Consider the following 54,935-nt stretch of genomic DNA (forward strand, 5'->3'; position numbering starts at 1 on the left):
GCAACCAGGTCTGGCTGATCACGGCCGGCGGCGCCATCTTCGCCGCCTGGCCGGCCGTCTACGCGGCGGCCTTCTCGGGCTTCTATCTGGCGATGCTGCTGGTGCTGGTCGCGCTGTTCTTCCGGCCGGTCGGCTTCGACTACCGCTCGAAGCTGGAGGATCCGCGCTGGCGCAACGCCTGGGACTGGGGGCTGTTCGCCGGCGGCCTGGTGCCGGCCCTGATCTTCGGCGTCGCCTTCGGCAACCTGCTGCAGGGCGTGCCCTTCCATCTCGACTCCTTCCTCAAGCCGCACTACGAGGGCACGTTCATCTGGGCGCTGCTGCCGCTGCTCAACCCGTTCGCGCTGCTCGCCGGGCTGATCAGCGTCGCGATGCTCGCCCTGCACGGCGCGCTGTGGCTGCAGATCCGCACCGATGGCGCGGTCGCCGCGCGGGCGAAGCTCGCCGTCTCGCTGCTCGCCCTGGTCGTGACCGGCGCCTTCGCGCTCGGCGGGGTGTGGGTGTGGCTCGGGATCGACGGCTACCGGATCGTCTCCGAGCCGGCCCATTCGGCCCTGCCGAATCCGCTCGCCAAAGAGGTCGTCCGCGAGGCGGGCGCCTGGTTCGCCATCTACGCCACGCTGCCGGTCGCGATGCTGCTGCCGGCGACCGGGCTCCTCGCCCCGCTGGCGGCCCGCGCCCTGTCGGGCATGGACCGCCCCGGGCTCGGCTTCGTGGCGAGCAGCCTCGGCATGACCGGCATCATCGGCACGGCCGGCGCGGCGATGTTTCCGTTCGTCATGCCGTCGAGCTCGCAGCCGGACTCCAGCCTCACGGTCTGGGACGCGCCGTCGAGCCAGCTGACGCTGACGATCATGTTCTTCGCCGTCGTGATCTTCCTGCCGATCGTCCTCGGCTACACGCTGTGGTGCTACCGCGCGATGTGGGGCAAGGTCACGGTCGCGGAGATCGAGGCGAAGAAGCACCACGCCTACTGAAACCCGGAACCGGAGCCGACCATGTGGTACTTTGCCTGGATCCTCGGGGTGACGGCGGCGCTCGCCTTCGGCGTCATCAACGTGATGTGGTACGAGTTCCAGAGCGAGTTCGAGCCGCCGGACGGCGGCCGGATCTGATCGCGTTCTGGACGCAGCAGCCGGGCCCGTGACCGCGCGAGCCGAAACGACGTATCTCAGGGGCCTACGGCCGATCGCGCGGCGCGAGCTGCGCCTCGCGATCGCGGCCGGGCTGCTCGGCGGCACCGCCGTCGTGGCGCAGGCGTGGCTGGTCGCCACGATCCTGCACGACGGCCTGTTCGAGGGGCGCGTCACGGAGTCGCTCCGCATCACGGAGTCGCTCGGCGATTCGCTCGCGCTCCCGTTCGTGCTGCTGGTCGTGATCGTGCTGCTGCGCGCCGCCGCCGCCTGGGCGGCCGACCGGTTCGGCTTCTCGGCGGCGATGCGGGTGGTTCCCGCGCTGCGCGCCGCACTGCTCGCCAAGCTCGATCGCGCCGGCCCGGCCGGGCTGGCCGAGCGGCCGTCCGGCGAGATCGTCGCGGTCGTCTCGGAGGCGGCGCGCGGCGTCGAGCCGTTCTTCTCGCGCTACCTGCCGGCCGTCGTCCAGGCCGCCGTGATCCCGCTCGGCATCGTTCTCGTCGTCGCGCCGCTCGACTGGATCTCGGCGCTCGCCTTCGCCGTCACGGCGCCGCTGATCCCGGTCTTCATGGTGCTGATCGGCAAGGGCGCCGAGGCGTTGAACCAGCGCCAATGGGGCCGCATGCAGCGCATGTCCGGCCATCTGCTCGACGCGATCCAGGGGCTGCCGACGCTGCGCGCCTACAATGCCGGGGCGCGGATGATAGAGGCCGTCGCCGCGGCCGCGGACGCCTACCGGCGCGACACCATGGCGGTGCTCCGCCTCGCCTTCCTGTCGGCGCTCACGCTCGAGTTCTTCGCCACCATGTCGATCGCCATCGTCGCGGTGCTGATCGGCTTCCGCCTGCTGTGGGGCGACATGAGCTACCAGCACGGCCTGTTCGTGCTGCTGCTGGCGCCGGAGCTCTACTTGCCGCTGCGTGCGATGGGCACGGCCTATCACGCCCGCATGGAGGCGCTCGGCGCGGTGGAGCGGCTGGTCGCCTTCGAGGCCCTGCCGGACCTCGCCCGCGCCGGCCAGCCCGGCGGATCGGCCGAGACGGCCCCGCCTGCGGCGTCGTCGTCCGGCACCGCCGTCGCGTTCCACGACGTGCGGCTCGTCTATCCGGACGGGCGCGTGGCGCTCGACGGCGTGAGCCTCGACGTGGCGACGGGCGAGACGGTCGCGATCGTCGGTGCCTCCGGGGCCGGGAAGTCGAGCCTGCTCGCGCTGCTGATGGGCTTCGTCCGGCCGAGTGCCGGCCGCATCCTGATCGACGGCCGCGACCTCGACGATCTGGACCTCGCCGGCTTCCGCCGCCGCATCGCCTACATCCCGCAGCGCCCGCGCCTGTTCACCGGGACCGTGGCCGCCAACATCGCCCTCGGCGACCCCGCCCCCGACCGCGACCGCATCCTGCAGGCCGCGCGTGCGGCGGCGATCGCCGAGCGGATCGCCGCCCTCCCCGACGGCTTGGACACCGTGGTCGGCGGCGGCGGCCATGCCCTGTCGGGCGGCGAGGCGCAGCGGCTCGGCCTCGCCCGCGCCTTCTACCGCGAGGCGCCGCTCGTGCTGCTCGACGAGCCGACCGCCCATCTCGACGCCGAGACCGAGGCCGTGGTGCAGCAGAGCCTCGCGAGGCTGCGCCACGGCCGCACCATGCTGGTGATCGCGCACCGGCTGGCGACTCTGCGCCACGCGGACCGGATCGTCGTCATGGAGAGCGGCCTTATCGCCGAAGCGGGCTGCGAGGCGACGCTGCGCGCCGCCGACGGCCGCTTCGCCGCGCTCCTGCGGTCGGCCGGCGTCGTGCCGGGATGGATGGGCTGAGCATGCCGGTCGTTCTCCGCCTTCTCCGGCTGATGCGGCCGCATGCGGCTTGGATGGCGCTCGCCGTCCTGCTCGCCGCGATCGTCGGCCTCGCCCAGGTGGCCCTCATGGCGACGGCCGGCTGGTTCATCACCGGCATGGCGCTGGCCGGCGTCGCCGGCGCGACCATGAACTACTTCACGCCCGCCGCCGTGATCCGCGGCCTCGCGATCGTCCGCACGGCCGGCCGCTATGCCGAGCGGGTGATCGGCCACGAGGCGACGCTGCGCTTCGTCGCCGGCCTGCGGCCGTGGCTGTTCGCACGGCTGGAGCACGGCGCCCCGGGCAACCTCCGCGGCCGGACCGACGGCGATCTGCTGACGCGGCTGCGCGCCGACATCGATCGGCTCGAGCACGCGTTCCTGCGCATCGTCGGGCCGCTCGCCGTGGCGCTCGCGGTCGCGGTGCCGTCGATCCTCGTGATGGCGGCCTACGACCGGCGGATCGCCGCCCTCGCGGCCGTTCTGCTGGCCGTCGCCGGCCTGGTGCTGCCGATCGTGCTGCTGCGCGCCGGCGCCCCCGCGGCGGCCCGGCTGACCGCCGGGACGGCGGCGCTCGGCGCGCGTCTCGTCGACGAGGTCGAAGGGCTGGCCGAACTCGCCGTCTACGATCCCGACGGCCTGCATCGCCGCGCCACGCTGGTCGCGAGCGACGCTCTCGTGGCCGACGAGCGTGTGCTGTCCAACACCACGGCGCTGAGCAGCGCCGGGCTGCTGCTCGCCGGCAACGCCCTGCTGGTGGCGGTCCTGCTGCTCGGCCTGCCCGCCGTGGCGGCCGGGGCGCTGGCGCCGGCCGACCTTCCGATGCTGGCGCTGCTCGGCCTCGCGCTGTTCGACGCGGTCGCCGCGGTTCCGCTCGCCGTGCAGGCGATACCCGCGGTCGTCGCCTCGGCCGACCGGGTGTTCGAGATCGCCGACCGGCCGCCCGGCGCCCCCGACCCGGCCGAACCCGTGCCGCTGCCGTGCGCCACCGACCTGCGTCTCGACGCCGTCTCGTTCCGCTATCCCGGCGCGACGCACGGCACGCTCGACGGCATCACGCTAAACTTGCCAGCCGGCCGCCGGATCGCCGTGGTCGGGCCGAGCGGCGCGGGCAAGTCGACGCTGGCGCAGCTCGCGATGCGTTTCGAGCTCCCGCAGGCCGGCGGGCTCGCGCTCGGCGACGTGCCCTATGGTCGCCTGACCGGCGCGGCGGTGCGCAGCCGGATCGCGCTCGTCGGCCAGCGCGACCACCTGTTCGCGACGACGATCCGGGACAATCTCCTGCTCGGCGATCCGAACGCCGACGAGGAGCGCCTGCGCGAGGCGTGCCGGGTCGCGCAGATCCTCGATTTCGTCGAGGCGCTGCCGGAGGGCTTCGACACCTTCGTGGGGGCCCACGGCACCAAGCTCTCGGGCGGCGAGAGCCGGCGCCTGCTCGTCGCCCGCGCCCTGGTTGCAGGTCGGCCGATCCTGATTCTGGACGAGCCGACCGAAGGGCTCGACCCCGACACCGAGGCGCGGCTGCTCGACGCGCTGCTCGATGCCCCCGGCGTCGGGTCGCTGCTGCTCCTGACCCACCGCCCGGCGCGGCTCGATCGCATGGACGAGATCGTCCGGCTGGAGGGCGGCCGGGTGGTCTCGCGCTTCGACCCGCGAAGGACGACCGGCACCGACGCCGGCGGAGCCCACAGCGGCCCCGGACCGACGACGCGACCGACGTGAGAAGACTCGACGGTCGGGGCGATGGGCCGAGCCGTTCGATCGGATTCATGTCCGGCGCGGCGCCCCCCGACACGGGGGGCGCCGACCGCATCGGGACGGTCGAAGGTCAGGCCTTCGAGACGGCGCAGGTCTTGATGCCGATGATCGAGTAGAGCGGGCAGCGCGCGACCGCGGCGGTGAAGAGCGGAACGACGCCGATCCAGGCCCAGACCGGGCCGCCGGCCAGCGCCCAGGCGATCAGGCCGGCGCCGAGCACGGCGCGCAGCACCCGGTCGATCAATCCCATGTTCTTCGCAAGCATGTCGTCCTCGCTCGTTGTTGCCTCGGTCCAATGAGCGAGATCTAGGCTGCGCGACGCCGGTGGTCTGTGACCAAGTCACCCTGGCGGCCGGCCGGGAGCCGACCTCCTCGGCCGGCCGTGCCGTCAGAAGCAGCCGCCGTAGCCGCGCCGCCATCCCGGACCGCGACCGGTCCACGCGTCGCGCCCGCGACCGCGGCCCGCCGCCCAGGTCGGCCGGAGCGAGTCGTCGCGCAACGTGAAGGTCCGATCGTCGACCTTCACGGACTTGGCGACATAGGCGTCGGCCGGCATGCGGTCGGTGCGGAACCCGTCGACCGTGATAGACCGGCCGACCGGCGCGGCCTTCAGAACGTCGGCGACCGCCGCCGACGGGCCGAGGTGGAGATTGATCGTCTTGTCGCCGGTCCGGACGATCAGATGCGCGCCTTCCGAGGCGCGTCCGGTGGTCAGCTTGCACGGCCCGATCTTGGTGTCCGTCACAGTCCCGGCGAGCGTCACGATCGGCGGCTTCTCGGCCCGGCGGGCGATCCCGGTGGCTTCGCCGGTCCCCTTCTGGGCAAACGCCGATCCGGCCGCCACGGCGACGATCAGCGCGCCGAGCGCCGCACGCGAACGAAGATGTCTCATCGCAGGTCTCCTGTCCTGCCCCCGTCCCTCCACGCCCCGTTGTCCGTACGCCCCTTGGCCGTCGCGCTCGCCGACGCTCCGATCGAGAGGAACGCGCCGTCGAGATCGATCGACCGGCGACATTGTGTACCGGCCGGGCTGACGTTAGCCTGACGGCCTCGTTCGAGGACATCGTCGCGCGTCACGGCGTCCGTTGCCGCCACCATCGATGCCGCGCCGCTCGGCACAGGCGCCCCGCGCGCATCGCGACGCTGCCGCCCCGCCGACCGACAAGAGACACGTGCATGGATGCGTTCCAGGACCACTATCCCGACGCCGTAGCGCACTGCTACGGCTGCGGGCGATTGAACGCGCACGGACACCGGATCAAGACCGTGTGGGACGGCGACGAGACCGTCACGCGCTTCACGCCGGAGCCCTATCACACGGCGATCCCCGGCTTCGTCTATGGCGGGCTCGTCGCCTCGCTGATCGACTGCCACAGCACCGCGACGGCTGCTGCTGCGATGTATCGCCACGACGGTCGCGGCCTCGACACGCTGCCGGCGTTCCGCTTCGTCACCGGCTCGCTGCATGTCGATTACCTGAAGCCGACCCCGATCGACGGGGCGCTCGAGATCCGCGGACGCGCCGTCGAGATCAAGGGCCGCAAGGTCGTGGTGGAGACCGAGGTGCGGGCGGGCGGCGTGGTCACGGCCCGCGGCACCGTCGTGGCCGTGCAGATGCCGGCGGATTTCGGATCCGGGCCGCCGGCGCCGGGCGGGTGACGCGCGACGCGACGAGCGGAGCGCCGTCGCGATCGATCGCCCCGGCCGGATGCGCGGCCGGGGCGACGGTCGGGTTTTCTCCCGATCCGCGGCTTTCAGTACTTCACGCCGCCGCCGGCCGGGGCCGGCGCCGCCGACGCCGAGCCCGCCGGGACCAGCACGGTCGGCTTGTCGTCGTCGGTCATGGCGAACGTCACCTGGTCGCCGTTGCCCAGATAGGCCGTGTCCTTGGAGCGGAACCGCGCCGTGCCACTGACGATGCCGATGCCGGCCTCCTGCAGCTTGCGGGCCGTGAGAATGCCGGTGCAGTGATTGCAGGCGACCTTCTCGAAGCCCCATTTCTTGAACACGGCGACGAGGTCGTCGTATTTCGGATCCCACTCCTCGAACGGCGAGACGTGCAGGCCGCCATAAAGGCCGTAGAGCTTCTTGGCCTCGACGGCGCGCTGCGCCACCGACGCGAACTGCAGGATGCCCTGATGGCAGCAGCCCGTGATGGTGACGAGGCCGCGGTCCTTCACGTTGAAGAACAGCGACTGCTCGCCGAACACCCGGCAGATGATCGGGGTCTGGAAGTTGTAGAGCGCGGCGCCCGGGAACAGGACGGTGAGGCCGGGCTGCGTCTCGATCCGCTCGCCGCGATGGCCGGCGACGTCGAAATAGTCGAGTCCCTCGGCGTAGAAGCCCTTCGGATAGTAGGTCTTGATCGTCGGCGCGTATTTGAACACGACCGGGACGCCCCAGAAGTGGTCGAAGTGCTCGTGCGAGACGATGAAGATGTCGATCTTGTTCTCGGCCAGCATCTTGTCGATGCCCTCGCGCTGGAACGACTTGTCGATCCAGTCGAAGGACCAGCCGGAGTCGAGCAGGATCCGCTTGGTCTCCCCCTCCAGCGTCTCCACCTCGATCAGCGCCGAGAAGCCACCCGAGTTGAGCGGGTTGACGGCGTTCTCCATCTGGAAGGCCCAGGCCTCCTCCAGATTGGCCTTGGCAAGATAGGGCTGGATGTTGCGCACACCCTGCTCGTAGCTGCCCTTGCCGAGCTTGCCCTTGACGTCGGTGAACGGCGCCCAGTTGTAGGTGTACTGGTTGACCAGAAGACCGCCGGCGCCGCGGATGTCGTTCATCAGCGTTCGGTTGTCGAACCAGCTCGTCTCGCTGATGTTCGTCACCTTGACGCTCTTGACCTCGCCGATCTGGCGGCGGGTCGGCTCGGCCTTGACGAAGTGACGCTGGCGCCACGGCGAGTAGGAGTACACGCCCATGGTGCCGACCGCGCCGGCGAGCGTGCCGGCCGCGACGCCGCCCGCGAAGGTGCGGCGGCTGACCTCGGGTTTCTGTTCGGACATGACGAAGCTCCGTGTCGTGACACGGGCGCGGCGCCGGCGCGCGGCACCGCGCGCCGCCGTCACAGGAAGACCAGGTTCATCTTGCCGACGATCGGCAGCAGCGCGACCACGGCGAAGTAGAGGGCGATGCCCACGCCGATGCCGACCACGAAGCCGGCGCTCATCTTGAGGGTGTCGGACATGACGATTCTCCTCACTCGGCCGGAACGGCGGCGATCTGCGGCCGCACGGGCACGGCGTCCTCGGCGGTCCGCGGGACCGTCAGGCGCCAGGCCGGCCAGTTGTCCATGTACCAGTGATGCAGCAGCATCACGTTGATGAGCCAGATGGTCGGGATCATCGGGAACTGCTCGGGCTGAGAGACGCCGCGCTGGGTCCCCAGAGCGAGGTGGCTGATGTTGTAATAGACGATCATCAGCGCGACGCCACCGATCGCGACGATCAGGGTCCGCAGCGCCACGTTGACGGGCGTCGAGAACCGGGTCGGCCTGTTGCCGCAGTAGAAGTGGAGATAGAGCGCCGGCAACAGGAAGAAGATCATGATCTCGCCGACGTGAAGCCACCGCCAATCGGGCGCGTTCTCGTTGCGGGTGCCGCGGATCACCGGCCCCATGTAGAGCTCCAGCGCGAAGTAGAAGAACAGGTGGAAGGCCCAGGCGATCGCGACGATGCCGAAGAAGGTGACGACCCGACGCGTCCAGGCGTGCCTGATCAGCTTGAACGGCCAACGCTCCCAGACCGTCTCGACCAGCCAGACGACGACGGTCGCGCACATGATCCACGAGATGTGGAAGTTGCCGCTGACCGTGTTGGCGAAATCCTCCCAGTAGGGCGGCGACACCGCGGTAAACTGCTGCCACGGATAGTAGAGAATGCCCATGTGCGGATGCATGGTGACGAAGTACAGCACCGTCGAGAGGAAGAACGTCACGATCAGGATCGTGATCCCCTGCACGGGCTGGGGCTCGTTCCGCCACGGCGCCCGCTCCATGCCCACCACCCAGGCCGGCGACAGCCAGCTCGCCAGGGCGGCGAACATCAGGATCGCCAGCGCCGCGTACTCCTCGGCGAAGAACCGGGTCATGCGCGGGAAGGCGGCGGTACGCTCGGGGTTGAAGTAGGTGATCCCGAGCGAGCCCAGGAACCACTGGAAGAAGCCGTGGATCACCAGCATCATGATCGCGACGGCGACCGGCAGCGCGATCATCGCCTTGACGAGCGGATGCCAGGTCTCGAGCTGCACGCGGCGCATCGGCCAGAACTGGAAGATGTAGACCATCCAGATCAGGATGATGAGCAGCCAGCGGGTGTACATGTAGCCGACATACGGCGTGTAGAGCCGCATGATCCCGCGCGGATCCTGGAAGATCCACCAGGTCACGAAGAACACGGACAGCAGGCAGACGACGTTGACGGCGTGCGTGACGGGCCACGGCCAGCGGGCGGTCAGCTTGCGCTCCTCCAGCCACCCCGCGCCGTACCGCTCGCTCGCGGTTCCGGATTGAGCCCCCATATGGGCCTCCCTGGGTAGGTTCGACACAGTGCTGTTCGAAACAGTGCTGTTCGACACAGCTCGGACGCCGAGGTCCCGTGTCGGTCGGCTGTCGTCGGGGGATGCGTCAGTCGGTCGGCGGCGCGGCCTTGGCGAAGATCGCCTTGCAGATCTCGAGATCGGTTCGGTTCTCCATGCTGATTCCGTACCGGCGGGCCTCGTCGGCGAGGAACGGTCGCGCCTCGTTCACCAGCGCACACGCGATGTGGTAGGAGGCGAACGGGTCGTCCGGGGAGCCGGGGGTGTCGGAGGTGATCATCTCGCCGCCGTCCCGGTCGGGCAGGCCGGCGAGGCGGAAGCCGAGGAAGGCGCGGCGGGTGACCGGCGCGGCGCTCATGCGCGACCTCCCTCGCCGGGCGGAGGACGCGACGGCGCGGGCTCGTCGCGCCCGGCGACGCCGACCTCGCCCGCGTGGCAGCCGCACATCGCGCCGATCGGCGGCAGCCGCCATCCGGCGGCGTCCCACCAGGAGGCGAGATCGAACGACGCGACGGCAGGCGGACGCTCCGGTCCGGTGTGCCACAGCCACAAGCAGCCGCCGGCAGCGGCGTCCAGCCGGGCCGGCGCCAGCCGCTGCCGATCCAGCGGAACCCCGAAACGCGGCAGCCCGGTCACGCGGATCTCGAGGGCGGACAGGTCCGGGTCCGGACGGACCGTCGCGCTGTCACCGGGACCGAGATGCCACACGAGGCCCGGCGCCGACCGGATCTCGACGGCCGCCGGCGGCTGCCGGCCGACCAGGGCATGGGCGCAGACCAGGAGATCGACGATCGGCGCCGACAGGGCGGTCCCGGGGACCGACCGGCGCCGGCGCGGTCCGCACGCGGACGTCTCGATCTCGCACCAGACGTCCTGGGTCGACAGAGTGAGGTCGACCCAGCCGCCGGCCCGAGGCACCAGACCGATCGTGCCGACGTGATAGAGGCTCGGGTCGAGATCGCCGGCCGCGCCGACGGCGGGTGTGCCGGTCCGATCGAAGACGGCCGAGATCCGTGCCTCCTGCTCCGCGTCCGTGAAGGTCGCGAACAGCGTCTCGTCGGCGGGATCGGGGAAGCAGCGGATCGCCAGCTCGATCCCGTCGACGCCCGTCGCGCCGTCCTCGTCCGAGGGAACCAGCACGATCTCGAAGGCGTCGGCTCGCCCCGCCAACCAGACATACCAGGCAGGCCAACCGTCGGCCCGACGGCTCACCGCCCTCAAGCCGAGCTTGCGCTTCGCGGCGGCGCTGGTGCCGACGAACGCGAGCAACCCGGCGATCGTCGCCTCGGCGAAGCCGACGGCGTCGGTCGCGATCCTCTCCTCGAACAGCTCGGCGCGATCCAAGCCGGTGCGCATGGCGCACCTCCCGACGGAGACACGATAGCCAGCATCTGATCACGCACACATGCAACAGGCCGCATCGTTGATCTGAATCAGGATCGCGACACGCGCGTTACGGAGTACGGAACAATTTCACTGTTAGGAATACGTCTGCTCGCCGGCCGACTCGCAAGCCTCGTCGGCGAGCGCGATCCAGCAGACGATCGCATCGGCGAAACGACGCGCCGGCGCGAGCCCTGTGAGATCGCCGAATGGCTTCATTCTTCAGGACAAAGTTGCGATGGAGGCCGATCGCCGCGGCCGTCGGCCTGCCGTCGGGGCGGACGTGAGGGTCGCGTCGACGATCTCGAGCCGGCCGTCTTGTCCCGCCGAGCGCGCACGATCCGGGAGAGTACTGATGCCCAGATCGGGATCGCACGCCCGACGGCATTGCCGATGTCCAGCGAACACCGAGGCGCCGACCGACCGGTGCGGCCGGGGCTGTCGTCGAAGGTGCGACGGCCGACTCTCGATCCCACGCCCGCGCGTGCCGGATCGGCCGCCGGGAACTGCGGCCGGCAGCGACCGAGCAGAACCGCGTGACCGACGCTCAGCGTTCGGACGTGAGGCGCCCGATCGCCGCCGCGACCTCGAGGGCCAGCAGAACCGCGATCGCGACCGTGACGGCCACGAAGGGCAGGCTCGCGAAGCGCGCGATGTCGGTGCCGGCCTCGAGCGACGCCTGCAGCAGCAGCACCACGAACAACGTCGCGAAGGCTCCGCCGACAAGCACGTTCACGCGATCGATCGCCCGGCTGCGATCCGTCCGGCGCATCACCACCTCGACCAGGGCCGTGCGATACTCACGAATGCGCTCTCTCATCGTCGCTCCGATCGTGTTCTACGAGTCCAGGTCCGACGACCTCGTTGCCGAGACAATGTCGGCTCTATTTCGACGTTCCTGAGTCTCGTCTCCGACACGCCCCTGCACTCGCGCCGCACCGATGATCAGCCGCGCCAGCGGATCCGCGCGTCGGCCGTTGCCGCGGCGAGGCCGACGACGATCGCGTGGTGCGGCGACGGCCGGCAGGCCGGATCGATGGCGCGCGCATGCGGCCCGACGCCAGTCTGATCGGCGCGTCCGATCTGCGCGCGCTCGCGACATAATATCGAACCGCCGTCCGGGAACTTACCCGGGTCGCTCGGCTTGGTCCGACGACGGGGCCGTGGCACGTCGGACGGCCATCCGACGTCAGACGAGGGACATTCGCATGTTCGGCAAGTCGCCTGCCGTGCCGCCGGTCCTGACGTCCCGGGCGCCGTCGTTGGTCGACCTCCTCGATCGTGCGGTGGCCGACCATCCGGACCGTCCGGCGATCGACTTTCATGGCCGGACATACACGTACCGCCGACTCGGCGAGCTGGTCGACAAGGCGGCCTGCGGCTTTCAGCAGCTCGGCGTGCGACCCGGTGTGCGGGTCGGGCTCTGCCTGCCCAACACGCCGTTTCACGTGATCAGCTATTTCGCCGTGCTGAAAGCCGGCGGCATCGTGGTCAGCTTCAATCCGCTATACACGGTTCCGGAGCTGAAGCATCAGGTCGAGGATTCCGGCACCACCCTGATGGTGACGCTCGATCTCCGGCTGATCTATCCCAAGATCGCGGCGCTGCTCGACGACACCGGTCTCGAGCGCATCGTCGTCTGCGCGCTGGGCGACGTGCTGCCGGCGACCAGAAGCCTGCTGTTCTCGACCTTCGGACGCAGCCAGCGCGCGGCGGTGCCCCGCGATCTCCGCCACGTCCCGTTCGCCCGCCTGGTCGAGAACGACGGGCGCCTGCGTCCAGTCACGACCGATCCGGCCCGCGACGTCGCGGTCCTGCAGTACACGGGCGGGACCACCGGCGTGCCCAAGGGCGCGATGCTCACCCAGGCGAACCTCGCGTCCAATGCCGAGCAGCTCCTCACGGTCATTCCGGACGCCCGGCCGGGGGCCGAGCGCATGCTCGTCGTCCTGCCGCTGTTCCACATCTACGCCATGACGGTCGCGATGAATCTCGGCCTGCGGATCGGCGCCGAGCTGATCCTGCTGCCGCGCTTCGACGCCCGCAAGGTGCTCGAGACGCTGATCCGCAAGCGCGCCACCATGCTGCCCGGCGTGCCGACGCTCTACACGGCGGTCGCCGAGGCGGCCGAGAAGGCCGGCGTGACGCTGCCGCATCTGCGCGTCTGCATCTCCGGCGGGGCGCCGCTGCCGGACGAGGTGCGCCGACGCTTCGAGGCGGCGTCGGGCTGCCGTCTGGTCGAGGGCTACGGGCTCTCCGAGGCGTCGCCGGTCGTGACCTGCAATCCGCTCGACGCCGCGCGGGCCGGCTCGATCGGCCTGCCGCTCCCCGGCACCACGGTCGAGATCCGCGATCCCGCGCGGCCGTCGCGCCGCCTCCGCGACGGCGAGAAGGGCGAGCTGTGCGTGCGCGGGCCGCAGGTCATGAGCGGTTACTGGCGGCGGCCCGACGAGACGCGGACGACCTTCGTCGACGGGGCGCTGCGCACCGGCGACATCGGCTATCGCGACCCGGACGGCTATCTCCACGTCGTCGACCGCATCAAGGACGTGATCCTGTGCGGCGGCTTCAACGTCTATCCGCGCATGATCGAGGAGGCACTGTATCGCCATCCGGCAGTGCGCGAGGCGGTGGTGTCGGGGTTCCGGATCCCTATCGCGGCGAGGTGCCCAAGGCCTTCGTCAGCCTGCGGGCGAACGCAACCGCGACCGTCGACGAGCTGCGCGGCTTTCTGACCGAGCAGATCTCGCGCACCGAGATGCCGCGCGAGATCGAGTTCCGCGACAGCCTCCCCCGCACCATGATCGGCAAGCTCTCGAAGAAGGAGCTGATCGCCGAGGAGGCCGCCAGGACCGAGAAGGCGCAGGTCGCCTGATCGCACCCGCGTCGCCGATCATGTCCGCGTCGCCGATCACGTCCGCCCTGCGTGCGCGCGCCGCGGCGTCGGCCGGCGCCGACCAGGGAGGTTCGTGATGAGGAGAGCCGTGATCGCCGGCTATGTCCGCTCGCCCTTCACGCCGGCCCGCAAGGGCGGGCTCGCGACGGTGCGGCCCGACGACCTCGCCGCCCATGTGGTGCGCGCCCTGATCGCCGCGACCGGCGTGCGGCCGGACGACATCGAGGACGTGCTGGTCGGCTGCGCCTTTCCCGAGGGCGAGCAGGGGCTCAATCTCGGCCGCATGGTCGCGCTGCTCGCCGGCCTCCCGCAGGCGGCCGGTGGCGCCACGGTCAATCGCTTCTGCGGGTCGTCGATGTCGGCCGTGCACGCGGCCGCGGGCGCGATCGCCATGAATGCCGGCGACGTGTTCGTCTGCGCCGGCGTGGAGAGCATGAGCCGGGTGCCGATGCTCGGCTTCAACCCCCTGCCCAATCCGGCCCTCGCGGAGGCGTGGCCCGGGGCCTATCACGGCATGGGCGAGACCGCCGAGGCGGTGGCGGCGCGCTGGTCGATCTCGCGCGACGACCAGGAGGCCTTCGCGCTGCGCTCGCAGCGCCGCGCCGCCGCCGCCCGCGACGCCTGCCGGCTGAGCCGCGAGATCGCCGCCGTGCCGACGCGGCGCGACGACGTCGCGGCCGACGAGTGCATCCGAGCCGACACCACGGCCGAAGGGCTCGCCGCCCTCGCTCCGGCCTTCGATGCCGACGGCACCGTGACGGCCGGCACCAGCTCGCCCGTCACCGACGGAGCCGCCGCCGTGCTGGTCTGCGCCGCGGACTACGCGACGGCACACGACCTGCCCGTGCTCGCCGCGATCCGGTCGGTCGCGGTCGCCGGCTGCGCGCCCGAGCTGATGGGCATCGGCCCGGTGCCGGCGACCCGCAAGGCGCTCGCCCGCGCCGACCTCACGACCGACCGCCTGGACGTCGTCGAGCTCAACGAGGCCTTCGCGGCGCAGGCGCTCGCCTGCATCCGCGACCTCCAGCTCTCGCTCGACCAGGTCAATCTCGACGGCGGCGCCATCGCGCTCGGCCATCCGCTCGGCGCCACCGGGGCCCGCATCGTCGGCAAGGCGGCGAGCCTGCTGGCGCGCGAGAAGGGCCGCTACGCGCTCGCCACCCAGTGCATCGGCGGCGGCCAGGGCATCGCCACCGTGCTGGAGGCGGTGTGATGGCGGAGATCGGCCGCGTCGCCGTGATCGGAGCCGGCGTCATGGGGGCCGGCATCGCCGCCCATGTCGCGAATGCCGGCGTCCCGGTGCGGCTTCTCGACGTCGTGCCGCCCGGCGCCACGCGCCGCGACGTGCTCGCCGAACGGGCGATTGCGGCCTTGCTGAAGACCGAGCCGGCGCCGTTCATGAGCGCGGGCGCCGCGAAGCTGGTGACGCCCGGCAACATCGAGGATCATCTCGACGCCCTCGCCGAGGCCGACTGGATCGTCGAGGCGGTGACCGAGCGGCGCGACGTCAAGCGGGCGCTCTACGCGCGGATCGAGGCGGCGCGGCGGCCGGGCAGCGTCGTCTCCTCCAACACCTCGACGCTGCCGCTCGCGACCCTGACCGACGGCCTCCCCGACTGCTTCGCAGAAGATTTCCTGATCACCCACTTCTTCAACCCGCCGCGCTACATGCGGCTGCTCGAGCTGGTCGCCGGGCCGAGCACCCGCGCCGACGCCGTGGCGGCGGTGACGCGCTTCGCCGACATTCGCCTGGGCAAGACGATCGTGCGCTGCCGCGACCGGCCGGGCTTCGTCGCCAACCGGCTCGGCGCCTTCTGGCTGCAGACCGCCGTGGTCGAGGCGATCGATGCGGGGCTCGCGATCGAGGACGTCGACGCGCTGTTCGGCAAGCCGATGGGGCTGCCGAAGACCGGCGTGTTCGGGCTCATCGACCTGGTCGGCCTCGACCTGATGCCGCAGATCACGGCGAGCCTCGCCGCGGCGCTGCCGGCCGAGGATGCGTTCCAGGCCCGGGTCCGGCCCCTGCCCCTCGTCGAGCGGCTGATCGCCGAGGGCTTCACGGGCCGCAAGGGCCGCGGCGGCTTCTATCGACATGATCGCACCAGTGGCCGCAAGGACGCCGTCGATCTGGCGACCGGCGAGGTCCGTCCCGCCCGCAAGCCCGACGTCGCGGCGATCGCCGAGTCCGACGGCTCGCTCGCCGCCCTGCTCGATCACGACAGCCCGCACGGCGCCTATGCGTGGCGGGTGCTCGGCGCGACGCTCGCCTATGCGGCCTCGCTGCTCGGCGACGCGGCCGACGACGTCGCCGCGATCGATACGGCGATGCGGCTCGGCTACGGCTGGACGCACGGGCCGTTCGCGCTGATCGATCGGCTCGGCCCGACCTGGGTCACCGAGCGCCTCGCCCGCGACGGCCACGCCGTGCCGCCCGCACTCGCCGCGGCGACGGCGCGCAGCTTCTACCGGGTCACCGACGGACGGCTCCAGGTCATAGGCCGTGACGGACGTCATCGCGACGTCGTGCGACCCGACGGCGTGCTGCTGCTGGAGGACGTCGCACGCGCTGCCCCGCCGGTGCTGCGCAACTCCGCCGCCGCGCTGTGGGACATCCGCGACGGGGTCGCCTGCGTCTCGTTCACCACCAAGATGAACACGATCGATCCCGACGTGCTGGCGCTGCTGCGCGACGCGATCGGGCGCGTGCAGCGGGAGTTCCGGGCGCTCGTCGTCTACAACGAGGGCGAAAGCTTCTCGGTCGGCGCCAATCTCGGCCTCGCGCTGTTCGCCGCCAACATCGCGGCGTGGAGCGAGATCGAGGCGCGCGTCGCCGAAGGCCAGGAGACCTACCGGGCGCTCAAATACGCGCCGTTCCCGGTGGTCGGCGCGCCGGCCGGCCTGGCGCTCGGCGGCGGCTGCGAGATCCTCCTGCATTGCGACGCCGTGCAGGCGCATGCCGAGACCTATATCGGGCTGGTCGAGGCGGGTGTCGGCCTCGTCCCCGCGTGGGGCGGCTGCAAGGAGATGCTGCACCGGTGGAGCACGGTCGCGACGCTGCCGCGCGGCCCGATGCCGCCGGTCGTCAAGGTGTTCGAGACGGTCGGCACCGCGATGGTCGCGAGGTCGGCCGCGCAGGCGAAGGAGCTGCTGTTCCTGCGCGCCGGCGACGGCATCACGATGAACCGCGATCGCCTGCTCGCCGACGCCAAGGCGCGGGCGCTGGCGATGGTGGACGGCTATGCGCCGCCCGCGCCGCCCCGCCTCGTGCTCCCCGGGCCGGCCGGGCGGGTCGCGCTCGGCATGGCGATCCGCGACCTGCGCAAGCGCGGCAAGGCGACGCCGCACGACGTGGTGGTCGCCGGCGCGCTCGCCGACGTGCTCTCGGGCGGCGCCACCGACGTCACCGACACGCTGGCCGAGGACGATCTGCTGGCGCTGGAGCGGGCCCAGCTCCTGCGCCTGGTCCGCGAGCCCGGCACGCTGGCCCGGCTCGAGGCGATGCTGACCACCGGCAAGCCGCTGCGGAACTGATCACGACGAGGGAGACGCGCCATGCCGGCCTATCGTGCGCCGCTGCGCGACATGCGCTTCGTGCTCGACGAGCTGATCCCGGCCCTCGTGCCGATCCGTCTGCCGGCGGACGAGGAGCATCCGGCCGACGAGATCGGCCAGGTCCTCGCCGCGGCGGGGCACTTTTGCGAGACCGAGCTGGCGCCGCTGAACCGCGTCGGCGACGAGGAAGGCTGCATCTTCGAGAACGGCACGGTGCGCACGCCGTCGGGCTTTGCCGAGGCGTATCGGCGTTTTCGCGAGGCCGGCTGGACCGCGATGGGCTGCGACCCGGAGCACGGCGGCACGCCGCTGCCGGCGACCGTGACGACGCTGGTGCAGGAGATGATCTCGTCCGCCAACCTCTCCTTCGGCATCTATCCGGGGCTGAGCCAGGGCGCCTACCGGTCCTTGAACGGCCACGCCTCGGCGGCGCTGAAGCAGCAGATCCTGCCGCGTCTCGTCGACGGCACCTGGACCGGCACCATGTGCCTGACCGAGCCGCATTGCGGCACCGATCTCGGTCTGCTGCGCACCCGCGCGGTGCCGCACGACGATGGCTCCTTTCGGCTCACCGGGACGAAGATCTTCATCTCGGCGGGCGAGCACGACCTCGCCGACAACATCGTCCATCTGGTGCTGGCCCGGATCGCCGGCGCGCCGAACGGCGTGAAGGGCATCAGCCTGTTCGTGGTGCCCAAGCTCCTGCCCGCCGCGGACGGCACCTTAGGCGACGACGGCGCACCGGGCCGGCGCAACGGCGTCCGTTGCGGCGGCATCGAGCACAAGATGGGCATCAACGGATCGTCGACCTGCACGATCCATTTCGACGACGCCACCGGCTGGCTGGTCGGCGCGCCGCACACCGGCCTGCGCGCCATGTTCACGATGATGAACGCGGCGCGGCTCGCGGTCGGCGTGCAGGGGCTCGGGCTCGCCGAGGCGTCCTACCAGGGCGCCGTCGCCTATGCGCGCGAGCGCCTCCAGGGGCGAGCGCCGTCCGGCGCGAAGCATCCGGAGCGGCCGGCCGATCCGATCGTCGTGCATCCGGACGTGCGCCGCATGCTGCTCACCCAGCGCGCGATCGTCGAGGGCTGTCGGGCGCTCGCCGTGTGGACGGCGCGCCATCTCGACCTCGAGACACAGCCTCCCGATCCCGCCGTCCGCCGGGAGGCGGCGGATTTCGTCGCCCTGATGACGCCGATCGTCAAGGCGCTGCTGACCGATCTCGGCTTCGCGGCGACCAATCTCGGCGTCCAGGTGCTGGGCGGGCACGGCTACATCCGGGACAACGGCATGGAGCAGCACGTCCGCGACGGCCGCATCGCGATGATCTACGAGGGCACCAACGGCGTGCAGGCGCTCGACCTGGTCGGCCGCAAGCTCGGCCTCGCCGCCGGACGTCCGCTGCGCCGCTTCTTCCACCCGGTCGCCGCGTGGCTCGAGGCGCATCGCGACGACGCGGCGCTCGCCGAATTCGTGCGACCGCTCGACAAGGCGTTCGTGCGGCTGCAGCAGGCGACCGCGAAGATCGCCCGGGCCGGCCTCGCCGATCCCGACGAGGCGGGCGCCGCGGCGTCCGACTATCTGCGCCTGTTCGGCCTCGTGGCGCTCGCCTATCTGTGGGCCCGGATGGCCGCCCTCGCGCTCGCCCGCACCGACGCGCACGAGCGCGGCACGGGTGAGGCCGGCGCCGGTGAAGTGAGCGCGGGTGAATCGGGCGCCGGGGACGCCGGCCGCGACCCGGATCGCTTCTACGCCGCGAAGCTCGCGACCGCCCGCTTCTTCTTCGACCACATGCTGCCCGAGACCGGCGCGCTGTTCGCCGTCATCATGGCCGGCGGCCGATCCGTGACCACGTTCGAGGAGGCCGCATTCTGAGCCGCGACGCGCCGCGCGGGACGCGCGACCTCGACTCCGACCAAGATCGACCGTCGCGCCGGCACGGTGACGACGCGCGACATCGCGCATCGCCGTCACCTCGTCGGGCCGACCGGCATTGTAGTCGGTCGCGCGCGAGGTGTCCGGCCCGCGTGGCCGGACACCGTCACGCATCGTCGTGATTGCTGTTGGGACCAGCCGGACCGTTCGTCCCCCAGCGTGAGCAAGTTTCAGGAAGAGAGGTCGGTCACGCTCAAGCGAGCCACCGAGCGATGTCCTCGGCCTTCGGCAGGCCGCCGGCATGGACGACCTTGCCGTCGACGACGACGCCGGGCGTCGACGCGATGCCGTAGCCGGCGATCGCCGCATAGTCGGTGACCTTCTCGATGGTGACCGCGATGCCGAGCCGGTCGGCTTCGGCCTTCACCATGTCGGCCGTGGTGACGCAGCGCTTGCAGCCGGGACCGAGAACCTTGACGTCCTTCATGACGATGCACTCCTATGCGAACAGAAGATTGAACAGCAACCCCACGGCCAGGATGCCGGTCGCGACCACGGCGACGAAGACGGCGATCAGCCGCGCGGTGAGCACCTTGTGCAAAATGATCATTTCCGGCGCCGAGAGCGCGATGACGCTCATCATGAAGGCAAGCACGGTGCCGAGCGCCGCGCCCTTGCCGAGCAGCGCCTCGACCACGGGGATGATGCCGGCCGCGTTGGAGTACATGGGCACGCCGAGCACGACGGCCGCCGGCACCGACCACCAGGCGTCGCGCCCCATGATCGCGGCGAGCAGGTCGGCCGGGACATAGCCATGGATGAAGGCGCCGGCCGCGATGCCGGCGATGACCCAGATCCAGACGCGGCCGACGATGTCGACCACGGCCTCGATGCCGGCCTTCAGTCGATCGACGATCGTGACCTCGACGTCGGGGATCTCGGCGGCGCTCGAGCGCACGTTGCGGACCCAGTCCTGCAGCCAGCCCTCGAGATGGAAGCGTCCGATCACCCAGCCGGCCACGATGGCGATGCCGAGGCCGAAGCCGAGATAGGCGAGCGCCACCTTCCATCCGAGCAGCGCGAGCAGCAGTCCGAGCGCGACCTCGTTGACCATCGGGGCGGCGATCAGGAACGAGAAGGTGACGCCGAGCGGCACCCCGGCGCTGACGAAGCCGATGAACAGCGGCACGGCCGAGCACGAGCAGAACGGGGTGACGATGCCGAGCGCGGCGGCCGCGACATTGCCGACCCCTTCGTGCCGCCCCGCCAGCAGCGCCCGGGTGCGCTCGGGGGAAAACCAGCTGCGCAGGACCCCCATGCCGAACACCACCAGGGTGAGCAGCATCAGCACCTTGGGGGTGTCGTAGACGAAGAACGCGACGGCGTCGGCGAGATGGCTGCCGGGCGCGAGCGGCAACTGGCCGACGAGCCAGTCAGAGAACGGCTGAAGCTGGGCATAGACGAGAACCCATGCGACCAGAAACGCCGCCGTGCCGGCGAGCCAAAGCCCCGTCCGCGGGACGGTTGCCAGCTCGGTGTCGGACGCGGTCATGCGGCCACCCTCTTTTCACGCGCCGGCAGCGCCAGAACGGCTTCGACGACCGCGACGACGCGCGGATCGAGATTCGGATTGCGGCGATACCGAACCCACTGCGCATCCCGGCGATCGACCACCAAGCCGGCCACCTTCAGCACGCCCATGTGACGCGACATCCGCGATTGGGTGGCCCCGAGCTTGTTCATCAGCTCGCACACGCAGTGCTCCTGCCCGTCCCAGAGGAGGCGCACGGCCCCGAGCCGGGTCTCCTCGGCGAGCGCGGACATGAGGTCCGTCGGATCCATCAGGGCTGTCCCGTTCTCGGATTGGGAGGGCATACGCAATCACGCTTATGCGGATAGCCGCATTTTAGTCCGAGATATCGTTCGGTCAAGCACCTCGTTACTTCCCTCCGCCCGTTTCCGGAAAGGGCGGCCGGCGCCGATACGCAGCCCCTCCCGCAGCTGCAACTTCGACGCATGCGTACCGACGTGTACGGTGCGGTCGATAGACTCGGCTCGCCGACGCGACGTCCATCAACCTCGCCGCGCGGCCGACCTGTCCGAACGAGAGAAGTATCTGCCCTTCGCGCAGGCTCTCTCCCCCGCTAGCCGGTCACCAGCCGGGGGCGGCCGACAGACCGACGAAGCGATCCGGCACATCGTGGAGGCGAAGTGGATAGGACGACAAGCCGGCACTTGCGTCGATTCCACGCTTCCATTATCGTGGAATTATGGAAGCAAGGGACGCACTCCTCGGATTCTCGGCCTTATCGCAGATGACGCGGCTGGATGTATTCCGACTGCTCGTGGAGCACGAGCCGAACGGTCTCGCTGCCGGAGAGATCGCCCGGCGTTTGGGCGTGCCGGCGAACACCATGTCCGTCCATCTCGGCATGTTGGCACGTGCCGGCCTCGTCACGGCCGGACGGCGCAGCCGCTCGATCGTCTATCGCGCAAATGTCGCCGCTGGTCGCGCGTTGGCCGGCTTTCTCCTCGACGGCTGCTGCGGCGGCCGGCCGGAGCAGTGCGGCGATGTCCGAGCAGTCGAGGCGTCAGGACCTCCTATCGAATTTCCCACGCGCAGGACGACGCCCATGACGGGACATATTTACAATGTTCTCTTCCTCTGCACCGGCAACACGGCCCGCTCGATCCTGGCCGAGAGCATTCTGCGCAAGCACGGCGGCGGTCGGTTCAACGCGTTCTCGGCCGGGAGCCAGCCGAAAGGCACCGTGAATCCACTTGCCTTGAAGGTGCTGGCCGACGGTGACTACCCCACGGAGGGGCTGCGTTCGAAGAGCTGGAGCGAGTTCGCGGCACCGGACGCGCCCGTGATGGATTTCGTGTTCACGGTCTGCGACAACGCAGCCGGCGAGGCGTGCCCGTTGTGGCCCGGCCAGCCGATGACGGCGCATTGGGGGATCGAGGATCCGGCCGCTGTCGACGGCACCGAGATCGAGAGGGAGCGGGCCTTCGTCCAGGCCTTCAAATACCTGAAGAACCGCATCTCCGTGTTCAGGTCCCTGCCGATCGCGGGGCTCGACCGGCTGGCGCTGGGAACCAAGCTTCACGACATCGGCCGGCTCGACGGCGCCACCGCGCAAAGCTCCAAGGTCGCCTGATGGCGCCATGCTGATTCTCCTTCTCCTGACGCGGACGAAACCGACATGACGACCTCTTCGACTGCCGAATCGCCGACTGCCGGATCGCGCCGCACGTCAATCATCGCGACGGTACTTGCGCTCGCCCTGGCGGGACTGACCGGCGAGACCGCCTGGAGCCAGTCGTCGTCGCCGGCGACCACGGCCCCGCCGCTGCACGGGGCTGGGTCGACCTTCGCGGCGCCGCTCTATAAGAAGTGGATCGAGGAATACAGCGTCGGCCGCGGTGCAGGCCCGATCGACTATGACGCGGTCGGCAGTGGCGAGGGCGTCAGGCGCTTCATCGCCGGCACGGTCGATTTCGCCGGCAGCGACGAGATCATCACCCAGGCGGAAGCCGCAAAGCTGCGCGAGCCGGCCGTGACGGTGCCGATCACGGCCGGCATGATCGTGCTCGCCTACAACATCCCGGGCGTGACCAGCGAGATCAAGCTGCCGCGGGAGGTCTATCCCGACATCTTCGCCGGCCGGATCAAGCGCTGGGACGACCCGCGCATCAGGGCCGCCAATCCCGGCCTGGCCCTGCCGTCGCGCGACATCGTGCTCGTCGCCCGGCAGGACTCGAGCGGCACCACCGCGGCGTTCGTCAAGCACCTCGCCGCCGCCGACCCGGCGTGGCGCGCCAAGGGCATGGGCGTCGGCAAGCAGATCGACTGGCCGAAGGGCACGATGCTCGCGCCGGGCAACGAAGGCGTCGCGGGGCGCATCAAGATCAGCGAAGGCGCGATCGGCTATGTGGAGTATCGCTTCGCCCAGAAGCTCGGATTGCGGATGGCGGCCCTGCAGAACAAGGCCGGCACGCTCGTGACCCCGACCGCGCGTGCCGGTGACCTCGCTCTCGCCGGTCGCGCCGCCAAGGTCGACACGCTCGACGCGTCCGTCGTCGATCCCTCCGACCCGGGCGCCTACCCGATCACGACCTACAGCTGGATGTTCCTCCGTCCGCACTACGATCGCGCCAAGGGACAGGCGCTGCGCGACTTCGCCCAGTGGGTTCTGTCGCCACAGGCCCAGACCTACGGCGCGCAGCTCGGCTACCTCCCGCTGACGGACGACATCACGGCGATCAGCAAGAGCGCGCTCACCGGCCTCTCGTTCTGAGGTCGCTCCGAGGCTGGGGCCTTCCGCCTCACCACTCACGACGGGTCCGCACCATGGACGTGATCATCTACCACAATCCGCAATGCGGCACCTCGCGCAACACGCTGGCGATGATCCGCAACGCCGGCATCGAGCCGCACGTGATCGAGTACCTGAAATGCCCGCCGAGCCGTGCTCTGCTGGTCGACCTGATCCGGCGCGCCGGGCTGACCCCGCGCGCCTTGCTCCGCGAGAAGGGCACGCCCTATCACGAGCTCGGCCTCGCCGATCCGGCGCTCCCCGACGATGCGCTCGTCGACGCCATGATGGAACACCCGATCCTGATCAACCGCCCGCTGGTCGTGACGCCGAGCGCCGTCCGCCTGTGCCGCCCTTCCGAGCTGGTGCTCGACCTGCTGCCGCCGCAGCAGGGCGAGTTCCGCAAGGAGGATGGCGAGCTGGTGGTCGACGCCGCCGGCCGGCGCGTCGACGCCGCGTGAAGGAGCCGACATGTCCACGTTCGAACGTTATCTGACCGTCTGGGTGGCGCTGTGCATCGTCGTCGGCATCGCGCTCGGCCATCTCATGCCGGGCGTCTTCCAGGTCGTCGGCGGCGCCGAGATCGCCAAGGTCAACCTGCCCGTGGCGGTGCTGATCTGGCTGATGATCATCCCGATGCTCTTGAAGATCGATTTTGCCGCTCTCGGGCAGGTACGAGAGCACTGGCGCGGCATCGGCGTGACGCTGTTCATCAACTGGGCCGTCAAGCCCTTCTCGATGGCGGCGCTCGGCTGGCTCTTCGTCGGATACCTGTTCCGGCCGTGGCTGCCGGCGGACCAGATCAACTCCTACATCGCGGGCCTGATCATCCTGGCGGCCGCCCCCTGCACCGCCATGGTGTTCGTGTGGTCGAACCTGACCAAAGGCGAACCGCATTTCACCCTGTCGCAGGTCGCCGTCAACGACGTCATCATGGTTTTCGCCTTCGCGCCGATCGTCGGCCTGCTGCTCGGCCTGTCGGCCATCACGGTGCCGTGGGACACCCTGGTGCTTTCGGTCGTACTCTACATCGTAGTGCCGGTGGCGATCGCCCAGGTGATGCGCCGCCGCCTGCTCGCCTCGGGCGGCGAGCCGGCGCTCGCCCGCGCGCTGGCGCGGCTCGGGCCGGTCTCGCTCGTCGCGCTGCTGGCGACGCTCGTTCTGCTGTTCGGCTTCCAGGGCGAGCAAATCCTCGCTCAACCGACGATCATCGCGCTGCTCGCCGTGCCGATCCTGATCCAGGTCTACTTCAACTCCGGCCTCGCCTATCTGCTCAACCGCCTCGCCGGCGAGCAGCACTGCGTTGCCGGGCCCTCGGCCCTGATCGGCGCTTCGAACTTTTTCGAGCTCGCCGTGGCGGCCGCCATCAGCCTGTTCGGGTTTCAGTCCGGCGCAGCGCTCGCCACCGTGGTCGGCGTGCTGATCGAGGTGCCGGTGATGCTGTCCGTGGTGTGGATCGTCAATCGCAGCAAGGACTGGTACGAGCGCGGCACCGCCGCGCGGCCCGTGCCACGGGAGGGCTGAGTCGGGCACGAGTGAGCCGGCTGGTCGAGCGGAGCGGGGCGGGGGACGAGCACGGACGCGCCGCATGTCCCGCGGGCAGCGAACGTCTAACGGCGCGCCCGGGCGGCGCGTGCAGGTGCGGTGGCGCACTGCACGGACGCGCCGCGGCGTGTCGCGTAGTGTCGCGTCGCTACACGAGATGTACGCGTCACTCACCATCCCGGCGCGTGTGAGCATCGATTTTCTCTAGCGTTCGCCTCAGTTCGATACTAGCATTAGAGAATAACAACTAATCAGATTTGGGAGAGCCCTGTGACCTCGATCGTCTCGTTCGACGCAGGCTGAGCCGCCGTTTTCCGCCGAGCCGGTTCGCCCTCCAGTGGAGGCGCAACTCTGCTTCGGCCGATCACGCACAGCCCTTGGTCTGCCGGTCTCCGGCGGACGTGCTTCCATTCGACAACGATGATGACCGCCGACGCATCGACGTCGCGGCTAGGGAGAACGTCATGAAGCGATGTGATCTGATGGTCGAGGTGGGCCGCCGCCGGTTTCTCGGCGGCCTTGGCGTCGCCGCGGCGGGCGCCGCCGCGTCCGCCGCCGCGGTGCCGCACGCGGACGCAGCCCCGGCGCCGGCCCTGGTCGAGTATCCTTCGCGCCGGCTCGCCAACCTGTCACAGCTGAAGATCGACGAGCCACTCGCCGTCGCCTATCCGGACAAGGATGCGCCCGGCGTGCTGATCAAGCTCGGCACGCGGGTGCCCGGCGGCGTCGGCCCCGACGGCGACGTCGTCGGCTACTCGACCGTCTGCCCGCACAAGGGCTTCCCGCTCGCCTATGTCAAGGAGGACCGGACGCTCAACTGTCCGGGGCACTACGCCCGCTACGACTGCGAGAGAGGCGGCCAGCAGATCTGGGGGCACGCGACCCAGAACCTGGCGCAATACGCGCTGCGGGTCGACGGCAAGGGCGACATCCACGCCGAGGGCGTCGACGAGCTTCTGTACGGCCGGCTCAACAACGTGCTGTGAGGAGATCGCCATGACCTACAAGCGGCACGTCGATCGCCTGCCGATCATCCCGACCAGCGCCAAGGAGCACAACGTCACCTGCCACTACTGCATCGTCGGGTGCGGCTACAAGGCCTACACTTGGCCGATCAACCAGCAGGGCGGGTTCGCCGCGACCGCCAACAAGCTCGGCGTCGATCTCGGCAAGCAGCAGCCGGCCGAGACGGCGGCCTGGTACGCACCGTCGATGTACAACATCGTCAAGCAGGACGGGAAAGATGTTCATCTGGTCATCAAGCCCGATCCAGACTGCGTCGTGAACTCCGGCCTCGGCTCCATCCGCGGCGCCCGCATGGCCGAGAACCACACCTCGCTGCAACGCGGCACCCAGCTCGCCCGCCTGACCACGCCGATGGTGTGGCGCTACGGGGCGATGCAGCCGACCGACTGGGACGACGCGCTCGACCTCGTCGCCCGCGTCACCGCGGCCGTGATCGACGAGCAGGGCGAGGACGGCCTGTTCGTCTCGATGTTCGACCACGGCGGCTCGGCCGGCGGCTACGAGAACACCTGGGGCACCGGCAAGCTCTACTTCGGCGCCATGAAGGTGAAGAACGTCCGCATCCACAATCGGCCCGCCTACAACTCCGAGGTCCACGCGACCCGCGACATGGGCGTCGGCGAGCTGAACAACTGCTACGAGGACGCCGAGCTCGCCGACACCATCGTCGCGGTCGGCACCAACCCGCTGGAGACCCAGACCAACTATTTCCTCAACCACTGGATCCCGAACCTGCGCGGCACCTCGCTCGACAAGAAGCGGCGCGAGCTTCCAGGCGAGCCGGTCGAGGCGGGCCGCATCGTCATCGTCGATCCGCGCCGTACCCTCACGGTCTCGGCCTGCGAGACCGAAGCCGGCAAGGACCGGGTGCTGCACCTCGCGATCGAGCCCGGCACCGATCTGGTGCTTTTCAACGCACTCCTCACCTACGTTGCCGACAAGGGCTGGATCGACCGCGACTTCATCGCGGCGAGCACGCTCGCCGCCGCGCAGGGACCGGCCTTGATCTCGCGACCCGGCGGTGGTGGTGTCGACACGGCCGATCCGCTGACCGACTTCGCCGCCGCAGTCGCGGCCAACCGCACCACCATCGACGAGGCGGCGCGCATCACCGGCCTGAAGCCCGAGGACATCGTCAAGGCGGCGCAGTGGATCGCCGAGCCGAAGGCCGGCGGCAAGCGCCGCCGCACCATGATCGGCTACGAGAAGGGCATCATCTGGGGCAACGACAACTACCGCACCAACGGGGCGATCGTGAATCTCGCGCTCGCCACCGGCAATGTCGGCCGGCCCGGCGGCGGCGTGGTGCGCCTCGGCGGCCATCAGGAGGGCTACTCGCGTCCCTCCGACGCCCATGTGGGTCGGCCAGCCGCCTATGTCGACAAGCTGCTGATCGAGGGCCGCGGTGGCGTCCATCACGTGTGGGCCTGCGACCACTACAAGACCACGCTGAACGCGATGGCGTTCAAGCAGGTCTACAAGCGCCGCACCGACATGGTGAAGGACGCCATGAACACGGTGCCGTGGGGCGATCGCCAGGCGATGGTCGACGCGATCATGACGGCGATCCGCCAGGGCGGGCTGTTCTCGGTCGACGTCGACATCGTGCCGACCCAGATCGGCCAGGCGAGCCATGTCTGGTTGCCGGCCGCGATCGCCGGCGAGATGAACCTCACCTCGATGAACGGCGAGCGCCGCATGCGGCTCACCGAGCGCTACATGGACCCGCCCGGCGACGCCCTGCCCGATTGCCTGATCGCGGCGCGGCTCGCCAAGGCGATGGAGCGGGTGCTGCGCGAGCGCGGCAAGGCGGCCTATGCGGACCAGTTCAAGGGCTTCGACTGGGCGACCGAGGAAGACGCCTTCATGGACGGCTATCACAAGCACGAGAAGGGCGGCCAGCACGTCACCTACGCCAGGCTGCGGGCAATGGGCACCAACGGCTTCCAGGAGCCGGCGACGGGGATCGACAAGGAGCGCATCGTCGGCACCAAGCGCCTCTACACCGACGGCAAGTTCTCGAGCAAGGATGGCAAGGCGCGGTTCATGATCACGCCGTGGCGCGGCCTGCAGGCCGCCGGCAAGGCCGAGCAGAAGGCGAAGTACGCCTTCCTGATCAACAACGGGCGCACCAACATGGTGTGGCAGAACGCCTTCATGGACCAGCACAACGAGTTCGTGATGGATCGCATGCCCTGGCCGTTCATCGAGATGAACCCCGACGACATGAACGAGCTCGGCGTCGCGCCAGGCGACCTGGTCGAGGTCTACAACGACGCGGGCTCGACCCAGGCGATGGCACAGCCGACGCCTTCGGCGAAGCGGCGGCAGACCTTCATGCTGTTCGCCTACCCGACCGGCGTGCAGGGCAACGTCATCAACGGCGGCGTCAACGAGCTGGTGATCCCGAACTACAAGCAGACCTGGGCCGACATCCGCAAGCTCGCCGCGGCCCCGGAGGCGGCACGCCGGCTCAGCTTCAAGTCGGCGGAATACCGCACCTGATGCGACGTCGGCGCCGAGATCGATCGTGGTCTCGGCGCCTTCGCGTCACTCCTCGTGCCAGCCCGTCACCATCATCTTGAACAGGCTGCTCACCCGCGTCCCGGTGGTGCCGAGATAGATGTGCGCCACCATGAAGGCGACGATCATGGCACCGACCATGTAGTGCAGCACCGCAACGGGCAGCAGGCCATCGACCCCGAAGGCACGCTTGGGCGCGAGGTCGGGCCACATGAAGACGAGACCGCTGACGATCAGGAGCGGCATCAAGAGATACATCACCACCCAGTAGATGATCTGCTGCAGCGCGTTGAAGTTCGCCTCGAGGGTCGGCGGATAGGGATGATGCTCGCCGCGGAAGATGCCATAGGCGTAGAATCTGGTCTGCCGCCAGCAGCGCTCGAAGAAGCCATCCGGTTTGGGCACGTACTGCCACCAGTTGCCCGAGACGATGTTGGCGACGACGAAGACCACGTAGAGACCGGCCACGGCGAGCCCGGCATTGTTGTGCAGCATCACGGACAGCCGGAACGGCACCAGCGGCGCGTCCGGCGAGGCGAAATGCAGGCTGACGCCGGTGACGGTCAGCACCAGCATCAGCACCGCGTTGCTCCAGTGCCAGAGGCGGATCCACAGCGGCAGGATGAAGATGCGCTCGCTCATTTGCTGCCTCCCCGTCCCAGCCCCGCCACCACGCGGCCGAGGCCGTGCAGGGCGACCCCGCCGAGCGCGAGCACCACCAGGGCGATGCCGATGGTGTCGAAATAGGTGTTGCGGGTGGCGCCGATCACATAGGCCTGCCCAATGAGGGCGCTGTTGACGAAGCCGAGCCGCGCCCCTTCGGTCTCCGCCTGCCAGCGATAGAGCCGCGTGCGCAAGGCAGTGTTCTGGGTGTGGCAGGTGACGCAGTTCTGCTCGGCCCGGTCCTTGTTCAGAACCTCGTGCGACAGGCTCAGGCTCCGCGTGGTGGAGGCCGGCGTGTGGCACTCGACGCAGCGCACCGCCGCCCAGTGTCGCTGCGTGTTGGGCAGCCAGGCGTGGATCGCATCGAGATCGGGCCGCTTCTTCGGCACCGGCAGCGGACGTGCCGCGGCCGCGAACTTCTCGTCCGAGCCGTGGCAGCCGATGCACATCGCGTTGTCCTGCTTCACGATCAGGGCGGGATCGCGCAGCCGTGCGGCGGTCTGATAGACGTGCGAGTCGTGGCAGCTCGAGCAGGTGAACGTGTCCTTCAGGTTCTTGGCGTGGACGCTGCGCGCGACCTGCGGCTCGATCCGGAAGGTCTTCTGGGCATGGCATTCGGCGCAGGGCAGCGTCTCCGCCTTGCCGCTCGCCGCGCCGACATGCGGGTACTCGCGATAGCCGCCGGTGTGGCAGGTGCGGCACGCCATGCCGGCATGGATCGACGTGTCGAACCGGGCGATGTCGACCAGGAGGCCGGACAGCGTCTTCACGTCCATGTCGTGGCGTGGCAGCGCCCGCAGGCCCGCCTCGCTGTGGCAGGACGTGCATTCCGCGTTCTGCCGGCGCACCATCGCGGCGGTCTCGGGATCGGCGGACGGCAGGCCCTTGGTCTGCGCCGAAGCCGGACCCGTCAGGGTGGCGGCGACCGCCATCACGGCCGCGCCGAAGAGCCATCGTGTCATTGCATGCGACATGGTCCATCTCCGGGAACCGTGCCCGCGGCCGGGACGCAGCCGAATGCCGAAGCATCCCCGGCCCGATCGACGGACATCGCGAACCCCAAAGAGTCCTCGTGGAGGATCTGCGCGGTCACGCGCGCCAGCGCGGCGTAGAGCGGCTCGCGCGCCTGCGCGGCGAGCGCGCGGCAATAGCCCGGCACCCAGACCATCAGATGCCGGTCGAGGAACCGTCGCCGATGGTCGCGGGCGGCGGCGAGATCGTCGTCCGCCCCGTCGCGCGCGGCGGCGTCCTCGGCGGCGCACAGCGCCGCGACGAAGCGCAGCTCCTCGGCGAGCTGGTCGCACGGACCGGCGAAGCCCCGCTCGTCGTAGCCGGCCACCCGATAAGCCTCGGCGACCGCGGCCGCGACGGTGCCGACCGCGGGATCGTCACGCCACACCGACTCGTAGGGCGGCGGCGGGCCGTAGCCCTCCTGCAGGCCGCCGAACAGGCGAGTGTGTTCGACACCGAGTCGCAGGGCGATGTCCGGCGCGCCGTCGCGCAGCGGCGCGAGCAGCTCCGCCGCGAGCCCGCCGGCTTCGTCGCGCGCCGCGTCGCGCGTCAGCCGCGCGATCGTCTCGGCCGACAGGGGTCTGCCCCAGAGCCCCGCGAGCAGGCCGTAGACGCTGCTGCGCATCGCGGCCGGAAGCGGATCGGGATGCGGGGTCATTGCTTGGCGATCCCGTAGAACGGCGTCGCCAGCGCACCCTCGCCGCGATGGCAGCCCATGCAGGTGCCGCGATCGACCGCGCCCGGATAGGCGGCGAGCGGGAACTCCTCCTTGCGCAGATACTGGATGTTGTCGGGGAACTTCACGCCCGAATGGCAGGTCACGCACTGGATCGCCATGAAGCGCGTGTGGATCCGATGGAAGCGGCTGCCGATCTCGAGGTTGTACTTGTCGCCCGGCGAGACGTCGCCCTCGCGGATGAGATCCGAGAGGATGCCGGCGCCGACCGGCTTCTCGGGGGCGGCCGCATCCTTGACGACCGCATCCTTGGCGGCCGGAGCCTTTGCGACCGGATCCTTGGCGACGGTGGGCTGCTGGGCGAGCGCCGGCGCGATGCACAGCGCGGCGGCGAGCAGCAAGGGGAACAGCGGCTTCATCGCTCGCCTCCTTCCAGCACGTAGTAGACCTGCGGACCGGCCCCGTATTCACGCTTGAGCTGGGCCGCCTTCTTGGTGCCGATCTGCCTGGCGACCTTGGAGGTGGGATCGTCGACGTCGCCGAAGGCGCGGGCGTCGACCGGGCAGACGAGATCGCAGGCGGGCGTGTATTGCGGGTCCTTGCCGATGCGGTCGGTCTTGCCGTCGGCCACGGCCTTCTCCAGCTTGTGCCAGCAGAATGTGCACTTCTCGGCCTTGCCGGCCTGCTTGCGATGGGTCCAGTGTCGCTCCGCCGCCGGCACCGCTTCGACCGGAGTCGGTGCCTCGCCGGGATAGAGGGTCGCGAGCTTCGCCCCGTTGATCTGCGGCACGCCGTAGGGGCAGACCGCCGCGCAGTAGCCGCAGCCCGTGCACTTGTCGTAGTCGATCAGAACGACGCCGAGCTCGTTCTTGGTGATCGCCTTGAAGCCCGCCTTGTCGCAGGCGAGCTTGCACGGGGCGTTCTCGCAATGCATGCAGTTCATGGTGACGAAGGTGCGATAGACGTTCGGGAACGTGCCGCCTTCGGACTCCACCATCACGTTCCACGGCGAGTCCGGCGTGAAATTGTTCTCGACCGCACACGCCGCGACGCAGGCCCGGCAGCCCATGCACCGCTTGGTGTCGATCACGCGAACGAGCTTCATGATCGGGGCTCCTCTCAGGCCTTGGTGATGCGGCACTTGGTGTCGTTGAACGAGTTCATCCCGGAGATCCTGTCCGGGTGGAGCTCGAGCACGCGGTTCACGTCGATTCCCTTGCGGGCGTAGGCCGGGTAGCTCGGCAGCGTCTGGCCGTAGTGGTAGGAGATGCCGACCGTGTCGGGCCGGATTCCTTCGGTGAACTTGCAGCGGCCCGTGACCTTGCCGACCCGCGTCTCCACGATCACCTCGTCACCATCGACGAGACCGAGCTTGCGCGCCGCCGTCGTGTTGATCAGCACCCGGTTCTCCTGGGTGTCCTTGCCGAGGGCGAAGTTGAGGATCGGGTTGGTGTTGCTGCACGCCATCTGGTTCCGGTACATGCTCTTGAACGTGATCAGGTAGAAGGGCATGTCGGCGGCCTCCCGGTGGGGCGTCGGGAAGGCGTGCTCCTTGCGCGGGATCGGCGAGTAGGCGATCTGGTACTGGGCGACGTCGATGTTCCTGATCCCGTTCTTCTCGACCGTCTGCTTCACCTTCTCGAACGTGCCGGCCATGGAGTCGGCGTAGAGCTGCATCTTCGGCTTGCCCGGCCCCTTGAACTTGTCCTCCACGCCGGACATGTACACCCGCTGCGGCGTCTTCTTCGACGCCACGAAGCCCTCCTTGACGGCGATGTCGAACGACTTGCCGCCGGTGGCGTTCAGCCAGATGGTCTCGACCGCCTCGCGCGGGGTGTACTCGCGTCCCTTCTCGAACTTGTGGGTCTTCAGGCCCCATCGCTCGTTGATCGCATCCACATAGGCGTCGCGGATGCCGAGCCGCTTCGACAGCTCCCACAGGATCGTGAAGCCGTCGTGCTGGAGGTTGTAGGGGTTGACGATCGGCTGCCGGATGCCGGTGTTGCTGGCGAACGGATGCGACCGCGTCGGCGCGAAGTGCCAGGACTCCAGGAACCCGAGATCCGGCAGCACGATGTCGGACATCCACGCCGTCTCGGTCATGTTGATCTCGATGGTGACGTTGAACGTCTTCTCCATCGACTTGAACTGCGTCGTCGTGTCGGAGGTCGAGACCGGACGGTTGGTGGCGTAGAAGATCTGCATCTCCGGCTCGTAGGGCAGACCATAGGCCTTCGGATCCAGCACCGTCAGCGCGACCTGCTGGCAGACGTCGTGGTGGCCGTTGGGGAAGTAGACGCTCTTGGCGAGGTCGACGCGCTTGGGCGGATACTCGCAGTAGGCCGGCGCCATGTAGGCCGGGCTGCGGCCGACCGGACCGAGGATCATGCCGCCGACCGCGTCGGGATTGCCGATCAGCATCTGCAGGATCAGGCCCGAGCGCCAGTTCTGAACGCCGAACTCGCGCGCCGTCATGCCGCGCCAGGTGTGGATCATCACGGGGCGGTAGCGGTGCGTGAGATCGCCCACCTTCGTGGTCGTGCCGATGCGGGCCTCGCGGCCGATCATCGCGGCGAGCTCGCGGATCGTCTCGACCGGCACGCCGGCGATCTCGCCGGCCGCCTCCGGCGTCATCTCGCCGAGGCTCTCGGCGAAGACGTCGAACGCGGTCTTCACCGGCTTGCCGTCGACCGTGAAGCTGCCGCGCAGCGCCGGCACGACGCCGGCCTCGAACGGCCTGGCGCTCTTGCTCGCCGTGTCCCACACCAGCGGCTTGTCGCCGGCTCGCAGGATGCGCCCGTCGGCGCCGACGAGCTGCGGCGCGTTCGTGTAGGTCACCAGAAAGTCGGTGTCGATCTGGCCGGCCTCGATCAGCAGCCTGGACAGCGCGAGCACGATCGCGACGTCCTTGCCGGGGCGCACCGGGATCCACATGTCGGCCTTGGCGCCGACATGCGAGAGCCGCGGCTCGACCACCACCACCTTCATGCCGCGCTCGCGCGCGTCGGTCACGGCGTGGTCCATCCAGCGCGCGAACTGCTCGGCCTCGAAATAGTTCGAGCCGAACACCACGAACAGATTGCAGTGCTCGATGTCCGGCAGGAAGCCGTGATAGCCCCAGGTGATGTCGTCGGCGACGTGACGGGCGGATTCGCACGTCGTCGTGCGATGGATGATGTTCGGCGTGCCGAAGGCCTTGCCGAAGGCGAGCGGGAAGTTGTCGCCGATGAGATACTTCCCGTGGCCGTGCTGCCAGATCAGCTTGGACGGGTTCGTCGCCTTGATCCGCGCCATCCGCTCCGTGATGGTCGTGAACGCCTCCTCCCAGGAGATCTCGACCCACTTGGGATCCTGATCGAGGCCCTTCTTCGGATTGGTGCGCTTGAGCGGCGTCTTGACGCGATAGGGGTTGTACATCTGGAAGGCGCCGGCGACGCCCTTCGGGCAGATGCCGTGATTGAACACGTCGCGGCGTGCCGGATCGGTGCCGATCGAGCGGATCACGCCGCCGACCTTCTTCACCTCGATGCCGCAGAAGTTCACGCAGTGCACGCAGATGCTCTTGATGGTCTCGGCCGCGGCGGCCGGCGCGGCGGCACCCGGTGTCGCGGCGCCCTGCGCGACAGCGGGCCGGAGCGGCGTGAGCATCGGCGTAACGCCGGTCGCGGTCGCCAGCGCGGCGAGCGACGCGAAGCCCTTCAGAAGGTCACGTCGCGACGCGCTCCCGGACTCGCCATGCACCCCGCCATCGGGAGTGGCGTCCGTCGCGAGGGTGTGAGTGAGCGGCGCAGACGACGCTGTCATGGGCATATCCTCTCGACGATCCGGCCATGGGCGCGGCACACGGGTTCGCGGGCGCGGCCGAGACCACGCGGAATGAGCTGTTCGGATCGGGGGTAAGGTGCGGAATCCGTCTCCGGCCGGAGACGGCCTTCAGGGGCCGGGCCTCCACGGCAGAAGCGCCGCGCCGGTTCGCGCCGAGACACGATCTGGACTGTCAGATCCCGTTGCAGACGGACGGCGGCGATGGCTGCACATGGGAGTCACGCGGTGGGGAACCAGTGCCGTGGAGCATAGGCGCCGCACTTTCGAACGCCTTGAGATAACTCAATAAGTCATTGTTCCAATTTGGTAACGTCCATCGTCGCCGGCCCCCGGAGCGGCACCGAGGCGTAACGCCGCCCCGCTCACGTTACGCTCCGGTAACACCCTGGACGTCGCGTTACGCAGGAGGGACACATGCGTCGGTTCCTGATCTCGCTGGTCTTCGCGATGCTGTGCGTCGCCCCCGCGCGCGCCGACCCGCCGATTCGCTTCGGCCTCACGGCGGCGGTCGTGCGAGAGCATCTGGATCTCTACGATCGTCTCGCCGCGTATCTCGGTCGCAAGGTCGGCCGCACCGTCCAGATCGTCCAGCGCCGCTCGTATCGCGAGGCGATGGAGCTGATCGAGAACGGCGAGCACGACTTCGCCTGGATCTGCAGCCTGCCCTACGCCAAATATCGCGACTCGCGACGCTTCGGCCTCCTCGCCGTGCCGGTGTTCCGCGGCGAGCCGCTGTACCGATCTTATCTGATCGTGCACCGGTCGAGCCCGGTGCAGACCATGGCGGAGCTGGAGAAGCGCGTCTTCGCCTATTCGGATCCGGACTCCAATACCGGCTACGCGGTGCCGCGCCGGCAGATCCACGAGCTCGGGCGCAATCCCGACAGCTTCTTCCGCCACACCTTCTTCACCTACGGCCACACCGAGCAGATCGAGGCCGTCGCGGCCCGCCTGGCCGACGGGGCCGCGGTCGATTCCTACGTCTGGGAGTTCCTGGCCCGCCACGGATCGCCGCTGACCAACGACACCCGGATCGTCGCGCAGTCGGAGGCCTACGGCTTTCCGCCGCTGGTCTACCGGGTGGGCGTCGACCCGGCGCTCCGCGAGCGGATGGCGACCGCGCTCCTGACCATGGACAGCGACCCGGACGGCCGCCGCCTCCTGGCCGAGCTGATGCTCGACCGCTTCACCACGCCCGATCCCGCCCTCTACGACGGGGTCGGCCGGAACATCGATCGCCGCTGATGCGCCTTCCGCCGTCTCCGAGCCTCTCCGTCAAGCTGCCGCTCGTCCTCAGTCTCGTGGTCGCGACCGTCGCGGCGACGATCGGGGCGGCCATGGTCTATCAGGACCGCAGCCGGCTGCGCGACGAGCTCGAGGGCAAGGCGCTGCTGCTCGCCCGCGCGGTCGCCGTCACGACGCCGGAGCTGCTGCTGCGCGGCGACACCTGGTCGCTCTACAAGGTGCTCCGGCAGATCACCCAGGGCACCGAGCGCGGCGGCGAGGCGGCGACCGTGGCCGCCATGGTGCTCGATCCGGCGGGCCTCGTGCTGTCGCATCTCGACCCCGCCGCGTTCCCGATCGGACTGCCGGCGGCGCGCGAAAACTCCGCCGAGCACCGTCTGATGCAGGCGGCCCTCCGCATGACGGCGCCCGGCGTGCTTGACGGCGACGGCTTCGTCGAGGGCGTCGCGCCCGTCCAGACGGGAGGGCGCACCATCGGGATCGTCCGGGTCCAGCTCTCGACCCAGGAGCTCGACCGGACGACGCGGAGCGCAAGTATCACCGTGCTGCTGCTCACGCTCGGCATGACCCTGGTCGGCAGCCTGATCGGGGCAGCCTGGTCGGTCCGCGCCGTTCGCCCGCTGCGCAGCCTGGCGCAATCGATGGAGCGGATCGGTCGCGGCGAGGTGACGCTACTCCCGGTGTCGCGACGCGACGAGATCGGCCAGCTCGTCGACAGCTTCAACCGCATGGCGGTCGAGCTCGACGAGAAGCGGCGGCTCGCGGCCGAGCTGGCCGCCAACGAGAAGGTGATCGCGCTCGGGCGCATCGCCGCCGGCGTCGCCCACGAGGTCAACAATCCGCTCGCCGGCATGCTGAACTGCCTCAGCACGCTGCGGGCCAAGGCGAACGACCCGGAGCTGGTGGCGCGATACCTGCCTCTGATCGAGAAGGGGCTGCGGCGCATCGGCGCCCTGGTGAAGGATCTGCTGATCGAGCTGCGCGTCGAGGACGCGCGGGAGCCGGCCGATCCGTCCTGCCTCGAGGACATCCGCGATCTCGTCGCGGCCGAGATCGATCCGGCCCGCATCGCGCTCGCCTGGGACAACGGCCTCCAGCCGGGCGACCTCCTGAACCGACCCAAGATGCAGCAGGTGCTGCTCAACCTGATGCGCAACGCGGTCGACGCGATGCCCGAGGGCGGCCACCTGTCGTGCCGGTTCTGGGGCGAGCCGACCGATCTCTGGTTCGAGGTGACGGACACGGGGCACGGCATCGCGCCGGCGAACACGCAGCGCATCTTCGACCCGTTCTTCACCAGCCGGCCGAACGGCACCGGCCTCGGCCTGTGGATCGTGCTCCGGCTCGTCCGCTCGATGGGCGGCAGCATCGATGTCGACAGCGCCGCCGATCGCGGCACCACGTTCCGCATCCGCATTCCCCGGGAGACCGATCTTGTCGCGCAGCCAGCCTGATCCTCATCCGATCCTGATCGTCGAGGACGACGAGATCATGCGCGTGTCGCTGGAGGACCGCTTCCGGCTGGAGGGATTTACGGTCGTCTCGGCGGCGACGATCGACCGGACGCGCCGCGAGCTCGAGCTCGGCCCGAAGCCGTGCCTCGTGATCACCGACGTGCGGCTGCCCGACGGCAGCGGGGCCGAGCTGTTCGACTTGTGCCGCACCACCCTTCCCGGCGTGCCGGTGGTGGTCATGACGGCGTTCGGATCGGTCGCCGACGCGGTGCGCCTGGTGAAGGCCGGCGCCCTCGACTATCTGGAGAAGCCGTTCGACCTCGACGATCTCGTCGATCTGGTGCGTGTCACGGTCCGCAGCCCCGAGCCCGGCGACGACCGCAGCCTGCGGAGCAGCCTCGAGGAGGCGGAGCGCGCCGCCATCGTCGACGCCCTCGCCCGCAACGACTGGGCCGTCACCAAGACGGCGCAGGGGCTCGGCATCTCGCGAAAGAGCCTGTGGGAGAAGATGCGCCGCTATCGGATCGAACGCTGACGCGCAATGGCCGGTGGTCGATCTCGATCACGTCGCGCATGGCCGACGGTCGGGGACGACGGCAGACCCGGCCCCGATGGCCCCTCTCGCCGACGCGGCGCGTCACGAGGTCTCCGAGACGGGCCCGCGATTGTGACCCACATCAATGCGCTTTCGCGCCGTCGCGGTCGGCTGGGCACGGGAAGGACGAGACGAGGATGCTGCCATGTCGAAGCCCGAAGCTGTCATCTGTGCGCCCGTTCGTACGGCGATCGGGACTTACAACGGCTCGCTGAAGGCGATCCCTGCGGTGCAATTGGGAGCGACCGTCATCCGGGAGACGCTCCGGCGGTCGACCGTCGATCCCGCACGAATCGAGGGAGTCGTTTTCGGCAACGTCATTCAGGCCGGGAACAAGATGAACCCCGCACGCCAGGCGGCCGTCGCCGGCGGCGTGCCGGTCGGAGCCCCTGCCATGACCGTGAACCGCGTCTGCGGCTCCGGCGCTCAGGCCATCGCCTCGGTGGCCCAGGACATCTGGCTCGGGCTCGCCAAGGCCGAGGTCGCCGGCGGAATGGAGAACATGGACACGGCCCCCTACCTCATGACCGGTGCCCGGTGGGGCTATCGCATGGGCGACGCCCCGATCTTCGACGCCATGCTGCGGGACGGCCTCAACGATGCCTTCTCCGATCAGCACGCCGGGTGGCACACCGAGGATCTGGTGGAGAAGTTCGGGGTCAGCCGGGCCGATCAGGACCGCTGGGCGGAACGCTCACAGACGCGGTTCTCCGCGGCCCAGGCCGCCGGCAGGTTCGACGCCGAGATCGTCCCGGTCGAGATCCGGGGCCGCAAGGGGCCGGAGCTGTTCGCGAGGGACGAGCACAACCGGCCGGACACGACGCTGGAGTCGCTCGCGAAGCTCAAGCCTGCGTTCCGCAAGGACGGGACGATCACGGCCGGCAATGCGCCGGGCCTCAACACGGGTGCCGGCGCCATGATCGTGGCGGACCGCGCATTCGCGGAGAGCATCGGGCTGACGCCGATGGCCCGGCTCGTCTCGTTCGGCATCGGAGCCGTGGATCCCGGCATGTTCGGCATCGGGCCGGTGCCGGCCGTCCGCCAGGCCCTCGACCGCGCCGGCTGGACGATCGCCTCCGTCGAGCGGATCGAGATCAACGAGGCGTTCACGGCGATCACGCTCGCCGTGCTGCGCGAGCTCGGCCTGCCGGAGGACATCGTCAATGTCGAAGGGGGCGCGATCGCGCACGGGCATCCGATCGGCGCGACCGGTGCGATCCTGACGACGCGGCTGCTTCATTCCATGACGCGCGACGGGCTCGACCGCGGCATCGTCACGCTGTGCATCGGCGGCGGCCAGGGGATCGCGCTGGCCCTCGAAGTCGTGCGGTGACCGATCCCGGCGGCGCGAGCCGGTGAGCCCGGTTCGCGCCGCCGATCCCGCTGCGCGGGAGCCGGTATGCAACACTCGGCCGACCGTGGACGGCCGGATCTCTCGGCCCGCTCCCGGACAGGAGCCGTCAGCGTCGACCATCGCAGCACGAGGAGCATAGGGCGCACCGCGTCCGGGAGCAGCTGCGATCGACGCTGCGAGGCGGAGATCGGTCAATCGGAGTTCCTCACACCGGGCAGCCCGACCGGCCGCTCGACGGATCTTTCATGACTGATCGCAATCGCGCTCAGGTCGGTGCTGGCGTCCTTCGGCCCGTCGGCCTTTCGCTCACTGTACCGGTCGGTCAGGTAGTCCGAGCGGTCGCGCACCAGCAGCGTGAACTTCACCAGCTCCTCCATCACGTCGACGACACGGTCGTAGAGGGGCGACGGCTTCATGCGCCCCGCGTCGTCGAACTCCTGAAACGCCTTCGGTACGGACGACTGGTTGGGAATCGTGACCATCCGCATCCACCGACCGAGAACACGGAGCGCATTCACCGTATTGAAGGACTGCGACCCTCCCGAAACCTGCATGACGGCGAGCGTTCGCCCTTGCGTCGGCCGTATCCCGCCCACCTCGAGGGGCAACCAGTCGATCTGGCTCTTGAAGATTCCCGTTATCGTCCCGTGCCGCTCGGGCGAGCACCAGACGTGGCCTTCCGACCACATCGACAGCTCGCGCAGCTCCGCGACCTTCGGATGGCTCGGAGGCACAGTGTCGGGCTGCGGCAGGCCACGTGGGTCGAACACGCGGGTTTCCGCGCCCAAATGATTCAGGAGCCGTTCGGCCTCGAGCGTCAGCAAGCGACTGTAGGAGCGCTCGCGCAACGACCCGTAGAGCAGGAGAATTCGCGGAGGGTGCGCCGAAGCCCGCACCGGCTGTAGCTTTCCCCAGGACGGCAGGTCGAGGTGCTCGACCGCCGCGCTCGGAAGATCGTCCATCATTCGGCCCCTTCTGGTCGTGCTGGAGAGAGAGAGATTCATGAGCGTGGCCGATCGCCGCCGCGACGATCGACGAGCAGCAAGGCCACTGGTCCGACGAGCGCGCCAAGGCCCATGGCGGCGAAGGCGGCGCCCCATCCGGCTCCGCTTCCGGCGCCGACGCCGCCGAGCACCCAGCCGAAGACGAGAGGACCGGCAAAGGCCCCGGCGAACCCCACCATCGAATAGACGGCCATGATCGCGCCGCGCTGCCGGGTGTCGCCGGTGGCCACCACGGAGGACGTCAAAGCCCCCGATTCCGCCGCCACTGCGACGCCATACACGAGACAGAGTGCGATCAGCACTGCCGAGACGACCTCACCGGCCGCGAAGCCCACCACCGGTGCGAGCGCGGCCGAGCCGATCATGACGCTGACGATCCAGCGGCGGCGGCCGATTCTCAACGCGAGCTCGTTGCCGCCGACGCTCGCGGGCAGCAGGAGCAGAGTCAGGACCGCCGCGACGAGCGTCGGCTCGATCTGCAGCGGATCGCCGGGCCGCAGCGCGTAGGCAAAGGTCAGGAAGGCGACCGCCCAGGACCACAAACCGAAGAGCTCGAAGTTGTGTGCCCCGTAGGCGACGGCTCGGGCCATCACGGCACGGTCACGCAGCACCGCGACGAACTGCTGCCGACCGGGGTCTTGCGACGCGGCCGTTCGCCGGCGCGCTTGCCCGCGAAACACCATGGCGACCGTGATGGCGGCCGTCACGGGACCGATTGCAGCCAGGCCGAAAGCCCAGCGCCAGCCGAGCCACGTCGACAGGACGCCGATCATCGCGAACGAGAAGCCGGTGCCGATGGCGTAGCTCGAGGTGTAGAGGGCGACGGCGCGGGACTGCGCCGCCCCCTCCAGGCGGTCGGTCAGTAGGCGCAATCCCGGCATGTACGTGCCGGCCAGACCAGCCCCCATGATCACCTGGAAAAGCAGAGCCGACCAGAAACCGTCGGCCAACAGGGCGAAACCGAGCGCGCCGGCCGCCGTGGCGAGCATCGAGGGCAGATAGACGCGAAGCGGGTCGGTCCGGTCGGTCCGCGTCACCAGGATCGGCACGGCCAAGCCGTAACCGGCATAGAAGGCGCCACTGACCCAGCCTGCGTGCGAGGCCGTGAGGTCCCATGCCGCACTCAGCAGCGGGAGTTGCGCCACGAAGCCGGCATAGGCGGCCATCCCGGCGATTTCGGCCGCGCAGACGAGCGTGATGAGCGGCTTGACGCGGATCATCTCACCATCCCCGCGAGTCCGAACCGGTGAGACGATGATCGACGCATCGTTGGACAATGTCTGCGGGCATCGAGATTTCACGTGTCGAGGACCGTTCGTCCTTCGACGGTGGGCCGCACGTCCGTCCGGGACTCGACGGCGCTGCGAACGCCTCCCTCCCCTTGCCGGTCGGGGTGCGTGCTCGACAGCACTGTCTGCTCGCCCGGTCCACGAGCGGGCAGACAAGCGTTCCGCCGAGGGAGAGGAGCCGTAGCGTCACCCGCCGCAGCACGACGTGGCGCAGCACCCACCGCCCCCGGCGCCGGGGCTTTCGGTTCCGCCGGGCTTGCGGGCACGGATGAAGGCGCCGAAGAACTTGCCGTCCAGCTCGGCCGCCAAGGCGTCGACGTCGTGGCCCTTGCCGACCAGGAGGTCGCGCGCGTCCTCGACCTTGTAGACCCGAGTGGGCTCGATGGCGATGTCGACGAAGCCGGCGGCGGCGAGCTTCGCCACGTAGTCGCCCTCGTCGAGCGCACCGGCCAGACAGCCGACCCACAACAGCATGTCGGTGCGCAGCGCCGCGGGAATGTCGCCGCGCGTGACCACGTCGGACACCGCGAAGCGGCCGCCGGGCTTCAGCACGCGGAACGCCTCGCGAAGAACCCGGTCCTTGTCGCCCGACAGGTTGATCACACAGTTCGAGATGATCACGTCGACCGCGTCGTCGGGCAGCGGGATCGCCTCGATCTCGCCCTTCAGAAACTCGACATTGTCGAGCCCCGCCTTGCGCTGGTTGTCGCGCGCGAGCGCCAGCATCTCGTCGGTCATGTCGAGGCCATAGGCCTTGCCGGTCGGCCCGACCCGGCGCGCCGACAGCAGCACATCGATGCCGCCGCCGGAGCCGAGGTCGAGCACCGTCTCGCCCGGGGCCAGCGCCGCGAGCGCCGTCGGGTTGCCGCAGCCGAGCGATGCCAGCAGCGCCTCGGCCGGAACGCCCGCGGCGTCGCCCGCATCGTACAGGTCCGTGGTGATCGGATCGCAGCCGCCGCGCCCCGAGGGTCCACAACAGGCACTGCCGCCATCGACGACCTGCAGGGCCGCCCGGGCGTATTTCTCCCGCACGACGTCCTTCACGTCCGGTCCGGTCATGGCCGATCTCCTCTCAGCAGCAGGTGATGTCCTCGGGACGCACGACCTTGGTGCGCGTGCAGCATTCGGCATACAGAAAGGCGAGCAGCTCACCGAGGGCGACGGAATCGGCCGTGTAGCGCAGAAACGTTCCTTCGCGGCTCACCTTCACCAGGCCTTCCGTCTTCAGCTTCTCGAGATGGTGGGAGAGTGTCGACGGCGCGATACCGAGGCTTTCGCCGATCTCGCCGACGACGAGCCCCTCCGGATGGGCGGACAAGAGAAGCCGAACGATCCGCAGACGCGGCTCGGCCCCCATCGCAGCCAGCATGTCGGCGAAGCGGACAACATCCGCGTCGTTCGGCATGGCGCCTCCTATTTCTGTATTTCTATCATTATCGAATTTTAGAGTCCATCCCGCCGTCGGGTTTTCCTGCGCGAGCCTTCTCCCACCCCGATCGGTCACCCGTGCCGCCAGACCTTCACGGACGAGACGACGAGGATCAGCGCCAGGATCGGCAGCAGGACATGGTCCGGCACGATCCCGAGCAGCCGGCCTCCGACGAAGGTGCCGACGATCGACCCGATCGCCATGACCAGCACGAAGCTCCTGTTCCGGGTGACGACCGCGAAGGCGCTGTCGCGGCTGTAACGGGTGAAGCCGACGATCATGGTCGGCAGGCTGACGGCCAGCGACAGGCTGCCGGCGAGCTTGATGTCGGCCCCGAACAGCAGGACCAGCGTCGGGATCAGAAGCTCGCCGCCCGCGACTCCCATCAGCGAGGCGACGACGCCGATCGCGAACCCCGCTGCGATCCCGGCGACGATCTGCCAGACCCCGGTGAACAGGGGCTCGGCGGCCGTGGTGCCGTGCCCGAGGACGAGCACCAAGGCGATCAACATCAGAAGGACGGCGAGGACGCGGTAGAGGGCGCGGGATCCGAGCTTCGTCGCCCATCCGGCGCCCAGCCACGCGCCGAGCAGGCTGCCGGCCAGCAGGTTGGCGATCGTGGGCCAGTGCGCCGCGACGGTCGCGAACGGAACCGTCCCGGCCCGGAACGGCAGGGCGGTGGCGACCACGACGAGGCTCATCGCCTTGTTGAGGATCACGGCTTCGAGCGCACGAAACCGGAACGGGCCGATGAGGAGCGGCAGCCGGAACTCGGCGCCGCCGAGACCGATCAGACCGCCGAGCAGGCCGATCAGTCCGCCGCCGGCAAAGGCGGGGATCGGACGCGGACGATCGGCGCGACAGAAGGCGGTGTCCACGACGGGCTGAACGAGTTCGGGCGCAGGATGCGCGGCCATTGGGAGGCTCCGGATCGGTCTCGCGCCGTGTCACTCGATCTCCGCCTAGAGCGTCTACATGAACGACGGATTTCGACACGCCGGAGGTGACGACGATGTTGAAGATCCTCAGATCGGAAAAATTCAAGAACGGGTTCAAGGCAATCGGCACAAAATCGGCTCGAAACGATGGCGACCGAGCGCGAACGGCCCGGAGCCGCGTCAGGGCACCAAACCGCTGAAACGTTTGTTTTAATTTCGCAATCTGGCGACGGATGTCCCGCTCTGGCGCGCTCGGGCTGGCGGAGGGAGTGGAGTTGGGGGCGAACATTCTCCATGTCGCCCAGCGTATTCGATCGTGCCAGGGCGGACCCGATCGCAAAAAGTGACAGCGCGAATCGGAGACGAATATTCCGCACCAGCTTCCGTTTGAGCCTCACGTCCGGAGGTGTGAGCACGAGCGGTGCAATCTGGCAAAGTTGACAATAGGATTTTTTTCCTTGCCGGCCTTGCTCGACCGGCGTAGGATTATTGTCGTGATCAACCGGAACACCGATCATGGCAACCTCTCCCGACCTCGCCTCCCAAATTCTCCGATACAAGTCGTTAGTGGCAGCCGAGAGGGTCTTGCTGGGTTTGGCGAAACTGCTACCTCCGGGACCACATCAACACGCCGAGTGGCTCCGCATCAAATCGAATTTGGCCTTTCGTCAGTTCCAACTCGATCTTGTCCTCTTTTTCGATGCGGAACAGAAAGCGGGGTTCAAAGAGGACCAACCGCGTTGGCCAAAAGGAAATGGTGAGATCAGTGGGCGCTGGTCTGGCGGTGCGGGGTCAGGTGCAAGCGCTGCCGAGGGTGCGAGCGTTTCGCCGGGGTCAGCACCGAGGGGTCATCATTTCGTCCACAGATCCCTCTATGAGAAGCTCCCCCTCCGTCCTGAGACGCGAAAGGTATTCGAAACGGCTGTCACGGGACCACTCCGCGCAGGACCGCACGGATGGAGCAATGAGCATCTTACGTATAATAAGGCAGTAAAAGAGAGCTTCGATCGCTTTCTAAAGCAACACAACATTCGCGTCGAGGACATGTCGCCGGATCAAGCTCGGAGTTTTGTTGATGCCACCAAGCGCAGCACTGATCCGCAAATCAGATCGCTCAACATGAGACTCTATATGCGGGAAGTCATTCACTGGCTTCGCCGTATCCCTCGCGGAAATGAGTAAGGAGCGAGAATGACTGGCCCAGACCGCGACAACCTCCAGACGGAAACGTTCGAACGTTTGGCCGGCGAGATCGGGACGCTGCTCGCGCAGTTCGGAAAGCACGATAGCCTGCTGGAGACGGGCGACTACTCGATCTATGGCGACTACTGGGGCTACCCCCAAGTGAAGGTCACCATCGCGAACCTCGCGCTATTGCGCCCCCAAGTCATCGAGAGCCTTCAACACGTCGTCGCGGCGTACCCCGGATGGGAGATCGTGGTCGCCGTTGCTGATCCCGATCATCTCGACGATTGGCCGAGAATGGGATTGTACATCCGTCCTCACGTGATCATCGACGGGCTACAGCGGCAGTATTTTCCAGCCGAGTATCGGGGGTTCGAATACGAAGGCAGCCGCCGCGGCACAGAGCAGGATTGAACGAAGGACAGCGAAGAGTCGCGACATATTCAGCGCGGCGCCTCGGAGGCGAACCGCTCAAGAAGCGTACCCCGGAGAAATTTCGATGCCAGGTCGGCTCGGTCCGCTGGCGGAGGGAGTGGAGCGGAAGGCGAACGTTCTCCACATCGATCGACGCACGAGATCGTGCGAGAGCGGATTCGCGCAAAATCGACAGTGTGAATGGGAGACGAAAGCTCCGCGCCGGCTTCCGTTTGAGTCTCTCGTGTAGGGTGTGAGCATGAGCGGCGCAACCCGGGCGAAGTCGGCAGAAGGAATGCTATTCCGGTATTGGATTTTTCGACGTGGAAACGACGTTTGGTGCTGAACCTGGCGCATCTTACGGCTCGAAGGGCAGCATCAGAACCGATATCCTGCTGCGGAATGAAGCTGGAGATATCATCGCGATTTACGACCTTAAGACGGGAGAAAAAGGCCTGACGCCTGGTCGTGTCAGGGAACTGCGCCAGAAGACAGGGGTCGGACCGAACATCCCCATCATCGAATTGCATGCCATCAGAGGCGTGACGCCGAAATGCGCGTTGCTCTCCGGTGTCTTTCGAAACTTTGTGAATTATCGGAGGAGCGCCTAATGAGCATGGAGATCGAGATCCTTTCCGACCTTTATCTAAAAACAGTGAGCGAGTGGCAGGACTCGATCGACGCAATCGGCTTTCCCCTCCGGCTCGACCCGACCATTTCGGTCGAAGACGGCGGGTTTATCCCTGCACGCCTCGGTGAGACACTGACGGGTTTCGAATGTTACCGAGACGATGCAAACGAGGTTGTTCAATCCCTCGGACTTTCCAACTTGGGTCGGGCTGGAATTTCGCACTGGGGCTGCGCTGGAAAGGCGACTTGAATGAACTTCAAGCGGCCTGGATGGCAGCCGCAGCCTACGTACGAGCCACCGATGGTGTAATCTTCGACTACGAGGAGGGAAAGGTATATTACCCATCCGAAGCGGTCGCCCAGGTTCAACGCATCCGGCATGACGTGCCACACGTCGAAGCCATACTTCGAGAAATTGTTGTGCGGTTCACGCCGAAGAAATAATCGACTCGCCCGGAGAGAACGGCCTACGAAGCTCGCAATGCGAGCCGCTATCGCGCGCACCGGTAGATTTTGCGCCGGTCGACGACCGTTGAGCGGAGAAATTTCGATGCCAGGTCGGCTCGGTCCGCTGGCGGAGGGAGTGGGACCCTCCCCCGTTGAGCTCTGAACCCCAGAAAACACTGGCATTCGCGCACATCTTGGCCTAGGCGTTAGGGGCAGAGCGTTGGGGGCAGCGTTAGGGGCATGGGATCGAGACCAGGGCGACGAGCGGCGACGACCGGGCGCGGCGACTACCGATACCTGACGCAGCCGAGGGGTGACGGGACGACGTGGTACGCCACCGTCGAGGTGCCGCGGACGCTGCGCAGTGTGCTCGGCAAGAAGCGGCTCGTCCGCTCGCTGCAGACGACGAACGTCGACGTTGCTCGGGCCGCCCGCTGGGGGGCGGTCAAGGACCTGAAGGCCGAGATCACGGCCGCCGGCCGGCCGAAGGGCGACCAGGGCGATCCGATCGTCCAGGAAGCGCTGGAATGGCGGGAGCACATCACCAGGGCTGACGACGAGGACGAGCGCGAGGTCCTGCTGGATCGTGTCATCGAGCGGGCCGAGGCGATCGACATGGCGATCCGCCGTCCCTCCCTCCACGACCATGACGACGAGGCGCCCGCCGACAAGGCGCGGGCCTTCCTGGACCTTGCCACCGGCAGGGCGACGCCGCTGGATGCCTTTCTGGACCGTTGGCTGAACGCCACGACGTACAACGACAAGACCAAGCAGGAGGCGCGGCAGACGCTGCAGCAGTTCGCAGACTGGTGCGCCGAGAACCGGCGCCGCACGTTCCTCGAAACCGTCGACGACCGGGTCGCCGCGGACTTCCGGGACGAGGCGCTGGTGAACCGGGGCGTGCCGTGGAAGACCGCGAACAAGAAGCTCTCGTTGCTGCGCCAGTACTGGAAGTGGCTGGGCAACAGCCGCGGCATCAAGGGCAACCCGTGGCTGGGCAAGTCGCTGCCGAAGCAGAAGGCGCACCGCATCGATCCCGACGGGCCGCTCGGACCGGAACGCGCCTTCACCGACGACGAGATGAGCGCCCTTCTTGGCGGCACGCCGGACGTTGATCTGGCGGACATGATGAGGATCGCGGCGCTGTCCGGGATGAGGGCCGACGAGATCGGGCGGCTTCGCGTGAAGGACTGCCGCAACGGCTGCTTCAGCGTGTGGAAGGGGAAGACCGATGCAGCGGTCCGCAAGGTGCCGATCCACTCGGCGCTACGCGAGATCGTGGAGCGGCGCACCAAGGGCCGGTCCGACGACGGCTACATCTTCCCGGACTTCCCCGAGGGCCTGGACGGCAACCGCACCATGGCGGTGTCGAAGCGCTTCTACACCTACCGCCGCAGCCTCAAAGTCGACGACCACCGCCCCGGCGCTCGCCGGTCGAAGGTCAACTTCCACTCGTTCCGACGCTGGTTCGCCACCAAGGCCGAGGCGTCCGGCCAGGCCCCCAACGTGATCTTCAAGGTGATGGGTTGGGACGAGAAGGGTGCCGCGCAGATGCTGCGGACCTACTCGGACGCCGAGCTGGACGACCTCAAACGGAGATGCGTCGAGGCGGTGAAGCTGCCAGCCTCACAGGCATGATGACGAAGAACCGTAGGACCCGGATTGCAGAAGGTATCCCACTATTGTAAGTCGACAGGGTTTCATTGAAGGCCGTGGTACATGTTCGGTTTCAAAAGCAAGCAGCAGAGGATGCTGGAACTCCTTCGCAACGTCGCTATCGCTGACCAACAACGCGAGCGACTGGTGCGCTTCTCGGAAACGATAGTGGCCCAGGGCCATAAGGCGCCATGCGGCGAGCGGGCGGATATTAAGCTGTGCGGCGCAACTGCGGGTTTGTTTGCTCGACAGGTTAATGCAAACCGCGCGGTTTCTGCTTCCGCGTCTCTCTCGGACCGCGACTTCGCCGTCGTGTGGGTCGCGCTCACGTCAGTCGATATGGCTTGTCAGCTCACCGGCACAGACATGGAGCTGGCGATGCTCGTGATGCCGGTGTGGCTCTGCGCTCCGCACGTTTTCCAAACCTCCGACGAGATTGAACGCCTCTTGGTAGGTGTCATCAACGCCCACAATCGAATGATGGGCGCCCCCGAAGCCAACCGACTTGGTGAAGACGTCGCCGGTCGTTTCTCCGACTGGGCCCTTAAGGGATACAAGGAGCCGATCGACGTTGTCCGGGGTCGCCTGGATGGCTATGCCGATCTACTTCATGTCTTCCGGCGCTGACGCAACGGCGATCAAAAAACAGATGCCGTCGAACCTCCGCCCGAGAAAAAGCACTCGACCGCGGCCCCATCCTGACGGGCTCCGCCGCCGTCATCCGATCACGGCGCCCCGGTGCCTAGCTGGGCCCTTCGCCTCCCACCCGATCAGCACCGCCTCGGCCTCCGCCGGGTCGTCCTTGATCCGATAGACCGTCTGCCGGCTCAGGCCGGTGGTCTTGGCGATGCGGGTGATTTCGATGCCCTGCCCGAGCAGCTCCCGGACCTCGGCGAACTGCTTCCGGGTGTAGCTGGGCTTCCGGCCGAGGTACCGATGATCCGCCCGGCCCTTCGCAGCCTCGATCCCCGCCCGCTGGGCTTCCTTCACGGCCTCGGCGTTCGCCTGTGCGGTCGCCGCCATGAAGCCGATCAGCGCGTCCCGGACGGCCTGTTGCATCGGGTCCTTGGTGGCGCCGTCGAAGGTCAGGTTGTTGATGACCGTGCGGATCACCACGCCGCGGCGCATGAAGTCCCGGATGGTGTCGCAGACGTCAGCGTAGTTCCGCCCCAGCCGGTCGACCCACCGCACCACCAGGACGTCTCCGGCCCGGAGCATGTCGAACAGCCGCCGACCCTGCGGGCGGTCACGCAGCCGGGTACTGATGCCGGAGACCCCATGATCGGCGACGACCTCGTCGATCGTGAACCCGGCCGTCTCGGCATGGGCTCGCTGGTGGTCGAGGGTCTGCTCGGCGGTCGAGACGCGGGCGTAGAGGATGGTGGACATGGCAGGCTCCGAGACGTCCGTACGGGTACTGTCCGCACAGTAGCCTGTCCGTAGATCGATTTCAACCCGTACGGACGCCGGAAAACGACACCTCCGCAATGTCCGCGAGGGTATACCTGTGCGGACATTGCCAACAGAATGCTAGCGCGATGTTCTTGATCTGTTCCATCCGTTAACGTAGAACTTCGCGTGGCTCGAATGTCAGCGTATGACGACGCAAGAAATCAGCCGCGAGGAAGGATCCTCAAAAGTGCTCGCCAACGCCCCGGCCCAACCATCGTCTAATGTTCCTTACGATCCGAGGGCGGTGGCCAACCTGATCCTGGAGGAGGGTGAACGAACTCGCTCCTCCGTCACCAACCTGGCGATGCAGAAACTGCTATATTTCGCGCACGGCTTCTTTTTGATCGAGCACAAGCGCCCGCTCGTCAGCGGGTACTTTGAGGCTTGGCAACTAGGACCAGTCCACCCGGTGGCCTACCAAGCTTTTAAGGCCGCGGGGGACCGGCCGATCAACTTCCGAGCCACGGGGCAAGACGTCCTCACAGGTGCTCCAAAGGAACTCCCCCCACTAGCCGACCCTACGATCAGGAGACACATCGAACGAATAATGGCGTCTTACGGGGCGCTCACAGCAGGGCGTCTCGTGGACATCAGCCACGCAAAAGGCGGCCCGTGGGACTTTGTCGTGAACAAGGGGCGAACAGGGGTGGCCATCGGGCTACGAATCTCCGATGATGTGATCGCTGATCGGTTCAAGTACCATAAGGTGTCTGTAGGCGATTCCCCAAAAATCGGAGAGCCCGGTGAAGACTCGCCCTTTACCTGAAACAGACTTGGCTCGTATTGCGCCACTGCCCGCTGATCTGAAGCGGGCGCAGTTGGAGCATCTTCGCTTGGGGCGCCCGCCATATCGTTATGCGCCTGTGCGGAAATCATTCGCCGATCTCCTTAACGTCCATTCCGGGCTCTTTGGAGAGCTGCCAAGAACCCCCTTCAATCTGATTGCTGACGTGATCCGTTCGTGCTCTCGGAGCGACGACGAAGAAATTGCCAACTTGAGGGTGGCAGAAGCACTGTACAACTACACGGTGGAACAGAAGATTTCTGGAAGGAAACATGAGTTCTTCCCGATGGCGCTCGGCATCGGTGAGAAGGTAGTTTTTTGGCACTCCCTCGTCCTAGCTCTTAATTCAAGGCCGCTTGTTCCGTTCATTGACCCGCGGCGACAGCAAACCAAGTTAACGAAGGCAGCACGTCGATTCGTTTTTTCAATGATGTACGAGCGAATTCGTGTGGCAAACCCTGATTTTGCGCATGTAACCCTCGGAATACTACAGTTTACTACTCCTGACACAGGCCCGAGAAAGCCAATTCTCTACACCGACGATGGCGTTGAGCTCTTTTCTTATGATCAGCTCGAAGACATGGTCAGGGAGACCTACGCCATTTGGCATGAGGTCTGCGCAGAGCGAGTGGCGGAAGCCCGGAAGCGAGCCGCCGGCGGCAGCGGCGACCGCCTGATCTGACCTGTCCGCCCCCGCCCCTGCCCAGGTCAGCGACCGCCCCGGCCGGGGGGGAATGACCGCGTCGGCGCGGATCGAGGGGGCGCCTCGGATTTTTCCGCCGAACCATCCCGGCCCTCGGGGGGCCGACCGGGGCGCAACCCGCCCGGCACGGGACCGGACGGGCTGCAGGTGGTGGCGACCGTGGTCTATGCCGCGGCCAGTCGGACCTTCTCGGCCTCGGCACGGGCGAGCCGGTCGACGGCCTCGTTCCCCTCGTGCCCGGCGTGGCCCCGGAGCCAGCGCAGCTCGACCAACGGCCGGGCATCGGCGAGGGCGAAGAGCCGACGCCACAGGTCGGCGTTGGCGACCGGCTTCCCGGCGGCATTGCGCCAGCCGCGCCGCTCCCACTGGCGCCTCCACTCCCGGACGCCCTTCACGACATACTCGCTGTCGAGGAACAGCACGGCCGGAGCGTCGTCCGCGAGGGCCTCCAGCGCCATGATGGCGGCCATCAGCTCCATCTTGTTGTTCGTGGTGTTCGGCTCGCCGCCCGAGAGGGTTCGGGTCGACCCGTCAGGCGAGGTGATGATGACGGCCCAGCCGCCGGGACCGGGATTGCCGAGGCAGGAGCCGTCCGAGTAGGCGATGGTGGTGGTGATGGTCTGGTTCCTTGTGGTGGTGGTCATGCGAGGGGGAGTGCAACCCGCCCGGCAGGGGACCGGACGGGCTGCATTCGTGACGACGGTGGCCTACTGGACCAAGTAGTCGGTCTTGAGCGCCTGATCCCGCGCCATCCTCGCGACGCCTTCGAGGAACAGCGGGTCGAGGTTCGTGGCGCCCCAGTTGAGTTCTCCGTAGGGGTGGGCTTCGATCTCGGCGAACAGGGGCCGCCACAGGTCGACGTTGGAGATCAGATCCCCACGGCGATCTCGGAACCGCCGGCTCTCGGCCTCCGTCTCCCACGCGGTGATGCCGCGGGCGACGTAGGGGCTGACGACCAGGATGTCCGGGCCACCCCGCTTGAAGAACCGAAGGGCTTCGATCGTCGCGGTCAATTGTTGGCGAGCCTCCGTCGTGAACCTCTCCCGACCGAGCAGAGCCCGCGGCTTGGTCGTCGGGGTGGTGACGATCACGGCCCACCCGCCGCGGTCATGAACGCCGAGGCTGTGGCCTGCGGTGTAGGCGATGGCGGCGGTCGAGGTGATGGCAGACGAGTTATCGAACATGTGTCTCATGCTTCCTGAGTTGAGGGTGCGGAACGCGGGAGGACCGACCGATCGAACGGCAAACGCCGCCCCGGCCGGGCCTCACGGTCCGACACCCTGCTGGTGATGATTGGTGGTGGAGGTGGTGGTGAGATGCCCGGAGCAGGATGTCCGGGCGCAGTGCCGGCTGAGGCCGGAACAGAGCTGGGGCGCGGATAACGGCCCCACGTCTATTTGAGTAAATAGGCCGAGGTCGGTTATCGCCGGACGAGCGAACGACCCGAGGCCTCCCACCCGGCCTCGGTGCAGGCTCGGTCTCGGGCACGACGCCACACCTTCTCGGTCACGTCGCTCCCCAGAGCAGCTTTCGCGATCTTGACCGAGACCCGGTCCACGCCGTCGCGAAGACCACGGAGAAAGCCGACGATCTTCCGGACGGCCATGTCCGTCTTCGTCTCCTCCGCCTCGGCCTCCGTCTCCCACCGCTCGACCCGGCACCCCGGCATCAGCGAGGCGACGAGGTCGATCGCCTTCCGGTCGTGGAGGATCACGTAGACCGTGGTGGCCTTGGCCTGGCCGTCGACCGTGTCGCGACATGCTGCACGGTGCAATCCCTGGTACAGGCCGTTGGCGATCTCCGACCGCTGGACCTCCTTGATCTGCTCACGGGTGACGTGGCTGAGGAGGTCGTCGCGCTGGCCGACGAGCTTGCCGGCCGCCACGACGTCGGAGAGATGCACGGTCCCGACGAAGAAGACGTGCGAGCAGTGCTTGTAGTGGTTGCTCGCCGTCTCCCGGCCGTGGGTGAGCCAGTTGAACCGCGGCACGAGACCAGGGCCGTTCGGGTTCGGGACCATGGCGTCGACGTCGATACCGAACGCCCGGAGGTCGCCCCGGAGGACTTCGGCCATGTCGAACTTCCCGCGCTTCTTGTGCGTGAAGATCAGCACGGCCTCGCCCGCCGGAAGGGGCCTGATCTGCGCCGCGATCTCCTTGGAGAGGGTACGGTCCTCACGCCGCTTGCTGAACTCCTTCGTCATCGCGTCGCGGCCACCGCTCCGCCCGAGGTGGCGGATGGCGACACGCGAGTACTGTTTGATGGTGCGGTGCCGAAACCACTCGTCGAGGTGGATGGTCGGGTCCTCCTTCACCAGCTCACGGATGTGCGCCGAGGCGTCGAGGATCGCGACGTTGCTGAGCGAGGGCGGGACCGTGATCGTGTAGGTCAGGACCCCGCCCCCACCTTGACCACTGCCGAGAAGCCGGAGCTGCTCGGTGTGCATCTGGATGAGCACCCTCACCGGCTCGAGTAGGTCCTCCGTCTGCAGCATTGCGAGGAACCCCGCCGCCTGCCCTTCGGTGAGGGCCGGCAGTCGGAGAGGCTCCGGCTTGCGCCGGGGATCGGCACGTTGGGCTTTCTTCTCCCGGTCGATCGCCGCCCGGCATCGCTGCAGCCACCGCGACAGCACCACGAGCCGCTCGTCCTCTTCGGCGACGTTCTCGATCCAGCCGATCGCCCCGACGAGCCCGCGGTGCCCGACGCTGCGCGACGATGAGACGATGCACGCTTCGTCCCACAGCACGACGTCACGGGGTCTGCCCCGGTACGTCAGCGCGTCCTGGTCGAGCCCCCCGGCCCCCTTCAGGCGCATGTGGGTGACGATCAGGATTTGCCGCTCGTCGTTGTCGGTGGTCGGCGCGGTGAACCGATGACCGGCCGGCTCGCTGTGGATGATGCCGATCATCGCGGACGGGATGCCTTCGGCGATGAGCTGCTTGTAGATGTCGTCCAGCTCCTCGATCCGGCTCGCCGTGATCATCACGCTGTACGGGAGACCGGCGCGAACCAACGTCCCGCACCACGCCCGGACCGCGATCGTCTTCCCGCATCCGCACGGAAGAGCATAGGCGTGGCGGCCGGTCAGTTCGCCGGTGGCGAGCATCGTGAAGTCGCCAGTCATCCGCGCCAGCGCTTCCTCGTGTTGGGCGGAGACGGTCGAGCCGAACCCGGTGAGCAACTGATTGGCGCGGCGCACGGCCGGCACAGTCAGCTCGTCGCAGTGCAGGTGGTCGGCGGCAGACCCGAGCGACGGCGGGAGAAGCACGCCCGGCGCGAGCGGCGAGCAGATCGCGGTGCCGGCCGTCAGCGCGGGCTGAACCGCGACGCTCACGCGCCACCCCCGAAAGCCGCGACGGTGGCCGGCAGATAGATAAGGACAAGGTCGATCACGAGCAGCGTCGTGACGGCGGAGGAGATGCGGGCGAGGACGGGCGCCCGACCCAAAGAGGTCGAAGGAGTGTGCTTGTTGTTCATATGCCGATTGGGTTGTGCTCCGCCTGACGAGCGGCCACGGGTCGCCGGCAGCAATCGGCAGGACCGCCGAGAGCCATGACCGTCGTCAGGGGGAGCAGGGGAAGTGGGCGCAGAGGTCCCGAGCGCTATTCGAGGCTGCAGGACGAGAGTATGCGGCCGAAGGTTGAGCGTTCTGCGCTACTGTTGCTCACCCTTCTGGGCGGTGCGGCTTCGGCCGGGGCGAGGCGGCCGCACGTAGGCTATTACGCAACCCGATTAGATCCGGGTCGTGGAAGCAGATCTCTCCCGGATCGGTTGAGCGTCGCGGTCTAGGCTATTACTC

55 protein-coding genes and 1 pseudogene (2 of these 56 only partly in view) are annotated in these 54,935 nt (G+C 68.3%); 28 read left to right on the top strand and 28 right to left on the bottom strand.

What is annotated here, in order from left to right; translation table 11 throughout:
• The 4 genes in view from cydB to cydC are tightly spaced (at most 28 nt apart) and all read left to right on the top strand, a layout consistent with a single transcriptional unit that may run on beyond the window.
• Positions 1-977, top strand: the 3' portion of a protein-coding gene (gene cydB, locus ABTU92_RS07255; RefSeq protein WP_408089096.1) for a cytochrome d ubiquinol oxidase subunit II. Its footprint begins 175 nt before the window's first position; 977 of the gene's 1,152 nt are visible here — the last part of the coding sequence; its start codon lies beyond the left edge, outside the window; its stop codon occupies positions 975-977.
• A 21-nt stretch (positions 978-998) separates the two neighbouring features.
• Positions 999-1,115 carry a cytochrome bd-I oxidase subunit CydX gene (gene cydX / locus ABTU92_RS07260; RefSeq protein ID WP_111359246.1) on the top strand — a complete coding sequence of 39 codons (117 nt, stop codon included), beginning with the start codon at positions 999-1,001 and terminating at the stop codon, positions 1,113-1,115.
• A 28-nt stretch (positions 1,116-1,143) separates the two neighbouring features.
• Positions 1,144-2,943, top strand: coding sequence for a thiol reductant ABC exporter subunit CydD (gene cydD / locus ABTU92_RS07265; RefSeq protein WP_408089098.1), 1,800 nt, complete (start codon positions 1,144-1,146; stop codon positions 2,941-2,943).
• Between the two features lie 2 nt (positions 2,944-2,945).
• The gene (cydC, locus tag ABTU92_RS07270) at positions 2,946-4,685 is read left to right on the top strand and encodes a thiol reductant ABC exporter subunit CydC (RefSeq protein WP_408089100.1); all 1,740 of its coding nucleotides are present in this window, start codon (positions 2,946-2,948) and stop codon (positions 4,683-4,685) included.
• A gap of 106 nt (positions 4,686-4,791) precedes the next feature.
• Here cydC and ABTU92_RS07275 read toward each other — a convergent pair whose 3' ends face one another.
• Together ABTU92_RS07275 and ABTU92_RS07280 are read right to left on the bottom strand one after the other, a co-directional pair.
• The gene (locus ABTU92_RS07275) at positions 4,792-4,986 is read right to left on the bottom strand and encodes a DUF2892 domain-containing protein (RefSeq protein WP_408089102.1); all 195 of its coding nucleotides are present in this window, start codon (positions 4,984-4,986) and stop codon (positions 4,792-4,794) included.
• A 123-nt stretch (positions 4,987-5,109) separates the two neighbouring features.
• Entirely contained in the window at positions 5,110-5,613 is a 504-nt protein-coding gene (locus ABTU92_RS07280; RefSeq protein WP_408089104.1) for a hypothetical protein, read from the bottom strand.
• A gap of 284 nt (positions 5,614-5,897) precedes the next feature.
• On the opposite strand from ABTU92_RS07280, the gene ABTU92_RS07285 reads away from it, so the two are divergent.
• Positions 5,898-6,380, top strand: a complete 483-nt coding sequence (locus ABTU92_RS07285; protein WP_408089106.1) for a PaaI family thioesterase — start codon at positions 5,898-5,900, stop codon at positions 6,378-6,380.
• A 95-nt stretch (positions 6,381-6,475) separates the two neighbouring features.
• Here the strand turns inward: ABTU92_RS07285 and ABTU92_RS07290 are convergent, their stop codons facing one another.
• From ABTU92_RS07290 to ABTU92_RS07315, 6 genes are all read right to left on the bottom strand, one after another.
• Complete coding sequence (locus ABTU92_RS07290) at positions 6,476-7,729, bottom strand: MBL fold metallo-hydrolase (RefSeq protein ID WP_408089108.1); 1,254 nt, start codon at positions 7,727-7,729, stop codon at positions 6,476-6,478.
• Positions 7,730-7,788: 59 nt separating this feature from the next.
• Positions 7,789-7,911: a hypothetical protein gene (locus tag ABTU92_RS07295; protein ID WP_408089110.1), complete on the bottom strand. Its 123-nt coding sequence runs from the start codon at positions 7,909-7,911 to the stop codon at positions 7,789-7,791.
• An 11-nt stretch (positions 7,912-7,922) separates the two neighbouring features.
• Positions 7,923-9,242, bottom strand: coding sequence for a hypothetical protein (locus ABTU92_RS07300; protein ID WP_408089112.1), 1,320 nt, complete (start codon positions 9,240-9,242; stop codon positions 7,923-7,925).
• A gap of 106 nt (positions 9,243-9,348) precedes the next feature.
• Positions 9,349-9,618 carry a hypothetical protein gene (locus ABTU92_RS07305; protein ID WP_408089114.1) on the bottom strand — a complete coding sequence of 90 codons (270 nt, stop codon included), beginning with the start codon at positions 9,616-9,618 and terminating at the stop codon, positions 9,349-9,351.
• The gene (locus ABTU92_RS07310) at positions 9,615-10,616 is read right to left on the bottom strand and encodes a hypothetical protein (protein WP_408089116.1); all 1,002 of its coding nucleotides are present in this window, start codon (positions 10,614-10,616) and stop codon (positions 9,615-9,617) included. The genes ABTU92_RS07305 and ABTU92_RS07310 overlap by 4 nt, the downstream gene beginning before the upstream one ends.
• A 574-nt stretch (positions 10,617-11,190) precedes the next feature.
• Positions 11,191-11,463 (bottom strand): hypothetical protein, encoded by a 273-nt coding sequence (locus tag ABTU92_RS07315; RefSeq protein ID WP_408089118.1) that lies wholly within the window; start codon positions 11,461-11,463, stop codon positions 11,191-11,193.
• A gap of 388 nt (positions 11,464-11,851) precedes the next feature.
• On the opposite strand from ABTU92_RS07315, the gene ABTU92_RS07320 reads away from it, so the two are divergent.
• The 5 genes from ABTU92_RS07320 (at position 11,852) to ABTU92_RS07340 (ending at position 18,969) form a co-directional block, all read left to right on the top strand.
• Positions 11,852-13,378 carry a long-chain-fatty-acid--CoA ligase gene (locus tag ABTU92_RS07320; protein WP_408089120.1) on the top strand — a complete coding sequence of 509 codons (1,527 nt, stop codon included), beginning with the start codon at positions 11,852-11,854 and terminating at the stop codon, positions 13,376-13,378.
• The gene (locus ABTU92_RS07325; protein ID WP_408089122.1) at positions 13,309-13,518 is read left to right on the top strand and encodes an AMP-binding enzyme; all 210 of its coding nucleotides are present in this window, start codon (positions 13,309-13,311) and stop codon (positions 13,516-13,518) included. Before ABTU92_RS07320 ends, ABTU92_RS07325 begins: the two co-directional genes overlap by 70 nt.
• A 97-nt stretch (positions 13,519-13,615) precedes the next feature.
• A complete protein-coding gene (locus ABTU92_RS07330) occupies positions 13,616-14,752 on the top strand; it encodes a thiolase family protein (protein WP_408089124.1) in 1,137 nt (378 codons plus the stop codon).
• Positions 14,752-17,070 carry a 3-hydroxyacyl-CoA dehydrogenase/enoyl-CoA hydratase family protein gene (locus ABTU92_RS07335; protein ID WP_408089126.1) on the top strand — a complete coding sequence of 773 codons (2,319 nt, stop codon included), beginning with the start codon at positions 14,752-14,754 and terminating at the stop codon, positions 17,068-17,070. Before ABTU92_RS07330 ends, ABTU92_RS07335 begins: the two co-directional genes overlap by 1 nt.
• 21 nt (positions 17,071-17,091) lie before the next feature.
• Positions 17,092-18,969, top strand: coding sequence for an acyl-CoA dehydrogenase C-terminal domain-containing protein (locus tag ABTU92_RS07340; RefSeq protein ID WP_408089128.1), 1,878 nt, complete (start codon positions 17,092-17,094; stop codon positions 18,967-18,969).
• A 253-nt stretch (positions 18,970-19,222) separates the two neighbouring features.
• On the opposite strand, the gene ABTU92_RS07345 is transcribed toward ABTU92_RS07340, so the two are convergent.
• The 3 genes from ABTU92_RS07345 to ABTU92_RS07355 are packed head-to-tail and all read right to left on the bottom strand — an operon-like array spanning position 19,223 to position 20,811.
• Entirely contained in the window at positions 19,223-19,456 is a 234-nt protein-coding gene (locus ABTU92_RS07345; RefSeq protein ID WP_408089130.1) for a thioredoxin family protein, read from the bottom strand.
• Positions 19,457-19,468: 12 nt separating this feature from the next.
• Positions 19,469-20,521 carry a permease gene (locus ABTU92_RS07350; protein ID WP_408089132.1) on the bottom strand — a complete coding sequence of 351 codons (1,053 nt, stop codon included), beginning with the start codon at positions 20,519-20,521 and terminating at the stop codon, positions 19,469-19,471.
• Complete coding sequence (locus ABTU92_RS07355) at positions 20,518-20,811, bottom strand: ArsR/SmtB family transcription factor (protein ID WP_408089134.1); 294 nt, start codon at positions 20,809-20,811, stop codon at positions 20,518-20,520. The genes ABTU92_RS07350 and ABTU92_RS07355 overlap by 4 nt, the downstream gene beginning before the upstream one ends.
• A gap of 473 nt (positions 20,812-21,284) precedes the next feature.
• On the opposite strand from ABTU92_RS07355, the pseudogene ABTU92_RS07360 reads away from it, so the two are divergent.
• The 7 genes and pseudogenes from ABTU92_RS07360 to ABTU92_RS07390 all read left to right on the top strand — a co-directional run.
• A pseudogene (locus tag ABTU92_RS07360) lies at positions 21,285-21,416 on the top strand (winged helix-turn-helix domain-containing protein); the annotation flags it as partial.
• 186 nt (positions 21,417-21,602) lie between these two features.
• Positions 21,603-22,130, top strand: coding sequence for an arsenate reductase ArsC (locus ABTU92_RS07365; protein WP_408089219.1), 528 nt, complete (start codon positions 21,603-21,605; stop codon positions 22,128-22,130).
• A 45-nt stretch (positions 22,131-22,175) separates the two neighbouring features.
• On the top strand, positions 22,176-23,270 hold the full coding sequence (gene pstS / locus ABTU92_RS07370; protein WP_408089136.1) for a phosphate ABC transporter substrate-binding protein PstS: 1,095 nt from the start codon (positions 22,176-22,178) through the stop codon (positions 23,268-23,270).
• A gap of 53 nt (positions 23,271-23,323) precedes the next feature.
• Positions 23,324-23,749, top strand: coding sequence for an arsenate reductase (glutaredoxin) (arsC, locus tag ABTU92_RS07375; RefSeq protein WP_408089138.1), 426 nt, complete (start codon positions 23,324-23,326; stop codon positions 23,747-23,749).
• Positions 23,750-23,759: 10 nt separating this feature from the next.
• Entirely contained in the window at positions 23,760-24,812 is a 1,053-nt protein-coding gene (gene arsB / locus ABTU92_RS07380) for an ACR3 family arsenite efflux transporter (protein WP_408089140.1), read from the top strand.
• A gap of 485 nt (positions 24,813-25,297) precedes the next feature.
• Entirely contained in the window at positions 25,298-25,819 is a 522-nt protein-coding gene (locus ABTU92_RS07385) for an arsenate reductase (azurin) small subunit (protein WP_408089142.1), read from the top strand.
• 10 nt (positions 25,820-25,829) lie between these two features.
• A complete protein-coding gene (locus ABTU92_RS07390; protein WP_408089144.1) occupies positions 25,830-28,364 on the top strand; it encodes an arsenate reductase (azurin) large subunit in 2,535 nt (844 codons plus the stop codon).
• A 45-nt stretch (positions 28,365-28,409) separates the two neighbouring features.
• Here ABTU92_RS07390 and ABTU92_RS07395 read toward each other — a convergent pair whose 3' ends face one another.
• From ABTU92_RS07395 to ABTU92_RS07420, 6 genes are read right to left on the bottom strand one after another with little or no spacing between them, the layout of a single operon-like run.
• Positions 28,410-29,024 carry a cytochrome b/b6 domain-containing protein gene (locus ABTU92_RS07395; protein ID WP_408089146.1) on the bottom strand — a complete coding sequence of 205 codons (615 nt, stop codon included), beginning with the start codon at positions 29,022-29,024 and terminating at the stop codon, positions 28,410-28,412.
• On the bottom strand, positions 29,021-30,007 hold the full coding sequence (locus ABTU92_RS07400) for a cytochrome c3 family protein (protein WP_408089148.1): 987 nt from the start codon (positions 30,005-30,007) through the stop codon (positions 29,021-29,023). The genes ABTU92_RS07395 and ABTU92_RS07400 overlap by 4 nt, the downstream gene beginning before the upstream one ends.
• Complete coding sequence (locus tag ABTU92_RS07405) at positions 30,004-30,714, bottom strand: molecular chaperone (RefSeq protein ID WP_408089150.1); 711 nt, start codon at positions 30,712-30,714, stop codon at positions 30,004-30,006. The genes ABTU92_RS07400 and ABTU92_RS07405 overlap by 4 nt, the downstream gene beginning before the upstream one ends.
• Positions 30,711-31,151 (bottom strand): hypothetical protein, encoded by a 441-nt coding sequence (locus ABTU92_RS07410; RefSeq protein ID WP_408089152.1) that lies wholly within the window; start codon positions 31,149-31,151, stop codon positions 30,711-30,713. Before ABTU92_RS07410 ends, ABTU92_RS07405 begins: the two co-directional genes overlap by 4 nt.
• The gene (locus ABTU92_RS07415) at positions 31,148-31,837 is read right to left on the bottom strand and encodes a 4Fe-4S dicluster domain-containing protein (RefSeq protein WP_408089154.1); all 690 of its coding nucleotides are present in this window, start codon (positions 31,835-31,837) and stop codon (positions 31,148-31,150) included. The genes ABTU92_RS07410 and ABTU92_RS07415 overlap by 4 nt, the downstream gene beginning before the upstream one ends.
• Positions 31,838-31,851: 14 nt before the next feature.
• Positions 31,852-34,536 (bottom strand): molybdopterin-dependent oxidoreductase, encoded by a 2,685-nt coding sequence (locus ABTU92_RS07420; RefSeq protein WP_408089156.1) that lies wholly within the window; start codon positions 34,534-34,536, stop codon positions 31,852-31,854.
• Between the two features lie 435 nt (positions 34,537-34,971).
• Here ABTU92_RS07420 and ABTU92_RS07425 point away from each other — a divergent pair, with 435 nt between their 5' ends.
• From ABTU92_RS07425 to ABTU92_RS07440, 4 genes are all read left to right on the top strand, one after another.
• Positions 34,972-35,802: a PhnD/SsuA/transferrin family substrate-binding protein gene (locus ABTU92_RS07425; protein WP_408089158.1), complete on the top strand. Its 831-nt coding sequence runs from the start codon at positions 34,972-34,974 to the stop codon at positions 35,800-35,802.
• Positions 35,802-37,256 (top strand): ATP-binding protein, encoded by a 1,455-nt coding sequence (locus ABTU92_RS07430; protein ID WP_408089160.1) that lies wholly within the window; start codon positions 35,802-35,804, stop codon positions 37,254-37,256. Before ABTU92_RS07425 ends, ABTU92_RS07430 begins: the two co-directional genes overlap by 1 nt.
• Positions 37,237-37,791 carry a response regulator gene (locus ABTU92_RS07435; RefSeq protein ID WP_170145693.1) on the top strand — a complete coding sequence of 185 codons (555 nt, stop codon included), beginning with the start codon at positions 37,237-37,239 and terminating at the stop codon, positions 37,789-37,791. The genes ABTU92_RS07430 and ABTU92_RS07435 overlap by 20 nt, the downstream gene beginning before the upstream one ends.
• A gap of 205 nt (positions 37,792-37,996) precedes the next feature.
• Positions 37,997-39,184 carry a thiolase family protein gene (locus ABTU92_RS07440; protein ID WP_408089162.1) on the top strand — a complete coding sequence of 396 codons (1,188 nt, stop codon included), beginning with the start codon at positions 37,997-37,999 and terminating at the stop codon, positions 39,182-39,184.
• A 212-nt stretch (positions 39,185-39,396) separates the two neighbouring features.
• On the opposite strand, the gene arsH is transcribed toward ABTU92_RS07440, so the two are convergent.
• The 5 genes from arsH to ABTU92_RS07465 form a co-directional block, all read right to left on the bottom strand.
• Positions 39,397-40,170, bottom strand: a complete 774-nt coding sequence (gene arsH, locus ABTU92_RS07445; RefSeq protein ID WP_408089164.1) for an arsenical resistance protein ArsH — start codon at positions 40,168-40,170, stop codon at positions 39,397-39,399.
• Positions 40,171-40,205: 35 nt separating this feature from the next.
• On the bottom strand, positions 40,206-41,429 hold the full coding sequence (locus tag ABTU92_RS07450; protein ID WP_408089166.1) for a nitrate/nitrite transporter: 1,224 nt from the start codon (positions 41,427-41,429) through the stop codon (positions 40,206-40,208).
• A 255-nt stretch (positions 41,430-41,684) separates the two neighbouring features.
• Positions 41,685-42,557 (bottom strand): arsenite methyltransferase, encoded by an 873-nt coding sequence (locus tag ABTU92_RS07455; RefSeq protein WP_408089168.1) that lies wholly within the window; start codon positions 42,555-42,557, stop codon positions 41,685-41,687.
• A 13-nt stretch (positions 42,558-42,570) separates the two neighbouring features.
• A complete protein-coding gene (locus ABTU92_RS07460) occupies positions 42,571-42,903 on the bottom strand; it encodes a helix-turn-helix transcriptional regulator (RefSeq protein WP_111355598.1) in 333 nt (110 codons plus the stop codon).
• Positions 42,904-42,998: 95 nt separating this feature from the next.
• Positions 42,999-43,844: a sulfite exporter TauE/SafE family protein gene (locus tag ABTU92_RS07465; RefSeq protein WP_408089170.1), complete on the bottom strand. Its 846-nt coding sequence runs from the start codon at positions 43,842-43,844 to the stop codon at positions 42,999-43,001.
• Positions 43,845-45,056: 1,212 nt separating this feature from the next.
• Between ABTU92_RS07465 and ABTU92_RS07470 the strand changes: the two genes are divergently transcribed.
• The 5 genes from ABTU92_RS07470 to ABTU92_RS07490 all read left to right on the top strand — a co-directional run bounded on the left by ABTU92_RS07470 (position 45,057) and on the right by ABTU92_RS07490 (position 48,824).
• A complete protein-coding gene (locus tag ABTU92_RS07470; RefSeq protein WP_408089172.1) occupies positions 45,057-45,464 on the top strand; it encodes a hypothetical protein in 408 nt (135 codons plus the stop codon).
• A 323-nt stretch (positions 45,465-45,787) separates the two neighbouring features.
• A complete protein-coding gene (locus tag ABTU92_RS07475; RefSeq protein ID WP_408089174.1) occupies positions 45,788-46,075 on the top strand; it encodes a hypothetical protein in 288 nt (95 codons plus the stop codon).
• Complete coding sequence (locus ABTU92_RS07480; protein WP_408089176.1) at positions 46,075-46,344, top strand: hypothetical protein; 270 nt, start codon at positions 46,075-46,077, stop codon at positions 46,342-46,344. The genes ABTU92_RS07475 and ABTU92_RS07480 overlap by 1 nt, the downstream gene beginning before the upstream one ends.
• A 563-nt stretch (positions 46,345-46,907) precedes the next feature.
• A complete protein-coding gene (locus tag ABTU92_RS07485; protein ID WP_408089178.1) occupies positions 46,908-48,179 on the top strand; it encodes a tyrosine-type recombinase/integrase in 1,272 nt (423 codons plus the stop codon).
• A gap of 81 nt (positions 48,180-48,260) precedes the next feature.
• Complete coding sequence (locus ABTU92_RS07490; RefSeq protein WP_408089180.1) at positions 48,261-48,824, top strand: hypothetical protein; 564 nt, start codon at positions 48,261-48,263, stop codon at positions 48,822-48,824.
• A 90-nt stretch (positions 48,825-48,914) separates the two neighbouring features.
• On the opposite strand, the gene ABTU92_RS07495 is transcribed toward ABTU92_RS07490, so the two are convergent.
• Positions 48,915-49,586 carry a recombinase family protein gene (locus ABTU92_RS07495; RefSeq protein ID WP_408089182.1) on the bottom strand — a complete coding sequence of 224 codons (672 nt, stop codon included), beginning with the start codon at positions 49,584-49,586 and terminating at the stop codon, positions 48,915-48,917.
• Positions 49,587-49,794: 208 nt separating this feature from the next.
• On the opposite strand from ABTU92_RS07495, the gene socA reads away from it, so the two are divergent.
• On the top strand, positions 49,795-50,415 hold the full coding sequence (gene socA / locus ABTU92_RS07500; RefSeq protein ID WP_408089184.1) for a type VI toxin-antitoxin system SocA family antitoxin: 621 nt from the start codon (positions 49,795-49,797) through the stop codon (positions 50,413-50,415).
• Positions 50,393-51,115 carry a type VI toxin-antitoxin system SocB family DNA replication inhibitor toxin gene (gene socB, locus ABTU92_RS07505; RefSeq protein WP_408089186.1) on the top strand — a complete coding sequence of 241 codons (723 nt, stop codon included), beginning with the start codon at positions 50,393-50,395 and terminating at the stop codon, positions 51,113-51,115. The genes socA and socB overlap by 23 nt, the downstream gene beginning before the upstream one ends.
• A gap of 185 nt (positions 51,116-51,300) precedes the next feature.
• Here the strand turns inward: socB and rnhA are convergent, their stop codons facing one another.
• The 5 genes from rnhA to ABTU92_RS07530 all read right to left on the bottom strand — a co-directional run.
• Entirely contained in the window at positions 51,301-51,780 is a 480-nt protein-coding gene (gene rnhA, locus ABTU92_RS07510) for a ribonuclease HI (RefSeq protein ID WP_408089188.1), read from the bottom strand.
• A gap of 63 nt (positions 51,781-51,843) precedes the next feature.
• Positions 51,844-52,320, bottom strand: a complete 477-nt coding sequence (locus tag ABTU92_RS07515; RefSeq protein WP_408089190.1) for an RNase H family protein — start codon at positions 52,318-52,320, stop codon at positions 51,844-51,846.
• Between the two features lie 236 nt (positions 52,321-52,556).
• Positions 52,557-54,344, bottom strand: a complete 1,788-nt coding sequence (locus ABTU92_RS07520) for a hypothetical protein (RefSeq protein WP_408089192.1) — start codon at positions 54,342-54,344, stop codon at positions 52,557-52,559.
• 122 nt (positions 54,345-54,466) lie between these two features.
• Complete coding sequence (locus ABTU92_RS07525) at positions 54,467-54,613, bottom strand: hypothetical protein (protein WP_408089194.1); 147 nt, start codon at positions 54,611-54,613, stop codon at positions 54,467-54,469.
• Between the two features lie 320 nt (positions 54,614-54,933).
• On the bottom strand, positions 54,934-54,935 hold a 2-nt sliver of the coding sequence (locus ABTU92_RS07530; protein ID WP_408089196.1) for a Bro-N domain-containing protein. Its footprint extends 343 nt past the window's final position; only 2 of the gene's 345 nt are visible here; its start codon lies off the right edge, out of view; the stop codon is cut by the window's right edge — 2 of its three bases fall inside, at positions 54,934-54,935.

This window comes from Rhodoplanes sp. SY1, from assembly GCF_046000175.1.
Taxonomy (GTDB): Bacteria; Pseudomonadota; Alphaproteobacteria; order Rhizobiales; family Xanthobacteraceae; genus Rhodoplanes.

Excerpts from the sequence above, each read along its gene's own strand:
- cydX (WP_111359246.1), top strand. The coding sequence starts at position 999 with ATGTGGTACTTTGCCTGGATCCTCGGGGTGACGGCGGCGCTCGCCTTC.
- cydC (WP_408089100.1), top strand. The coding sequence starts at position 2,946 with ATGCCGGTCGTTCTCCGCCTTCTCCGGCTGATGCGGCCGCATGCGGCT.
- ABTU92_RS07275 (WP_408089102.1), bottom strand. The coding sequence starts at position 4,986 with ATGCTTGCGAAGAACATGGGATTGATCGACCGGGTGCTGCGCGCCGTG.
- ABTU92_RS07280 (WP_408089104.1), bottom strand. The coding sequence starts at position 5,613 with ATGAGACATCTTCGTTCGCGTGCGGCGCTCGGCGCGCTGATCGTCGCC.
- ABTU92_RS07285 (WP_408089106.1), top strand. The coding sequence starts at position 5,898 with ATGGATGCGTTCCAGGACCACTATCCCGACGCCGTAGCGCACTGCTAC.
- ABTU92_RS07290 (WP_408089108.1), bottom strand. The coding sequence starts at position 7,729 with ATGTCCGAACAGAAACCCGAGGTCAGCCGCCGCACCTTCGCGGGCGGC.
- ABTU92_RS07295 (WP_408089110.1), bottom strand. The coding sequence starts at position 7,911 with ATGTCCGACACCCTCAAGATGAGCGCCGGCTTCGTGGTCGGCATCGGC.
- ABTU92_RS07300 (WP_408089112.1), bottom strand. The coding sequence starts at position 9,242 with ATGGGGGCTCAATCCGGAACCGCGAGCGAGCGGTACGGCGCGGGGTGG.
- ABTU92_RS07305 (WP_408089114.1), bottom strand. The coding sequence starts at position 9,618 with ATGAGCGCCGCGCCGGTCACCCGCCGCGCCTTCCTCGGCTTCCGCCTC.
- ABTU92_RS07310 (WP_408089116.1), bottom strand. The coding sequence starts at position 10,616 with ATGCGCACCGGCTTGGATCGCGCCGAGCTGTTCGAGGAGAGGATCGCG.
- ABTU92_RS07315 (WP_408089118.1), bottom strand. The coding sequence starts at position 11,463 with ATGAGAGAGCGCATTCGTGAGTATCGCACGGCCCTGGTCGAGGTGGTG.
- ABTU92_RS07320 (WP_408089120.1), top strand. The coding sequence starts at position 11,852 with ATGTTCGGCAAGTCGCCTGCCGTGCCGCCGGTCCTGACGTCCCGGGCG.
- ABTU92_RS07330 (WP_408089124.1), top strand. The coding sequence starts at position 13,616 with ATGAGGAGAGCCGTGATCGCCGGCTATGTCCGCTCGCCCTTCACGCCG.
- ABTU92_RS07335 (WP_408089126.1), top strand. The coding sequence starts at position 14,752 with ATGGCGGAGATCGGCCGCGTCGCCGTGATCGGAGCCGGCGTCATGGGG.
- ABTU92_RS07340 (WP_408089128.1), top strand. The coding sequence starts at position 17,092 with ATGCCGGCCTATCGTGCGCCGCTGCGCGACATGCGCTTCGTGCTCGAC.
- ABTU92_RS07345 (WP_408089130.1), bottom strand. The coding sequence starts at position 19,456 with ATGAAGGACGTCAAGGTTCTCGGTCCCGGCTGCAAGCGCTGCGTCACC.
- ABTU92_RS07350 (WP_408089132.1), bottom strand. The coding sequence starts at position 20,521 with ATGACCGCGTCCGACACCGAGCTGGCAACCGTCCCGCGGACGGGGCTT.
- ABTU92_RS07355 (WP_408089134.1), bottom strand. The coding sequence starts at position 20,811 with ATGGATCCGACGGACCTCATGTCCGCGCTCGCCGAGGAGACCCGGCTC.
- ABTU92_RS07365 (WP_408089219.1), top strand. The coding sequence starts at position 21,603 with ATGACGGGACATATTTACAATGTTCTCTTCCTCTGCACCGGCAACACG.
- pstS (WP_408089136.1), top strand. The coding sequence starts at position 22,176 with ATGACGACCTCTTCGACTGCCGAATCGCCGACTGCCGGATCGCGCCGC.
- arsC (WP_408089138.1), top strand. The coding sequence starts at position 23,324 with ATGGACGTGATCATCTACCACAATCCGCAATGCGGCACCTCGCGCAAC.
- arsB (WP_408089140.1), top strand. The coding sequence starts at position 23,760 with ATGTCCACGTTCGAACGTTATCTGACCGTCTGGGTGGCGCTGTGCATC.
- ABTU92_RS07385 (WP_408089142.1), top strand. The coding sequence starts at position 25,298 with ATGAAGCGATGTGATCTGATGGTCGAGGTGGGCCGCCGCCGGTTTCTC.
- ABTU92_RS07390 (WP_408089144.1), top strand. The coding sequence starts at position 25,830 with ATGACCTACAAGCGGCACGTCGATCGCCTGCCGATCATCCCGACCAGC.
- ABTU92_RS07395 (WP_408089146.1), bottom strand. The coding sequence starts at position 29,024 with ATGAGCGAGCGCATCTTCATCCTGCCGCTGTGGATCCGCCTCTGGCAC.
- ABTU92_RS07400 (WP_408089148.1), bottom strand. The coding sequence starts at position 30,007 with ATGACACGATGGCTCTTCGGCGCGGCCGTGATGGCGGTCGCCGCCACC.
- ABTU92_RS07405 (WP_408089150.1), bottom strand. The coding sequence starts at position 30,714 with ATGACCCCGCATCCCGATCCGCTTCCGGCCGCGATGCGCAGCAGCGTC.
- ABTU92_RS07410 (WP_408089152.1), bottom strand. The coding sequence starts at position 31,151 with ATGAAGCCGCTGTTCCCCTTGCTGCTCGCCGCCGCGCTGTGCATCGCG.
- ABTU92_RS07415 (WP_408089154.1), bottom strand. The coding sequence starts at position 31,837 with ATGAAGCTCGTTCGCGTGATCGACACCAAGCGGTGCATGGGCTGCCGG.
- ABTU92_RS07420 (WP_408089156.1), bottom strand. The coding sequence starts at position 34,536 with ATGACAGCGTCGTCTGCGCCGCTCACTCACACCCTCGCGACGGACGCC.
- ABTU92_RS07425 (WP_408089158.1), top strand. The coding sequence starts at position 34,972 with ATGCGTCGGTTCCTGATCTCGCTGGTCTTCGCGATGCTGTGCGTCGCC.
- ABTU92_RS07430 (WP_408089160.1), top strand. The coding sequence starts at position 35,802 with ATGCGCCTTCCGCCGTCTCCGAGCCTCTCCGTCAAGCTGCCGCTCGTC.
- ABTU92_RS07440 (WP_408089162.1), top strand. The coding sequence starts at position 37,997 with ATGTCGAAGCCCGAAGCTGTCATCTGTGCGCCCGTTCGTACGGCGATC.
- arsH (WP_408089164.1), bottom strand. The coding sequence starts at position 40,170 with ATGATGGACGATCTTCCGAGCGCGGCGGTCGAGCACCTCGACCTGCCG.
- ABTU92_RS07450 (WP_408089166.1), bottom strand. The coding sequence starts at position 41,429 with ATGATCCGCGTCAAGCCGCTCATCACGCTCGTCTGCGCGGCCGAAATC.
- ABTU92_RS07455 (WP_408089168.1), bottom strand. The coding sequence starts at position 42,557 with ATGACCGGACCGGACGTGAAGGACGTCGTGCGGGAGAAATACGCCCGG.
- ABTU92_RS07460 (WP_111355598.1), bottom strand. The coding sequence starts at position 42,903 with ATGCCGAACGACGCGGATGTTGTCCGCTTCGCCGACATGCTGGCTGCG.
- ABTU92_RS07465 (WP_408089170.1), bottom strand. The coding sequence starts at position 43,844 with ATGGCCGCGCATCCTGCGCCCGAACTCGTTCAGCCCGTCGTGGACACC.
- ABTU92_RS07470 (WP_408089172.1), top strand. The coding sequence starts at position 45,057 with ATGACTGGCCCAGACCGCGACAACCTCCAGACGGAAACGTTCGAACGT.
- ABTU92_RS07480 (WP_408089176.1), top strand. The coding sequence starts at position 46,075 with ATGAGCATGGAGATCGAGATCCTTTCCGACCTTTATCTAAAAACAGTG.
- ABTU92_RS07490 (WP_408089180.1), top strand. The coding sequence starts at position 48,261 with ATGTTCGGTTTCAAAAGCAAGCAGCAGAGGATGCTGGAACTCCTTCGC.
- ABTU92_RS07495 (WP_408089182.1), bottom strand. The coding sequence starts at position 49,586 with ATGTCCACCATCCTCTACGCCCGCGTCTCGACCGCCGAGCAGACCCTC.
- socA (WP_408089184.1), top strand. The coding sequence starts at position 49,795 with ATGACGACGCAAGAAATCAGCCGCGAGGAAGGATCCTCAAAAGTGCTC.
- rnhA (WP_408089188.1), bottom strand. The coding sequence starts at position 51,780 with ATGACCACCACCACAAGGAACCAGACCATCACCACCACCATCGCCTAC.
- ABTU92_RS07515 (WP_408089190.1), bottom strand. The coding sequence starts at position 52,320 with ATGTTCGATAACTCGTCTGCCATCACCTCGACCGCCGCCATCGCCTAC.
- ABTU92_RS07525 (WP_408089194.1), bottom strand. The coding sequence starts at position 54,613 with ATGAACAACAAGCACACTCCTTCGACCTCTTTGGGTCGGGCGCCCGTC.